Annotated in this window: 46 protein-coding genes and 1 CRISPR repeat array; of the genes, 16 read left to right on the forward strand and 30 right to left on the reverse strand. The window is 70.1% G+C overall.

The annotated features are described in order from the left end of the window. Positions 1-46 precede the first annotated feature (46 nt). Positions 47-870: a CRISPR direct-repeat array (repeat unit 28 nt; unit sequence GTCGACCCCGCGCGAGCGGGGATGATCC). 71 nt (positions 871-941) lie between these two features. Further along, positions 942-1,172 (reverse strand): hypothetical protein, encoded by a 231-nt coding sequence (locus DRB06_RS15995; RefSeq protein ID WP_111890651.1) that lies wholly within the window; start codon positions 1,170-1,172, stop codon positions 942-944. Between the two features lie 406 nt (positions 1,173-1,578). On the opposite strand from DRB06_RS15995, the gene purU reads away from it, so the two are divergent. Next, positions 1,579-2,454, forward strand: coding sequence for a formyltetrahydrofolate deformylase (purU, locus tag DRB06_RS02480; protein ID WP_108966291.1), 876 nt, complete (start codon positions 1,579-1,581; stop codon positions 2,452-2,454). A 73-nt stretch (positions 2,455-2,527) separates the two neighbouring features. After that, positions 2,528-3,001: a hypothetical protein gene (locus tag DRB06_RS02485; protein WP_258522119.1), complete on the forward strand. Its 474-nt coding sequence runs from the start codon at positions 2,528-2,530 to the stop codon at positions 2,999-3,001. A gap of 162 nt (positions 3,002-3,163) precedes the next feature. Here the strand turns inward: DRB06_RS02485 and DRB06_RS02490 are convergent, their stop codons facing one another. Next, positions 3,164-4,405, reverse strand: coding sequence for a sugar MFS transporter (locus DRB06_RS02490; RefSeq protein WP_220092958.1), 1,242 nt, complete (start codon positions 4,403-4,405; stop codon positions 3,164-3,166). A gap of 157 nt (positions 4,406-4,562) precedes the next feature. Continuing rightward, entirely contained in the window at positions 4,563-5,897 is a 1,335-nt protein-coding gene (locus tag DRB06_RS02495) for an AMP-binding protein (protein ID WP_234416086.1), read from the reverse strand. A 63-nt stretch (positions 5,898-5,960) separates the two neighbouring features. Between DRB06_RS02495 and DRB06_RS02500 the strand changes: the two genes are divergently transcribed. Continuing rightward, entirely contained in the window at positions 5,961-6,413 is a 453-nt protein-coding gene (locus tag DRB06_RS02500; RefSeq protein ID WP_073327470.1) for a PLD nuclease N-terminal domain-containing protein, read from the forward strand. Between the two features lie 135 nt (positions 6,414-6,548). On the opposite strand, the gene DRB06_RS02505 is transcribed toward DRB06_RS02500, so the two are convergent. Further along, positions 6,549-7,673 carry a GuaB3 family IMP dehydrogenase-related protein gene (locus DRB06_RS02505; RefSeq protein ID WP_073327832.1) on the reverse strand — a complete coding sequence of 375 codons (1,125 nt, stop codon included), beginning with the start codon at positions 7,671-7,673 and terminating at the stop codon, positions 6,549-6,551. A gap of 85 nt (positions 7,674-7,758) precedes the next feature. Here DRB06_RS02505 and DRB06_RS02510 point away from each other — a divergent pair, with 85 nt between their 5' ends. After that, entirely contained in the window at positions 7,759-8,523 is a 765-nt protein-coding gene (locus DRB06_RS02510; protein ID WP_111819061.1) for an exonuclease domain-containing protein, read from the forward strand. Positions 8,524-8,586: 63 nt separating this feature from the next. On the opposite strand, the gene guaB is transcribed toward DRB06_RS02510, so the two are convergent. The 3 genes from guaB to DRB06_RS02525 all read right to left on the reverse strand — a co-directional run bounded on the left by guaB (position 8,587) and on the right by DRB06_RS02525 (position 11,511). Beyond that, the gene (gene guaB, locus DRB06_RS02515) at positions 8,587-10,110 is read right to left on the reverse strand and encodes an IMP dehydrogenase (protein WP_111819062.1); all 1,524 of its coding nucleotides are present in this window, start codon (positions 10,108-10,110) and stop codon (positions 8,587-8,589) included. A 132-nt stretch (positions 10,111-10,242) separates the two neighbouring features. Continuing rightward, entirely contained in the window at positions 10,243-10,539 is a 297-nt protein-coding gene (groES, locus tag DRB06_RS02520; RefSeq protein WP_073327475.1) for a co-chaperone GroES, read from the reverse strand. Positions 10,540-10,815: 276 nt separating this feature from the next. Continuing rightward, on the reverse strand, positions 10,816-11,511 hold the full coding sequence (locus tag DRB06_RS02525) for a vancomycin high temperature exclusion protein (RefSeq protein ID WP_083565315.1): 696 nt from the start codon (positions 11,509-11,511) through the stop codon (positions 10,816-10,818). A gap of 163 nt (positions 11,512-11,674) precedes the next feature. Here DRB06_RS02525 and DRB06_RS02530 point away from each other — a divergent pair, with 163 nt between their 5' ends. Then, on the forward strand, positions 11,675-13,024 hold the full coding sequence (locus DRB06_RS02530; protein WP_111819063.1) for a class I SAM-dependent methyltransferase: 1,350 nt from the start codon (positions 11,675-11,677) through the stop codon (positions 13,022-13,024). A gap of 36 nt (positions 13,025-13,060) precedes the next feature. After that, the gene (locus tag DRB06_RS02535) at positions 13,061-14,323 is read left to right on the forward strand and encodes a glutamate--cysteine ligase (protein ID WP_111819064.1); all 1,263 of its coding nucleotides are present in this window, start codon (positions 13,061-13,063) and stop codon (positions 14,321-14,323) included. A 93-nt stretch (positions 14,324-14,416) separates the two neighbouring features. On the opposite strand, the gene tsaD is transcribed toward DRB06_RS02535, so the two are convergent. The 3 genes from tsaD to DRB06_RS16810 all read right to left on the reverse strand — a co-directional run bounded on the left by tsaD (position 14,417) and on the right by DRB06_RS16810 (position 19,252). Further along, a complete protein-coding gene (gene tsaD, locus DRB06_RS02540; protein WP_073327835.1) occupies positions 14,417-15,463 on the reverse strand; it encodes a tRNA (adenosine(37)-N6)-threonylcarbamoyltransferase complex transferase subunit TsaD in 1,047 nt (348 codons plus the stop codon). A gap of 71 nt (positions 15,464-15,534) precedes the next feature. Further along, positions 15,535-17,364, reverse strand: a complete 1,830-nt coding sequence (locus DRB06_RS16805) for an ABC transporter ATP-binding protein (protein WP_309300310.1) — start codon at positions 17,362-17,364, stop codon at positions 15,535-15,537. Further along, entirely contained in the window at positions 17,357-19,252 is a 1,896-nt protein-coding gene (locus DRB06_RS16810) for an ABC transporter ATP-binding protein (protein WP_309300319.1), read from the reverse strand. Before DRB06_RS16810 ends, DRB06_RS16805 begins: the two co-directional genes overlap by 8 nt. Before the next feature lie 179 nt (positions 19,253-19,431). Here DRB06_RS16810 and DRB06_RS02550 point away from each other — a divergent pair, with 179 nt between their 5' ends. Continuing rightward, entirely contained in the window at positions 19,432-20,130 is a 699-nt protein-coding gene (locus DRB06_RS02550; protein WP_073327478.1) for a TetR/AcrR family transcriptional regulator, read from the forward strand. Between the two features lie 7 nt (positions 20,131-20,137). Here the strand turns inward: DRB06_RS02550 and DRB06_RS02555 are convergent, their stop codons facing one another. Beyond that, positions 20,138-21,604, reverse strand: a complete 1,467-nt coding sequence (locus tag DRB06_RS02555) for a L,D-transpeptidase family protein (protein ID WP_111819065.1) — start codon at positions 21,602-21,604, stop codon at positions 20,138-20,140. 231 nt (positions 21,605-21,835) lie between these two features. Between DRB06_RS02555 and DRB06_RS02560 the strand changes: the two genes are divergently transcribed. Continuing rightward, complete coding sequence (locus tag DRB06_RS02560; RefSeq protein WP_146750782.1) at positions 21,836-22,903, forward strand: hypothetical protein; 1,068 nt, start codon at positions 21,836-21,838, stop codon at positions 22,901-22,903. 53 nt (positions 22,904-22,956) lie between these two features. Here DRB06_RS02560 and DRB06_RS02565 read toward each other — a convergent pair whose 3' ends face one another. The 7 genes from DRB06_RS02565 to alr all read right to left on the reverse strand — a co-directional run bounded on the left by DRB06_RS02565 (position 22,957) and on the right by alr (position 30,044). Further along, complete coding sequence (locus DRB06_RS02565) at positions 22,957-23,730, reverse strand: succinate dehydrogenase/fumarate reductase iron-sulfur subunit (RefSeq protein ID WP_073327481.1); 774 nt, start codon at positions 23,728-23,730, stop codon at positions 22,957-22,959. Then, positions 23,727-25,727, reverse strand: coding sequence for a fumarate reductase/succinate dehydrogenase flavoprotein subunit (locus DRB06_RS02570; RefSeq protein ID WP_111819081.1), 2,001 nt, complete (start codon positions 25,725-25,727; stop codon positions 23,727-23,729). The genes DRB06_RS02565 and DRB06_RS02570 overlap by 4 nt, the downstream gene beginning before the upstream one ends. Positions 25,728-25,745: 18 nt before the next feature. Continuing rightward, positions 25,746-26,549, reverse strand: coding sequence for a succinate dehydrogenase cytochrome b subunit (locus DRB06_RS02575; RefSeq protein WP_111819067.1), 804 nt, complete (start codon positions 26,547-26,549; stop codon positions 25,746-25,748). 195 nt (positions 26,550-26,744) lie between these two features. Further along, the gene (gene rimI, locus DRB06_RS02580) at positions 26,745-27,266 is read right to left on the reverse strand and encodes a ribosomal protein S18-alanine N-acetyltransferase (RefSeq protein ID WP_111819068.1); all 522 of its coding nucleotides are present in this window, start codon (positions 27,264-27,266) and stop codon (positions 26,745-26,747) included. A 47-nt stretch (positions 27,267-27,313) separates the two neighbouring features. Next, positions 27,314-28,084: a tRNA (adenosine(37)-N6)-threonylcarbamoyltransferase complex dimerization subunit type 1 TsaB gene (gene tsaB, locus DRB06_RS02585; RefSeq protein ID WP_111819069.1), complete on the reverse strand. Its 771-nt coding sequence runs from the start codon at positions 28,082-28,084 to the stop codon at positions 27,314-27,316. Positions 28,085-28,119: 35 nt separating this feature from the next. Beyond that, entirely contained in the window at positions 28,120-28,698 is a 579-nt protein-coding gene (gene tsaE, locus DRB06_RS02590; RefSeq protein ID WP_111819070.1) for a tRNA (adenosine(37)-N6)-threonylcarbamoyltransferase complex ATPase subunit type 1 TsaE, read from the reverse strand. After that, on the reverse strand, positions 28,695-30,044 hold the full coding sequence (gene alr, locus DRB06_RS02595) for an alanine racemase (protein WP_111819071.1): 1,350 nt from the start codon (positions 30,042-30,044) through the stop codon (positions 28,695-28,697). Before alr ends, tsaE begins: the two co-directional genes overlap by 4 nt. 126 nt (positions 30,045-30,170) lie before the next feature. Between alr and DRB06_RS02600 the strand changes: the two genes are divergently transcribed. Genes DRB06_RS02600 through DRB06_RS02620 form a run of 5 tightly spaced genes read left to right on the forward strand, consistent with a single transcriptional unit; the run spans position 30,171 to position 34,750 of the window. Next, positions 30,171-31,193, forward strand: a complete 1,023-nt coding sequence (locus DRB06_RS02600; protein WP_111819072.1) for an ABC transporter ATP-binding protein — start codon at positions 30,171-30,173, stop codon at positions 31,191-31,193. After that, positions 31,190-31,948 carry an ABC transporter permease gene (locus DRB06_RS02605; protein ID WP_108966266.1) on the forward strand — a complete coding sequence of 253 codons (759 nt, stop codon included), beginning with the start codon at positions 31,190-31,192 and terminating at the stop codon, positions 31,946-31,948. Before DRB06_RS02600 ends, DRB06_RS02605 begins: the two co-directional genes overlap by 4 nt. Beyond that, on the forward strand, positions 31,945-32,772 hold the full coding sequence (locus DRB06_RS02610; RefSeq protein ID WP_234416084.1) for an ABC transporter permease: 828 nt from the start codon (positions 31,945-31,947) through the stop codon (positions 32,770-32,772). The genes DRB06_RS02605 and DRB06_RS02610 overlap by 4 nt, the downstream gene beginning before the upstream one ends. Further along, complete coding sequence (locus DRB06_RS02615; protein WP_108969518.1) at positions 32,772-34,040, forward strand: sensor histidine kinase; 1,269 nt, start codon at positions 32,772-32,774, stop codon at positions 34,038-34,040. The genes DRB06_RS02610 and DRB06_RS02615 overlap by 1 nt, the downstream gene beginning before the upstream one ends. Further along, entirely contained in the window at positions 34,037-34,750 is a 714-nt protein-coding gene (locus DRB06_RS02620) for a response regulator transcription factor (RefSeq protein WP_108966262.1), read from the forward strand. The genes DRB06_RS02615 and DRB06_RS02620 overlap by 4 nt, the downstream gene beginning before the upstream one ends. Positions 34,751-34,887: 137 nt before the next feature. On the opposite strand, the gene DRB06_RS02625 is transcribed toward DRB06_RS02620, so the two are convergent. The 4 genes from DRB06_RS02625 to glmS all read right to left on the reverse strand — a co-directional run bounded on the left by DRB06_RS02625 (position 34,888) and on the right by glmS (position 39,927). Then, positions 34,888-36,609 carry a bifunctional ADP-dependent NAD(P)H-hydrate dehydratase/NAD(P)H-hydrate epimerase gene (locus DRB06_RS02625; RefSeq protein ID WP_258522121.1) on the reverse strand — a complete coding sequence of 574 codons (1,722 nt, stop codon included), beginning with the start codon at positions 36,607-36,609 and terminating at the stop codon, positions 34,888-34,890. A gap of 126 nt (positions 36,610-36,735) precedes the next feature. Then, on the reverse strand, positions 36,736-37,185 hold the full coding sequence (locus DRB06_RS02630; protein ID WP_146750783.1) for a hypothetical protein: 450 nt from the start codon (positions 37,183-37,185) through the stop codon (positions 36,736-36,738). Positions 37,186-37,229: 44 nt separating this feature from the next. Then, positions 37,230-37,826, reverse strand: a complete 597-nt coding sequence (locus DRB06_RS15730; protein ID WP_146750784.1) for a hypothetical protein — start codon at positions 37,824-37,826, stop codon at positions 37,230-37,232. Between the two features lie 166 nt (positions 37,827-37,992). Beyond that, positions 37,993-39,927: a glutamine--fructose-6-phosphate transaminase (isomerizing) gene (gene glmS, locus DRB06_RS02635; protein ID WP_073327494.1), complete on the reverse strand. Its 1,935-nt coding sequence runs from the start codon at positions 39,925-39,927 to the stop codon at positions 37,993-37,995. Between the two features lie 138 nt (positions 39,928-40,065). On the opposite strand from glmS, the gene coaA reads away from it, so the two are divergent. After that, positions 40,066-41,088 carry a type I pantothenate kinase gene (gene coaA, locus DRB06_RS02640; protein WP_083565322.1) on the forward strand — a complete coding sequence of 341 codons (1,023 nt, stop codon included), beginning with the start codon at positions 40,066-40,068 and terminating at the stop codon, positions 41,086-41,088. Between the two features lie 125 nt (positions 41,089-41,213). Here coaA and DRB06_RS02645 read toward each other — a convergent pair whose 3' ends face one another. From DRB06_RS02645 to DRB06_RS02660, 4 genes are all read right to left on the reverse strand, one after another. Beyond that, complete coding sequence (locus DRB06_RS02645) at positions 41,214-42,008, reverse strand: hypothetical protein (RefSeq protein WP_111819074.1); 795 nt, start codon at positions 42,006-42,008, stop codon at positions 41,214-41,216. A 98-nt stretch (positions 42,009-42,106) separates the two neighbouring features. Then, positions 42,107-43,216, reverse strand: a complete 1,110-nt coding sequence (locus tag DRB06_RS02650; RefSeq protein WP_108966249.1) for a hypothetical protein — start codon at positions 43,214-43,216, stop codon at positions 42,107-42,109. A gap of 140 nt (positions 43,217-43,356) precedes the next feature. Continuing rightward, positions 43,357-43,743: a helix-turn-helix domain-containing protein gene (locus DRB06_RS02655; RefSeq protein ID WP_108966247.1), complete on the reverse strand. Its 387-nt coding sequence runs from the start codon at positions 43,741-43,743 to the stop codon at positions 43,357-43,359. A 156-nt stretch (positions 43,744-43,899) separates the two neighbouring features. Beyond that, positions 43,900-44,532 (reverse strand): NADPH-dependent F420 reductase, encoded by a 633-nt coding sequence (locus DRB06_RS02660; RefSeq protein WP_083565324.1) that lies wholly within the window; start codon positions 44,530-44,532, stop codon positions 43,900-43,902. Between the two features lie 281 nt (positions 44,533-44,813). On the opposite strand from DRB06_RS02660, the gene DRB06_RS02665 reads away from it, so the two are divergent. After that, positions 44,814-46,370 (forward strand): Re/Si-specific NAD(P)(+) transhydrogenase subunit alpha, encoded by a 1,557-nt coding sequence (locus DRB06_RS02665; protein WP_111819075.1) that lies wholly within the window; start codon positions 44,814-44,816, stop codon positions 46,368-46,370. A 4-nt stretch (positions 46,371-46,374) separates the two neighbouring features. Beyond that, complete coding sequence (locus DRB06_RS02670; RefSeq protein WP_111819076.1) at positions 46,375-47,883, forward strand: NAD(P)(+) transhydrogenase (Re/Si-specific) subunit beta; 1,509 nt, start codon at positions 46,375-46,377, stop codon at positions 47,881-47,883. Positions 47,884-48,062: 179 nt separating this feature from the next. On the opposite strand, the gene glmM is transcribed toward DRB06_RS02670, so the two are convergent. The 4 genes from glmM to truA form a co-directional block, all read right to left on the reverse strand. Beyond that, a complete protein-coding gene (gene glmM, locus DRB06_RS02675; RefSeq protein ID WP_111819077.1) occupies positions 48,063-49,421 on the reverse strand; it encodes a phosphoglucosamine mutase in 1,359 nt (452 codons plus the stop codon). Positions 49,422-49,553: 132 nt separating this feature from the next. Further along, complete coding sequence (gene rpsI, locus DRB06_RS02680) at positions 49,554-50,045, reverse strand: 30S ribosomal protein S9 (RefSeq protein ID WP_073327508.1); 492 nt, start codon at positions 50,043-50,045, stop codon at positions 49,554-49,556. Positions 50,046-50,085: 40 nt separating this feature from the next. Continuing rightward, complete coding sequence (gene rplM, locus DRB06_RS02685) at positions 50,086-50,529, reverse strand: 50S ribosomal protein L13 (protein WP_073327509.1); 444 nt, start codon at positions 50,527-50,529, stop codon at positions 50,086-50,088. A gap of 320 nt (positions 50,530-50,849) precedes the next feature. After that, a complete protein-coding gene (gene truA / locus DRB06_RS02690; protein ID WP_111819083.1) occupies positions 50,850-51,830 on the reverse strand; it encodes a tRNA pseudouridine(38-40) synthase TruA in 981 nt (326 codons plus the stop codon). Between the last annotated feature and the right edge of the window lie 159 nt (positions 51,831-51,989).

The raw sequence follows: 51,989 nt of genomic DNA on the forward strand, positions 1-51,989 counted from the left end.
GCGGGGATGATCCCGAACCAGGCGCGCGCGACCCTGCGCTGTCGAAGTCGACCCCGCGCGAGCGGGGATGATCCTTGGTGTCCGTCCTCGTCCCATTCCCATGGGCCGTCGACCCCGCGCGAGCGGGGATGATCCGGTGATGCCCCGCCCGAGGCGGCGCCGCACCCGCGTCGACCCCGCGCGAGCGGGGATGATCCTGGCACTACATGATCCGCCGTGAATGCCATTGGGTCGACCCCGCGCGAGCGGGGATGATCCGCCCCACCCCGAGTCAAAGAATGGCCGGATCACGTCGACCCCGCGCGAGCGGGGATGATCCCGCATTCTTATCCACGCCCAGCGCCCACCGCTGGTCGACCCCGCGCGAGCGGGGATGATCCCAGATCGACGACGTCCTCGAAACAAACGCGGGCGTCGACCCCGCGCGAGCGGGGATGATCCCACTGTCGGGAAGCCAACGCTCTCCCCCGTCTTGTCGACCCCGCGCGAGCGGGGATGATCCCAGGCGCAAGCCCCCCAGCCGACGCGGCGGCCGGTCGACCCCGCGCGAGCGGGGATGATCCCCAGCTGCTTTCCGACGCCCCCGCGTTCGCCTCCGTCGACCCCGCGCGAGCGGGGATGATCCGGGTCGCCCATGCGTCCTCCCACGGGTCCTGGCGTCGACCCCGCGCGAGCGGGGATGATCCCGCCAGGTACAGGCCGCTGACGAACAGGGCGGTGTCGACCCCGCGCGAGCGGGGATGATCCGGGACGGCACCACCAACACCGAGATTGTCGGCACGTCGACCCCGCGCGAGCGGGGATGATCCCTTCTGGGACCACGGCCGGGCGACGCAGATCGGGTGGACCCCGCGCGAGCGGGGATGATCCCACGGCCCAAGTTGAGCTTTCTATGACCTCACTGAACAACGTCGACACCGATGGCAAGCCGAAGCGTTGCTTCACGACGCCCCGAGTGAACGCACCTGACCGGGCGGCATGTCGGCGTCCTCACGCCACACTACGAGCATCGGCTGCTCCTGGTCGGCGGCCGCTACCACGATGGCATCCACGACGTCTCGTGTATACGCCCCCAACTGGTTGACCTCCGCTGTCACCCCAGGCGGCGGCGTGCACCCGCCCTTCTCCCATGTTTGGACCGTGCCCTCGGGTACTGCCAAAAGCTCAGCCATGTGCAGGCACAAAGCCCTTTCCACCTAATCCGTGCGAACGAAGGCGGCTCGCATGGGCGTCAGAAACGCATAGGCAGAGGCGAGTTGGCCTGCCCGCAGCGCGTCACGCGCCAAGTGGGGGCTGGCTCTCGCCTCTGTTCGGGCGAGTCTATTCCACATCCCCCACACGCACACCATCATGACCAGCTCAGTATGCTCAGATTGAAGGCGGCAGGCGTTCCACCATGACGCTCAAGCGTTGCGGATAGCCCAGCCGCCTTCGTCACGCTTGTCTCCTGTCTCTCCATGACGTATTGCGAGTCGAGTACGCCGCTTCCCCAGTCAGCCACACACCACCACTCACCCAACGCCGTCCGCCCTCCGGCCCGCCGCCCACACACCCGCCACACCCGGCTACCCTCCTGCCATGACCACGTCCGCCCCCACCGCACCCGCCGACGCCCACCACCTTGTGCTGACCCTGTCCTGCCCCGACCGCCCCGGGATCGTCAACGCCGTCTCCGGCGCGCTGGCCCGACGCGGCGGCAACATCACCGAGTCCAAGCAGTTCGGCGACGAGGCCTCTGGGCTGTTCTTCATGCGCGTACAGGTAATGACCACCGTGGCCCGTGAGGAGTTGGAGAAGGACCTGGCCGAGCTGGCCCGCACCTACTCCATGACCTGGTCGCTGGATGAGGTCGGCCGCCCCATGCGCACCCTGATCATGGTGTCCAAGGAGGGCCACTGCCTGACCGACCTGCTCTTCCGCGCCCGCAGTCAGGGCCTGCCGATCGACGTCGTCGGCGTGGTCGGCAACCATGAGGACCTGCGGCCCGTGGCCGACTTCTACGGCGTCCCCTTCCACCACATCCCGGTGACCAAGGAGACCAAGGCCGACGCCGAGGCTCAGCTACTGGAACTGGTGGACTCCCTGAACGTCGAACTGGTGGTGCTGGCCCGCTACATGCAGATCCTCTCCCCCACCCTGTGCGAGCGGCTCCACGGCGGGGTCATCAACATCCACCACTCCTTCCTGCCCAGCTTCAAGGGCGCCAACCCCTACCGGCAGGCGCACGAGCGCGGCGTGAAGCTGATCGGCGCCACCGCCCACTACGTCACCCCCGATCTGGATGAGGGTCCCATCATCGAGCAGGACGTCACTCGCGCCAACCACGAGGACTCCGTGGAGACGCTGCGCGCCAAGGGGCAGGACGTCGAACGCCGCGTGCTCGCGCAGGCGGTGCGTTGGCACGCCGAGCACCGGGTGCTGCTCAACGGCCTGCGCACCGTCGTCTTCGCCTGACGCCGGCCCCACCCCGGCGCGGGTTTTCCTGACGCCTCTTGAGCCTGCCCGGCGACGGCGAAACACTGACGCCGTGTCCATCGCCCTCGCCCTGCACCTGCTCGCCGCGCTCGCCACCGCCATGGTCGCCGGCTTCCTGGTCATGTACTGCCTGACGATCGGCGGCTTCTTCAGCCATATGGTGCGCACCGGTCAGATCGAGGCTCTACAGCGCCATTACGCGCCCTTCCGACGCCGCACGCATCTGAAGACCACCTACGCAGCGGCCATGCTCCTCCAGTTCTTCGCGTCCGTGGCGGCGCTCGCCGCAAGCTGGCACACGCCCCTGATCGGCCGCGTCCTCGCCGTCGCCGCCCTGCCCCTGTTGCTCACCGTCCACCGGGTCACCGGCTTCACCGAACCGGAGGAGACGCTGGTCTCCGGTCGGCCGATCGCCGACGACGCCGCCGCCCGCTACCTGCGGCTCAACCTGCCGCTGCACGCGCTATACGCCTGCTTCTATACGCTCGCCGCGACCTGGCTGCTCGTCGAGCTCGCGCGCACTTGAGCGGTACGTGCCCATCCACCAGGTCCGCTTCCAGGGTCGCGCCGAACTCGCGCGCGCGTGAGCGGTACTCACCCCTGACGGCGCCGCCGGCGTCGCCCCGTCGAACTCTCGCGCGTGAATGGTCAGTCGTTCCGGTCGGGCCCGGGCACGCCGGCAAGCCCTCTACCGCGGCTTCGCCACCTCAGACCGGCCGCGCGGCAGCCGGTTGAGCCGCTCCGTCATGACCAGGCCCAACAGGGCCAGCGCCAGGAGGTAGAAGGGGAGCAGCCACAGGCCGACCCGGCCGGAGATGAGCCCGAACAGCGGCGGCATGATGGTGGTCCCCGTGTAGGCCGCCGCCATCTGGATGCCGATGATCGCCTGCGAGTTGGCGCGTCCGAAGTTGGCGGGCGTGGAGTGAATGACCGCCGGATACACCGGGGCCGCGCCTATGCCGGCCAGGGCGAAACCGACGAATGACACCTGTCCCAGTGGCAGCGCCACGATCGTCGCGCCGACGGCCCCCAGTAGGAAACCGCCCCTAATGAGCTGCCGGTCCCCGACCCGGTCGGCGAAGAAGCCGCACAGGAAGCGGCCAGCGGTCAGCCCCAGGATGAACAGGGCCCCGAAGGACGCCGCCGTGGATGCGTCAAAGCCCCGGTCGGAGACGAAGAAGGTCGCGCCCCACAGCATGGCCGTCTGTTCGAAGGCGCAGTAGGCGAAGAATGCGAGCAGGACGGAGGGGACCCCGGGGATGCGCAGCGCCGTCCGGAGCGAGACGTGCCCGTCGGCGCCCCCCGCGGCACCACCGCCCCCGGCACCCTCGGCCATCGCGGCGGGCTCATCCTCCGCCGTCGGCTCACCGGGACGGATCGCCGCAACACGGTGCCACAGCGGGAGGCTGGCGAGCAGCACCGCCGCCAGCCCGACCTGCAGCAGGCCGATCGTCCGGTATGCGGCCGACCAATTACCGTCGGCGGACAGGGCCAGACTCATGACGAAGGGACTGATGGACGCGCCCACACCCCAGAAGCTGTGCAGCCAGTTCATGTGCCGCGCCGTGTAGTGGAGGGCCACGTAGTTGTTGAGCGCGGCGTCGACCGCCCCCGCGCCCAGGCCGTAGGGGACGGCCCACAGGCACAGCATCCAGAACTGGCTGGCGGTCGAGAAGCCCAGCAGCGCCACGGCCGTGAGCACCACGCTCACAGTGGTGACCAGCCCCGCGCCGAAACGCCGGGTCAGCCGCTCGGAGGCGAGGGAGGAGACGATGGTGCCGACGGCGATGATGAAGGTGACTCCCCCGGCAAAGGACACCGGTACACCCAGGTCCTCGTGCATGACGGGCCAGCCCGCGCCCACGAGCGAGTCCGGCAGACCGAGACTGATGAAAGCCAGGTAGATGATGGCGAGTAGCAGCAGATACACGAGGAGCCTCTCCGAGCAACGGCAGGCGGCACTGAGCGCCGGGGAGTCGATCAGCACCAATCACGAAATTAACCGACGACGCTATTTTAATAGTCCCTTCCCGGGTTACAAGGGCCGTTCGTCCACATCGCGCCCCACCCTCGCCCACACGGCGGGCCTACGCGGAGTCCTGAGCGAGTGCACCGGCCCCATCGGCCAGCCGCGCGACCGCCAGCCGGTCGACTTTGCCCGGCCCGCGCAGCGGCAGCGCATCGACGACGACGATCCGCTTGGGAGCATGCGCCCCGTCCAGTCGCTGCCGCGCGGCCGCCCGCAACTGCTTCGCCCAGACCCGCCGGTCGCCAGGCTTCGCCGTTGACTCCGGCACGACGGCGGCCGCCACGGCACTGCCCCACTGGGCGTCGGGCACCCCGACGACGCAGGCCTCCGCCACCCCGCCCAGCGCGGTGAGCGCCTGTTCGACTTCGCGCGGAACGACCTTGATGCCGCCGGTGATGATGACGTCATCCACGCGTCCGAGCACGGCCAGGCGCCGTACCCCGTCCGTGCCGTCGATCAGTTTCCCGATATCACTGGTGAGCAACTCGCGGCGGGCATCCGGGTCGCTCCGCTCGCGAAAGACCGCCGCGCCCGCCGACGGCGCCAGCCCCGCTCCCCTCTCGGCGTACCCGTGGGCGAGGACCGGCCCGGCGAGCACGACTCGGCCCACCCCGTCGCCGTCCGGGTTCTCGATGCGCACCTCCACCCCATCCAGCGGCACGCCGTCGTAGACGCAGCCGCCGCCGGTCTCGCTCATGCCGTAGGTCGTCACCACCCGTACCCCGGCGGCGCGGGCGCGCTCCAGCAGGGCCGGGTCCGCGGCGGCGCCGCCCAGCAGGACGGCGTCGACGCGGGCCAAGGCTGCGCGTGCCCGTTCCTGCCCCGGGGCGAGGGCCCGCACCAGCTGGGTGGGTACCAACGAGACGCGCACCGGGTCGCCCGGCCGGGTGGCGAGCGCCCGCGTGATCGCGTCCGCGAGCGCGTCGGGGCTGAAACCGCGCGAGGTGTCCGCGACCACCGGTGCGCGCCCGGCGAGCAGGGAGCGCATCACTACCTGCAGCCCGGCGACATGCTGCGCGGGCAGGGCCAGCACCCAGCTGCCGGGCCCGCCCAGGCGTGCGTGCGTGGCACGCGCGGAGGCGGTTAACGCCCTCATGCTCATGGCCACCAGGGCGCCGGTTCCGGTGGTGGAGCCGGAGGTGCGCAGCAGTAGGTCCACCTCGGGATCGATGGCGGGACCGTGCGGATCCAGGCGCCGGGCCAGGTCGGATTTGACGGCGTCGGCGTCCTCGCCCGGACCGATGGGGACCAGCAGGGGGCGGACTTTCCCGCTTTCCCCGGCGCCCGCCTCGAACCGGTCGCGCAGCGCCGTGATGAAGGCGACGGCATCGTCGGGGCGATTGCCCCCGCGCAGGAGGAACAACGGGCGGGGAAAGCTAGTTGTCGAAGACACAACCACCAGGGTGGCACGCCGACCGGCCGCCGCCATAGCTCCACTAACGGTTAGGCTAGATACGTGCGTGCCGTCCCCTACATCCTCGCGCTGGCGCTGGCCCTCTACGCCCTGCTCGACTGCATACGCACCCCGTCTGAGAACATGCCGGCGCGCCTGCCCAAGCCCATGTGGATCCTGCTCATCCTGGTCATGGCGGTGGTCGGACCGATCGCCTGGATCATCACCTCGCGGGTGCGTGCCGCCGAGGAACGCGGCGGCGAGATCGAGCGCACCGTGTGGTCCTCCAAGGAGCGCGTCGACCTGCACCTGGCGGAGCGCCCTCGCCCGGTTGCACCCGACGACGACCCGGAGTTCCTCGCCCACCTCGAGCAGGACATCCGCCGTCGTCGCCGCGACAAGGACGCGGGCACGAACGACGCCCCCGGCAACCGGAATGAAGACTCCGACAAGAACTCCGACGATCACGGTGCGGATGGCCCGGGCGTTCCCTCAGACGGTTCTCCGACGTCGTGATCCTCCGGCCGACGTCCCGGACAGCATCCGGCAGCACTCAGGCATCGCCCATAGGCGCCGGCAGAGCCGGGCACTCACCGGAAGCTCCAGCACCTGGTTCTCGGGTAGGTGCGCTCGTAGCCTCCTCCCGCGCCGTCAGCTCGGCTCGTAGGGGGCGACGACGATCTCGACGCGCTGGAGCTCCTTGACGTCGGCGTAGCCGGTGGTGGCGAGCGTGCGGCGCAGGGCGCCCATGATGTTCAGGGTGCCGTCGGCGCGGTCCGAGGGGCCGGAGAGGATCTGCTCCATGGTGCCGACGGTACCGACATGGCTGCGGTAGCCGCGGGGCAGCCGCTCATGGCGGGCCTCGGCGCCCCAGTGATAGCCGCCGCCGGGAGCCTCCTCGGCGCGTGCCAGTGCAGCACCCAGCATGACGGCGTCGGCGCCGCAGGCGATGGCCTTGACGACGTCGCCGGAGTTGCCGACCGAGCCGTCGGCGATGACGTGCACGTAGCGGCCGCCGGACTCGTCCATGTAATCGCGGCGGGCGGCGGCCACGTCGGCGACGGCGGTGGCCATGGGCATGTGCAGGCCCAGGACCTGGCGCACGGAGGAGGAGGCCCCGCCGCCCTGGCCGACGAGCACGCCCGCCGCACCGGTGCGCATCAGGTGCAGGGCCGCGGTGTAGGTGGTGACCCCGCCGACCACCACGGGCACATCCAGCTCATAGATGAAGCGCTTGAGGTTCAGTGGCTCGACCGAGCCGGACACGTGCTCGGCGGAGACGACCGAGCCGCGGATGACCAGCAGGTCGACGCCCGCTTCGACGACCGTGCGCCAGTGCCGCTGCGTCTGAGAAGGGCTGAGGCGTCCGGCGACGACGACACCGGCCTCGCGAATCTGCGCCAGCCGGGCGGTGATGAGTTCGGGCTGCACCGGCGGGCGGTAGACCTCCTGCAACACCGCGGTGGCCTGCTCCGGGTCCGCGTTGCGGATGCGCTCCAGGGCGGGGGTCGGGTCCTCGTAGCGGGTCCACAGGCCCTCCAGGTCGAGCACGCCGATGCCGCCTAGTTTCCCCACCAGGATCGCGGTCTCGGGACTCATCACCGAGTCCTGGGGCGAGGCCATTACCGGTAGGTCCACGTGGTAGGCGTCCAGCTGCCAGCCCACGCGCACGTCGCGCACATCGCGGGTGCGGCGCGCCGGGACCAGCGCAATGTCGTCGAAGGAGTAGGCCTGTCGGGCGCGCTTGTCCCGCCCGATTTCGATCTCACCGCTCATGGCGAGCATCGTAGCGAGCATCGCCCCGGACACCTGCGTCTCCGGTCGCGCTATTCGTGTCGGAGGGCGGTGGCACACTCGGCACATGAGCGAGCAACCAGTACCCATGCCGACCACGGCGCCCAGTTCCTGGGCCGCCGGTCCACTGCTCGGATTCGACACCGAAACCACCGGGGTCTCCCCCACCGCTGACCGCCTGGTGACGGCGGCTCTCGTCGCCCGCGGCCCGCGCGGCGCCGACGGCTCGCGGACGCAGCAAATCACCACCTGGCTGGCGGACCCGGGCGTGGTGATCCCCGCGTCGGCCACGGCCGTGCACGGCATCAGCACCGAGCGCGCCCGCGCCGAGGGGCGCCCGGTCGGCGAGGTGCTTGAGGAGGTGGCGGCGACGCTGGCGGCGGCGATGGCCGCGGGCACGCCCGTGGTCGCCTACAACGCCGCCTACGACCTGACCCTGTTGGAGGCCGAACTGACTCGCCATCACCTGCCCACCCTGCGCGCCCGGCTGGGCCGCGAGTTGGGGCCGGTGGTGGACCCGCTGGTGATCGATCGGCGGGTGGACCGCTACCGGAGGGGCAAGCGGCGCCTGACGGACCTGTGCGCCTTCTACGGGATCGACCCGGAGGCGACCGGCCTGCACACCGCGGAGGTGGACGTGGTGGCCACCCTGGATGTGCTCGACGCCATGGCCTACGCCCACCCGGAGATCGCCCGCATCCCGCGCGCGGAACTGATGGCCTGGCAGGCGGCCGCGCACCGCGACTGGGCGGTCTCCTTCAACGACTTCCTGCGCCGCCGTGGCCGCACGCCCGACGTCGACACCGCCTGGCCGCTGCCCGACGGCGTGTGACGGCGCCGACGGCAGGCCGGCCCGCCCAGTCTCGCGGCGCGCCCGGTTGCAGCGCGCCCGCGGTCAGGATGCGCGGCCGGTGTAGTTGGGGGCCTCGACGGTCATCTTCACATCGTGCGGGTGGGACTCCTTGAGCCCGGCCGCGGTGATGCGCACGAACTGGCCGTTGGCCTTCAACTCGGGGATGGTGCGCGCGCCCACGTAGAACATCGACTGGTGCAGACCGCCGACCAGCTGGTAGACGACGTCGGCCAGCGCCCCGGAGAAGGGCACCTGCCCCTCGATGCCCTCGGGAATGATCTTGTCGTCCCCGGAGACGTCGGCCTGGAAGTAGCGGTCCTTGGAGTAGGACTTGCGGCCGCGCGAGCTCATGGCGCCAAGCGACCCCATGCCCCGGTAGCGCTTCCACTGCTTGCCGTTGACGAACACCAGGTCGCCGGGGGACTCGGTGCAGCCGGCCAGCAGGGAGCCGAGCATGACGGTGTCGGCGCCGGCCACCAGGGCCTTGGCGATGTCACCGGAGTACTGCAGGCCGCCGTCGGCGATGAGCGGCACGTCGGCGGGAGTGCAGGCGCGGGCGGCCTCATACACGGCGGTCACCTGGGGCACGCCCACGCCGGCGACCACCCGGGTGGTGCAGATGGAGCCGGGACCGACCCCCACCTTGACGGCGTCCACGCCGGCGTCGATGAGCGCCTGGGCGCCCTCGCGGGTGGCGACGTTGCCGCCGATGACCTCGATGCCGGAGAAGGCCGGGTCGTGCTTGAGCCGGGAGATCATCTCCCGGGCCAGCTTGGCGCCGCCGTTGGCCGTGTCCACCACGATCACGTCGACGCCGGCCTCGGCCAGCGCCCCGGCCCGCTCCCAGGTGTCGCCCCAGTAGCCGACGGCGGCGCCGACCACCAGCCGGCCCGCCTCGTCCTTGGTGGCATTGGGGTACTGCTCGGTCTTGACGAAGTCCTTGACGGTGATCAGGCCGGACAGGCGGCCGTCGGAGTCGACGATCGGCAGCTTCTCGATGCGGTTCTCGGCCAGCAGCGCCTTGGCGTCCTCCCGGGAGATGCCGGTAGGACCGGTGATCAGTCGCTCGCGCGGGGTCATGCACTCGCGCACGGTCAGGGTGTCCCAGCGCTCGGGCGGCACGAAGCGCAGGTCGCGGTTGGTGATGATGCCCAGCAGGTTGCCGGCGTCGTCCACGACCGGCAGGCCGGAGACCTTGTAGTGGCCGCACAGCTCGTCCAGCTGGGAGATGGTGGCGTCCGGGCCGACCGTGACCGGGTCGGAGACCATGCCGGACTCCGAGCGCTTGACGCGGCGCACGTGCTGGGCCTGCTCCTCGATCGAGAGGTTGCGGTGCAGGATGCCGATGCCGCCCTGCCGGGCCATGGCGATGGCCATGTCGGATTCGGTGACGGTGTCCATGGCGGCGCTCAGCAGCGGGGTGGCCAGGGAGATCTTGCGGGTCAAGCGGGAGGTGGTATCGACTTCGGAGGGGATGACGTCGGTCAGCCTGGGCAGCAGGAGGACGTCGTCGTAGGTGAGTCCGGTGGGGGCGAAGATGTCGGGGCTGGTGATCGAGTCGCTCACAGCAGCATCGTAGAGCCCCGGCGGCGCCCACCGCACACGGGGATGCGCCACAGCCCCGGAACAGCCCTGTGGGGCGGCAGGCATGCGCCTACCGCCCCACAGGCAACGTCAAAAACCTCGGCAGGTGCCGGGTCAGCGGGTGACAACCGCCAGCACGTCGCGCGCGGACAGGATCAGGTAGTCCTCGCCGTCGTACTTGACCTCGGTGCCGCCGTACTTGGAGTAGATGACGACGTCGCCTTCGGCGACGTCAACCGGGATGCGCTTGCCGGAGTCGTCGACGCGGCCCGGGCCCACGGCCAGAACCTTGCCCTCCTGCGGCTTCTCCTTGGCGGTGTCCGGAATGACCAGCCCGGACGCGGTGGTCTGCTCGGCCTCGACCGTCTGCACGACGATGCGGTCCTCGAGCGGCTTGATGGAGATCGACATGCGTTCTCCCCTTCTCGCTTCTTGAGTATGGAATGACTGGATGCCGCATCCCGGGAGTGCCGAGCCGCCGTCGCGGGGGTCGGTCCGACACGCGTGAGCTGCGGGTCGCGCGAGAAGCCGAAGCACCTCGCGCGCCGAAAGAGAATCTACGCGCACCGTTAGCACTCAGTCAACGCGAGTGCTAAGACGCGCATCCCGGTTCGCCGAGGGCGTGCCCCCACGGCGCAGCGCGCCCGAGTCTCGGCCACCGGACCGACGGCGCGCACAGTCCGTCGCTCACGCCGCCCGGTTGGCGCGGGTGAAGGCAATGGCCTCCTCCACACTGGTCTCCCGGTCCCCCAGCAGCGGGGTGCGGTTGGTGGCCACATCCCAGGCGGCCTTGACCGCGGCCCCGCGCTCACGCAACCAGCTGTAGGTCCAGGTGGAGCGGTTGGCACGGGCACGCGCGTCCCCGACACCGCTGGCGTCCACGCCGACGGCGCGGCACACGGCCACCGCTCGCGCCTCATGGAAGTCCTGAGTGACAAGGATCGCGTCCGACACGCCGAAGACCCGGCGAGCCCGTACGCAGGTGGCGTAGGTGTCAAAACCGGCGTAGTCGATCGCGATCGCCTCGCTGGGGATGCCGGCCGAGACCAGGTAGTCGTACATGGCGATGGGCTCGTTGTAACTGGCCTGTCCGTTGTCGCCCGACACCAGGATCGCGTCCACCCGCCCCGACTCGTACAGGTCGGCGGCCACGTCCAGCCGGTAGCGCAGCCACGGGGAGGGCTCGCCGGATGAGTAGACGGAGGCACCCAGGACGATGGCCACCGGCGCGGTCGCCTCGTCGTCGGAGGCCCCATAGTCGGTCACATGCCCGGAGGCGGACGCCCACACCCAGGCGTTGGGCAGCGCCACCGCGGCCACCGCGAGCGCCACGATCCCGCCCACGACCCACCGCCAGCGGCGGCGCTTGTCGCGTCGTGCCACGCGTGTCCTCCTTCTCCCGGCCGACGGCCCGGACGTTTCGACTGCGGGCCGAGCGGCCCATACGGACGTGCCAGCGTAGCCCCTGCCGGACGGCGGCGCGGGGATAGTGAGACGGGTCTCCCCGGCGTCGCGCGGGCGGGTCGGCGTGTCATGATTTCGTGCGATGGACGGCTCCGACCTCGCCCCGCTGCTGACCCCCGAGGGTTGGCGGCTGCTCGAATCATTGCCACCCTACGACCCCGACCAGGCCCTCGTACTGTCCGAATCACTGCGCCGCGAGGGCCACTCCCCCGCGCTGGTTTCGGCCGCCCTGACGCAGCAGCGGCTGCGCCGGCGCGCGGCCACCAAGTTCGGCCCCTTCGCAGACCGCATGTTGTTCACGCCCGACGGACTGGAGCAGGCCACGCGACTGGCCGTGTCCGCCCACCACGCCGCCCGCTACGCCCGCGCCGGCAGCCGGTTGGTGGCCGATCTGGGCTGCGGAATCGGCGGGGACGCGCTGGCACTGGCCTCGCTGTGCCCGGGCGTGCTGGCGGTGGAGCGCGACGAGGCGACGGCGGCACTGGCCACCGTCAACCTCACCCCCTTCCCCAACGCCGAGGTGCGGTGCGCCGACGCGCTGGAGGTGGACCTGGCCGCCGCGGGTGTGGACGCCGTCTTCGCCGACCCGGCGCGCCGCTCCGGTGGGCGGCGCATCGCCGACCCCGAGCGCTGGTCGCCGCCACTGCACAGCGTGCTGGCCCTGCGCGAGCAGGTGGCGGCCCTGGGCGTCAAGGTCGCTCCCGGCATCGACCACGCGTCGCTGCCCGCCGACGCCCACGCCCAGTGGGTGAGCGTGGACGGCGAGGTGGTCGAGGCCGGCATCTGGTGCGGCCAGCTCGCCCCGGAGGGCCCCGGCCGCTCCGCCCTGGTGCTGCGCACGGGCGCCGACGGCGGGACCTCCGCCCATGTGCTGGCCGACCCCGACTGCGCCGACCCCACCCGCCCGCCGGTCCAGCTGGACCCGATCGCCGGACCAGAGGCATTGGGGCACTTCATTCACGAGCCCGACGGCGCCGCCATCCGCGCCGGCCTGGTCGCCCACCTGGCGGGACGACTGGGCGCCCACCCGGTCGGCCACCGAATCGCCTACCTGACCGGCGCAACACCTGTCGAGCCGGAGCTGGCCCCCTTCCTGCGCTCCTGGCGGCTGGTGGAGGTGTTGTCGCTCCACCTGAAGGCGCTGCGCTCGCGCGTGCGCACCCGCGGGATTGGCCGCCTGGAGATCCACGCCCGCGGCGTCGACGTCGCCCCCGACGCGTTGCGCGCCTCACTGCATCTGCGCGGGCAGGCCGGGGAGACCTGGCTGCTGACCCGTATCGGCGAGCGCGGCGAGCACGGCCGCTCCCCCCGGGGCGTGGTGCTCGTCGTCGCGCCCGTCGAAGCCACGGCGGCCGCGCCCGGGCCCGCCCCAACGGGTTCGGACCCCGCCGCGCCATCCCCGCTCCCACGCCCGGACCGTTCAGCACCTTAAGCATCCGCGAAACGCCTCCCCCGAAGGAGCTCCGTCATGACACCGACCACGCCCGCATTCACCCGGACGCACCGCGCCCCCCTGATCCACCGCGCGGACCTGCCCTTCGCCCGCTCCGAACGGTCCACACTCGGCATCGAGTGGGAGTTGCAGTTGGTGGACCGCGACAGCCTGGACCTGCGCCAATGCGCCGCGGACATCCTGCGCCTGGTGGGCGAGGACCCGAATATCCACGGCGAGATGATGCTCAACACCGTGGAGCTGGTCTCCGGGGCGCGCCACACGGTCGCCGAGTGCATCGAGGACATCGCGTTGGCCTACGACCGGCTGCTGCCGGTCACCGAGCCGCTGCGGGTTCAGCTGGCCAGCGCCGGCACCCACCCCTTCGCCGACCCGCTGGTGCAGAAGGTCACCGACGCCGAGCGCTACGCCCGCCTGGTCGACCGCACTCGCCTGTGGGGCCACCAGATGCTCATCTTCGGCACGCACGTGCACGTGGGCATTGAGGATCGCAGCAAGGTGCTGCCGATCCTGTCCGCCCTGCTCACCCGCACCGCGCACCTGCAGTGCCTGAGCGCCTCCTCCCCGTTCTGGGCGGGGGATTCCACCGGTTACGCGGACAACCGGGCGATGATGTTCCAGCAGCTGCCGACCGCCGGCGCCCCGCACCAGCTCGGCTCCTGGGAGGAGCTGGAGGGCTTCGTCGGGGACATGGTCCACACCGGTGTGATCGAGGACTTCACCGAGGTCCGCTGGGACGTGCGCCCCTCGCCGCGCCTGGGCACGATCGAGGTGCGCTCCTGCGACGCCGCCACCAACCTGACCGAGTTGGCCGGCATCGCCGCCCTGACTCAGTGCCTGGTGGAGGACTTCTCCCGCCGCCTGGACCGCGGGGAGGAGCTGGACGCACTGCCGCCGTGGTACGTGAATGAGAACAAGTGGCGCTCGGCCCGCTACGGGATGGACGCCATCCTGATCACCGACTCATCCGGCACCGAGGAGCTGGTCACCGACACGGTGGAGCGGATGCTCACCGAGTTGGCGCCGGTGGCCGCGGACCTGGGTTGCGAGACGGAGTTGGAGAGCGTGCGCGCCACCCTGGAGGCCGGCGCCTCCTACCAGCGTCAGCTCGCCGCGGCCACCGCGGCGAGCAGCAACGAGGCGGCCATGCGACTGCTGCTGGAGGAGGTGCGCGCCGGCCGTCCGCTGACCCCCGCGGAGGTTACGGCCCTGGTCGCCGACGGCATCAGTCCCGCCCCCGCGACCCCGGCCCGCCCCTCCCGCAACCGGCGCCGTTAACCCGCCGAGGTCGGTTGATATCCATCGAGGTCGGCACTAATCACGTGCCGAGCTCGGCGAAACAGGAGGCGAGCGGGCGGGAGGCCGATGGGCTCAGTGCGCCACGGGGAGGTCCAGGGGCATGCCGGAGTCGGGGGCGAAGTCCATGGGGCTCGGCTCCACGCCCGCACGCACCGCCTCCGCCCCCAGGGCCGCGATCTGGGCGCCGTTGTCCGTGCAGTATTTCAGCGGCGGCAGCCGCAGGGTGATGCCGGCGGCCTCGCAGCGCTGCGCCGCGAGCGCCCGCAGCCGGGAGTTGGCGGAGAAGCCGCCGCCGATCACCAGGGTGTCGCAGCCGGTGTCCCGGCAGGCCTGCACCGCCTTCGCGGTGAGCGAGTCGTTGACCGCCTCGGAGAAGGCGGCGCACACGTCGGCGGCCGGCACCTCCTGGCCGGCGTCCGCCAGCGACTCCACATAGCGGGCGACCGCCGTCTTCAGGCCGGAGAAGGAGAAGTCGTAGCGGTGGCGCTCGCGGTCCTTGGCGGCGGCCAGCCCGCGTGGGAAGCGAATCGCCTCGACGTCTCCCTCCTGCGAGAGCCGGTCGACGTGCGGGCCGCCCGGGTAGGGCAGCCCGAGCAGGCGGCCGACCTTGTCGAAGGCCTCCCCGGCGGCGTCGTCGAGGGTACTGCCCAGCTCGACGACGTCGGTGGCCAGGCCGTGGATGTCCAGCAGACTGGAGTGGCCGCCGGAGACGATCAGGCCGATGAAGTGCTCGGGGGCGGGGCCGTCAATGAGCTCGTCGACGGCGATGTGTCCGATAACGTGGTTGACACCGTAGATGGGCTTGCCGAGCGACGCGGCCAGAGCCTTGGCGGCGCTGACCCCGACGGTGAGGGAGCCGATCAGCCCGGGGCCGGCGCTCACGGCGATCGCGTCAACGTCGGCCAGGCCGACCCCGGCCCGCTCCAGCGCGGCGTCCAGGGTGGGCAGGAAGGACTCCAGGTGGGCGCGGGAGGCGATCTCAGGGATGATGCCGCCGAAGCGGGCGTACTCGTCCATGGAGGTGGCCACGACGTCGCCGAGCAGTTCACGGCCGCGTACCAGGGCGACGCCGGTCTCGTCGCAGGTGGACTCGATGCCGAGGATCAGTGGTTCACTCACGGCGCCCAAGCGTAGCCGCCCGGCCGGCCCGGTGGATTGCCGGGCCGGGGCACTCCGCTACGGCTCCACGCTCACACGAGCCGCCAACCGGCGGCGCGGCTGCGGTAGTTCCAGAAGTCCTGGTAGGGGCCGGGGGCGTCCACCAGATCGGCGTGGGTGCCGTGCTGAGCCACGCGCCCGTCGGCACCGAGGACGACGACCTGGTCGGCGGCGGCGATGGTTTCCAGCTTGTGGGCGATCACAATCAGTGTGGAGTTGCGGCGCAGCTCCTGCATGGCGGACACGATATGGGCCTCGTTCTCCGCATCCAGGGCGCTGGTGGCCTCGTCCAGCAGCACGATGGGTGCTTGTTTGAGCAGGGCACGGGCGATGGACACCCGCTGGCGCTCCCCGCCGGACAGGGCCTGTCCGCCCTCGCCGACGCGCGTGTCCCAGCCGTCGGGCAGCCGGTCCACGATCTCGGTGACGCCGGCCAGGTCGGCCGCCCAGCGCACCCGGGCCGCATCCGCGCCGAGGTTCCCGATGCGGATATTGGCCTCCAGGGTGTCGTCGAAGAGGTAGACGTCCTGGAAAACCATGGAGATCTGTCCCATGAGCTGAGAGACCGGCATGTCACGCACGTCGGTGCCGCCCACCCGCACGGTGCCGGCGTCCACGTCCCAGAAGCGGGCGACCAGGCGGGCGATGGTGGTCTTGCCGCTGCCGGAGGGGCCCACAATGGCGCACATGGAGTGTGCGGGCACGTGCATGTTCACTCCGCGCAGCACCGGTGTTCCGGCCCGGTAGGCGAAGTGGACGTCGTCGAGCTCGACGGCACCGGGTTCGGACTCCCCGGCGGCGGCGTCCGGCTCCGGCAGCGGGGGCACGTCCATGACGGCGTCAAGATGGTTCATCATCTGGCGGCGCTCCTCGATGCCGGCGGTGGTGGTGCCGATGGCGTCGAGCATGGTGGTGAAGCGCAGGCAGATGCCGATGGTGACGACCGCTTGCAACGGCTCCAAGGCCCCGGAGACGGCCAGGGCCGCTGACAGGGTGATCATGGCGACGATGATGATCTGGACCAGGACTCCGTTGACCAGGTTGCCGGCGGTCTCCCACCACAGGCCGCGGCGGGAGGTGCGGGCCACGACGTCGAAGGCGTCGGCCAGTTGGCGGTAGTCGGTGCCCGCGTGGCAGGAGCGCAACGCCCCCTGGCAGCGGGCGAATTCCACGATGCGGGCGGCGAGCTCGCGTTCGGCGGGCTCGGAAACGGCCTTGCCGCGGTCGATCAGACGGCGGGAGACCCGCAGGAACACCGCCAGCAACGGCGCCGAGCAGGTCAGCAGCAGCCCCAGCCGCCAGTCCCAGACCCAGGAGCCCAGCCAGATGACCACACATCCGGCCACCGTGGTGCTCAGCGAATTCAGGAAGTGTGCCGCCGACTCGGACAGTGACATCATCTCCCGGGAGACGGCCCGAGACATGACACCGGCGGAGTCGGCGGTGAACCAACTCAGCGGCACACGGGCCACCTGATCACCTATGGCGTAGTGGACGTCGTGTTGGAAGCCGAGTGCGCCCGTCATACCGATGCGCTGGCTGAAGTAGTCGCCGACGGCGGCCGCGACGGCGAGGACGGCGAGCACGATCAGCCAGCCACCGAAGCCGAGTCCCCAACTGTTTCGGCCGGTCGCCAGCGCCACTGAGGCCGGCAGGAGGAACAGCAGCGCCAGGCCCGAGAAGATGCCGCTGAGGACTCCGATTCCTATGCCGCCGAGCACCTGGCGCCAGGCGACGGGGCCCATGAGGCGGTGGTACCGGGCCATCAGGGAGCGGGAGACGTCCGGATGTTCTCCGGCCCGGGCGCCGACTGCGGTCGGGTTCACGGTGGTAGGCGTGGCCGAGTTCATGGTTTCAGTCATGGCTGTTCTCCTGGGGGTCGTCGACGTCGATGCCGCCCTGACGCAGCAGCGCCCGGTAGTGGGGTTCGGCCAGCAGCTCGTCATGGGTGCCGGTAGCCACGATGCGGCCGCGGTCCATGACCACGATGCGGTGGGCGCCGCGGACGGCTGCGGGCCGGTGGGCGATCACCAGCACCGTGCGCCCCTTGACCAGCTCCGCCAGGGCCTGCTGAATCTCCGCCTCGGACTCGGGGTCGGCCATGGCGGTGGCCTCGTCGAGCAGGATCACCGGGGTGTCGCACAGGACGGCCCGGGCGATGGCGATGCGTTGGGCCTGCCCGCCGGACAGGGCCGTATCCCGGCCGACGACGGTGTCATAGCCGCTGGGAAGTGTCATGATGAAGTCGTCTATCTGGGCGACGCGGGCGGCGGCACGCACCTGCTCCAGGTCCGCGCCTGGGCGGCCGAGGGCGATGTTGTCGCGAATAGGGGCGTCGAGCAGCTGGGGATCCTGGAGGACGAAGGAGACCGTGTCGTACAGGGTCTGCTCATCCATGTCGCGCAGGTCCACCCCGCCGATGCGCACGGTGCCGGCGTCGGGGTCGGCGAAACGGGCGATCAGGGTCGCCAGCGTCGATTTGCCGGAGCCGGAGGGGCCCAGCAGGGCGGTGACCGTGCCGGCCTCCAGGGCCAGGGAGGCGTCGTCGACGGCGAGGGTCCGCCCGTAGGAGTAGGACACGTGCTCGATCTCCACGCGGGCGCCGTCCGGGCGGCGCGGGTGGACGGCGGCGGGCAGGGTGGGGGCGTCGAGAATGTCGCACAGGCGCAGCGCGGCCGCCCCGGCCTGCTGGTAGGACCAGGAGACGCTGGCGATGGTGACCATGGCTCCGGGCAGCACGAGGGCGATCAGTGTGGTGGTGAGCATCTGCGGCAGCGTGACCAGGCCGGAGCGCGGCAGCAGGCTCCCGCCGCCCAGGTTGACCAGTAGCAGCACCGGGATGGACACCCAGGTGATGGACAAGCAGCTGATATTCATCATCGACATGGCCCAGGCGCGGTAGAACGTGGAGAACTCGTCGCCGGCGCGCAGGTAGGCGGCGTGGGCGCGGCCGACCTGCCCGAAGGCCTTGACCACCCCGATGCCGGCGACGAACTCCACCATGGCGGAGGAGATGTTCTCCAGGCGGCGGTCCATCTCCACGGTCTTCTCATTCATGCCGCGCATGGACAGGGAGTATGTGGCGAAGAACAGCGGGATGGTGCCGATGCTCAACAGTCCCAGCCGCCAGTCGATCCAGAAGGCGCAGGCCAACAGCGCTACCGGGGAGACCACCGCGTTGAGGCGCTCCACCGGCCCGTGTGCAATGACGGTGTGCACGGTGGTGGTGTCGTCCTGCACCGCCTTGCGCAGCCGTCCGGAGGTGGAGGCGGTGAACCAGCTCAGGGGCGTGCGGGTCAGTCGGGCCACGATGTCGCGGCGCAGCCGGTCACGCAGAGCGAGGTCGGCGAAGTGGGTGATGAGCAGGGCCAGGGAGTACAGCAGCAGGCGGGTGGAGTAGGCGCCGATCAGCACCATCACCGTGGCGCGCACGCGCTCCGGGTCGGGGGCAGAGCCCGCCTCGTGCGCCGCCAGCAGGATGTCGCCCAGCTGTACGAGCGCCACATACGGGGCGATGGAGAGCAGCCCGGAAATGACTACGAGCACCTGCCCGAGGCGCAGCCGGGAACGCACCGGCGCACCGAGGCGTTTAACGGCCGCCTGCCCGGCGACGGCGCGGGCCCGGTCGTCGCCGGGGTCGGCGTTGCGACCGCCCCGTCCGGTGCCCTGGTCACGGGGATCGGTATCGGTCGGCGGCCTAGAGACGGGCGGAGAGGCCACCTCCGACGACCGGGCCGGTGATGCGCTCATCGTCGTGGTATGTGCAGCGGGCATGTCTCACGCTCCAATCAAGAATGGTTTTCTCTATTTACTGAGTGCGACCTTAGTTGGCGCCGGAGCGGTGGGCAAGGGCCGTACGCAAAACGGTTCGCGGCGCTCACCACGCCTCCCCTCACCGCCGAATCGACGGACCACGTAAGGTCGGACACATGACTCGTCTTGGCAATCCCACCGGGCCGAAGCCCGGATTCGCCCGCCGGGACGTGGTGGAGGCGGCACTTGAGATCGGCATCGACCGGTTCACGCTCTCCGACGTGGCCCAGCGGCTGGGGGTGGCGACCTCGGCGCTGTACCGCACGATCAGCTCACGCGAGGATCTGTTGCGGGCCTGCCTGGATCGGGTGGCCGCCGACACCGACTTCTCCGATCTGGGCGGTCCCTGGCGGCAGGTGGCGCGCGACTACGCCGAGCGCCTGTGGGTCTTGTTTGAGGCTCGGCCGGGATTGGCGGGCGTGCTTGTGTCGACCTCCTGGGCCTACCAGTTCTTCGCCCGCCCCATTACGCAGGCGCGGCAGGCCTTCACGCAGGGCGGCCTGTCCCCCGACGACGCCGTCCTGGCGCTGGACTTCATCGCCGACACGGTGATCAGCGTGCACCTCCAGACGGAGGTCGCCCGCGCCCCCGTGGGCGGGGCGCCGACGACCTCGCCGGAGGGGACGAGCGCCGACGGCCGAGGCGGCGCCCCGGACGGGCCGAGCGGTCTGGAGGAGGCCCGCAGGCGCTACGAGGCGGACGGGCGGGCGGAGCAGTTGCCCGCCGCACTGGCCCCCTCCAGCGCCTGGATCGACCGCGGCTGGCTGGACCGCAAGCTCGAGGTCATCATCCGCGGTATCGCGGCCGCCGAGTAGCCGTGACTCAGTAGTGGCTGACGACGGTGGTGCCGATGTCCGCCCAGTTGTAGAACCAATGAGCCTCATCCTCCGGCAGGTTGATGCAGCCGTGGGAGCCCGCGTCGGAGCCGACCCCGAAGTGCTCGGCCCAGGGGGCGGAATGGATGGCGTAGTTGCCGTGCCAGTAGGTCACCCAGTGCACGTCCTTTTGGCAGTAGGACCAGCCGGGGCTGCAGCCCAGGTCCTGCTCGGCGTAGGTCAGGTACACCTCGTAGGTGCCCGTGATGGTCTCGTTGCCGGGGCCGCCATGGTTCATGAGGACCGGGCCGTGGACCTGCTGGTAGCCCTCGTAGGCGGTAATCGTGGAGTCGGTGAGGTTGATGTCGATCCACTTCTCGCCGTCGTCGGCGCTGTAGGCGAAGCGATCGGTGCCGGCGGAGACCACCCGCTGCTCGGTGTCGGCGGACACCGCCTGGGTGGTCAGTTCGCCACTGTAGGACTCGCCGGAGTCGAGGGCGGCGATGATGTCGTCGGTAACCGCGGTGCGGTTGGTGACCTCCAGACCGTCCTGGGCGGGGCGGGCGGGTTCGAGCAGGTTGCCCTCGGCGTCGACATTGTCGATGCCCGTGATGGGGTCCAGTTCAATTGCCGCGGCCGCATCGTCGACCCAGACGGCGACGCTCTCCTCCAGCAGCGTCGGCACGAGTTCGCCGTTGACGGCGGTGGTGCCCACCCAGGATGCGCGGGTGGCGGCGTCGGCCGTCATGGTCTTTCCCTCGGCGGTGAGCGTCACGGCGGGGGCGATGAGCGTGTTGGCGGCCGCGGCGGACTGTTCGGCGGCGGCATCCGATACGGCGGGGGCGACGTCCACTAGCGTCAGTTCGACGCTCTGGGAGGTAAGGGTCTCGGTAGCGGACGCGACGACGGCGGTCAGTGCATCGACGTCCACGCCCTGGCCGTTGGCCCCGGGGACGACCTCGAAGGCGTCCCCGGAGGCGGTGGGCAGGATGGAGGCGTTCACGGCGGCGCTGCCCGCCTGAGCGTCAATGCGAGCGGCGAGGGCGGCCACGGCGTCGGGGTCCACGGTGGCGGCAGGCTCACCCCCGGGGGTGGCCGGGGACGCCGGGTCCTCACCGGACACGACGGCGAGGGCCATGGCGTCGGCGTCGACGCGCCCGCCGGCCTGCGCCAAAGGCGTGGTGATGGTCTGGCCGGCGACCGTAATGGTGACCGTGGTCTCGGCGGCCTGATTCGCGACGACGGCGGCAACCTCGGCCCGGGTCATGCCGGCCATGTTCTGCCCACCGACGGTGGCACCGGCGGGCGCGAGGCCCACGGCATAGGCGGCGCGGCCGGAAATGCCGGCCAGTGGCGCCGCCAGGACCAGCGCGAGCAGCACGGCGATCACCCGCCCGCGAACGTCGAGTCCGCCGGCGGCGTGTCTGGGTGTATGCGCGGCCAGTGCGCGCCGCAGTTCGAGAAGTCTGTTCACCGTCCCTCCGGTTAAGGCAGTGTAACGACGTCTTGTGGGGAGGTGGCAACCATACAGCGGTCGACTGTGATTGCTAACCGGTGGCCGCCGTCACATGCGCCGAGGTCGGTCGATATGATTGAGGACTCCGGTGTGAGCCCACCGCTCTGCCCGGCCAAGTGACGTCTGCGCGAGCCGCGATGGGGAACGCTGCCCCTGGTGCGCATCGGCGAAGTCATCCACCATCCCTGTATGAGCACTCCTGTCGCCAACGCCGCCGACACTCGAAATGCCGCAGCCCCGCCGGCCAAGCGGCGAAAACGCGTCAGAGCGGCGATCGTGTTCGCCCTGGCACTCATGATCCTGGTCCCGTTCGTGAGCTGCGTCGATCAGGGGCAGATACCAATGAGCCGGTGGCTCAAGCAGCAGGACGCCGTCACCTACGTACAAATGGCCTGTCCGGACAGGGGCAAGGGCTGTACCTTGTCGACACGCGTAACCCTCGCCCCCGATACAAGTGCCCAGGAAGCAGCTTCCATTGTTGACGGCGCACTCGAAAAGGCGATACAGGACCGCCATGTCACCGCGAATAGCTTTCATATCAGCCTGAAATGGCAATACCACTCAACACAGTTGCACTATGACGGTCCGTTAGTCGCACCACGCAGTCCCGAGGACGGCTTCAGCAACCGGATGCTCGCACCGCAGGCGCGTGCGCAGCGACTGGAGGCGCTCAGAACTGCCACCGACATTACCGCAGACGACATCGACCAGGTGACCGTCTCCGACAGGTCAATCGAGGTGGAACGCGGCGAGGTCCACACGATCCCTACAAGTCTGCTCGCGACCAGAACCTTCAGCGACAACTTGGAAACGATGACCCTTACCGATACCTTCACCCTGAGAGGTTGGCGTATCAAAACTATCTCCGACACCGAGGCCCCGCCGCCTAGCGAGGCAGTGAACAGCCTCATTAGAAACACGGTTGAAGTCTCCCTGCCCGATGGCACCAACCCCTTACTGGAACTCGACACCACTGAATATTCCCTGATCAAGAACTCCGAGCCCCGCATCAAAGTGTGGTTCCTTCCAAAAGACGACGACGACGACCTAGAAATTCAGTCCGCCGCCGCCGTCCTGGCGACTATTGAGGGCACCCCCTACTTCGCCGATGTCGAACTGTGCGCGGAACACGAGTATGGCTCCAAAACCCCGTTGAGTTGCGTCTCCTACGAGATAGAAAACGGGCGCATCGGGCATAGCAGCAGGTACCCGAAAGAGAGGGCCCAAGAGATATACGACGCCGCGCAGCAGCTCTGAGCAGAGCTACTGCGCGGCGCGAAAGCGGAGCCTCGGGCCGGGATCCGAAACCCTCAGGCGGTGGTCTTCTGGCCCTTCCACAGGGCGTGGCCGAGGTCACGGTTCAGCCGGGTAATGACCTCCAGCGGCACCGACTTGGGGCACACGGCCGCACACTCACCGATGTTGGTGCAGCCGCCGAAGCCCTCGGCGTCGTGCTGGTTGAGCATGTTGACCACGCGGGCGAGGCGCTCCGGCTGGCCCTGCGGCAGCAGACCCAGGTGGGAGATCTTCGCACCGGTGAACAGCATGGCGGAGGCGTTCGGGCAGGCGGCCACGCAGGCGCCGCAGCCGATGCAGGCGGCGGCCTCGAAAGCGGCGTCGGCCTTGTCCTTCTGCACGGGCACGGAGTGCGCCTCCGGGGCGGCGCCGGTGTTGACGGAGATGTACCCGCCGGCCTGGACGATGCGGTCCAGGGCGGAGCGGTCCACGATCAGGTCCTTGAGCACCGGGAAGCCGGTGGAGCGCCACGGTTCGATGGTGATGGTGGAGCCGTCCTTGAAGGAGGGGTCCTCTGCCAGGTGCCGCATGTGCAGCTGGCAGGTGGTGGAGCGGATCGGGCCGTGGGCCTGCCCGTTGATGACCACGCCGCACTGCCCGCAGATGCCCTCGCGGCAATCCGAGTCGAAGGCGACGGGCTCCTTGCCCTCGGCGAAGAGCTGCTCGTTGAGCAGGTCGAGGACCTCGAGGAAGCTCATGTGCTCCTCGATGCCGGTCATCGAGTACTCCTCGAAGTGCCCCTCCGAGTCCTGGTTCTTCTGGCGCCAGATCTTCAGCTTGATGTTCACTTGTAACTCCGCTGCTTGAGCTCGATGTCCTTGTAGATGAGGTCCTCCTTGTGGAGGATCGGGGACTGGTTCTCGCCGCCCCACTCCCAGGCCGCCACGTAGAGGAACTCGTCGTCGTGACGCAGCGCCTCACCCTCGGGGGTCTGGGACTCGGCGCGGAAGTGGCCGCCGCAGGACTCGCGGCGGTGGAGGGCGTCGATGCACATCAGCTCGGCCAGTTCGAAGAAGTCGAGCAGGCGGCCCGCCTTCTCCAGCGCCTGGTTGAGCTCCATGGCCTCGCCGGTGATGCGGGCGTCCCGCCAGAACTCCTCCTTGAGGGCGCGGATCTGGCCGATGGCCTCCCGCAGTCCCTCCTCGCGGCGCTCCATGCCGCAGTACTCCCACATGATGCGGCCAAGGGCCATGTGGAAGTCGTCCACGGAGCGGGTGCCGCGCAGCGCCATGAGCCGCTCGACGCGTTCCTCAACGTTTCTGCGGGCCTCGGCGATCTCCGGGGCGTCCGGGTCGACCTTACCGATCCGCAGCATGTCCGCCAGGTAGTCGTTGAGCGTGTCCGGCAGCACGAAGTAGCCGTCGGCCAGGCCCTGCATCAGGGCGGAGGCACCCAGGCGGTTGGCGCCGTGATCGGAGAAGTTGGCCTCGCCGGCCACGTACAGGCCCGGGATGTTGGACTCCAGGTCGTAGTCGACCCACAGTCCACCCATGGTGTAGTGCACGGCCGGGTAGATGCGCATGGGGACCTCGTAGGGGTCGTCGCCCGTGATGCGCTGGTACATCTCGAACAGGTTCCCGTAGCGGGCCGAGACGGCGTCACGGCCGAGCCGTCCGATGGCCTCGGAGAAGTCCAGGTAGACGCCGCGGCGCATCATGCGCTCATTGCCCTGCGCGTCGCGCTCCTTGATGGCGGGGCCGACGCCGCGGCCCTCGTCGCACATGTTCTTCGCCTGCCGGGAGGCGATGTCACGCGGGACCAGGTTGCCGAAGGCGGGGTAGATCCGCTCCAGGTAGTAGTCGCGGTCCTCCTCGGGAATCTCGCGCGGGTCCTTCTCGCAGTCCTCGGCCTTCTTGGGCACCCAGATGCGGCCGTCGTTGCGCAGCGACTCACTCATCAGGGTCAGCTTGGACTGGAAGTCGCCGGACTGCGGGATGCAGGTCGGGTGGATCTGCGTGTAGCAGGGGTTGGCGAAGTAGGCGCCCTTGCGGTGCGCCCGCCAGATGGCGGTGGCGTTACAGCCCATGGCGTTGGTGGACAGGAAGAACACGTTGCCGTAGCCGCCGGTGCACAGCACGACGGCGTCGGCCAGGTGGGTCTCGATCTCGCCGGTGACCATGTCACGCGTGACGATGCCGCGGGCGCGACCGTCGATGACGATCAGCTCGAGCATCTCGTGGCGGCGGTACTCCTTGACGGTGCCGGCGTGGACCTGCCGCTCCAGGGCCTGGTAGGCGCCGATCAGCAGCTGCTGGCCGGTCTGGCCGCGGGCGTAGAAGGTACGGGAGACCTGCACGCCGCCGAAGGAGCGGTTGTCCAGCAAGCCGCCGTACTCGCGGGCGAAGGGGACACCCTGCGCGACGCACTGGTCAATGATGTTGGCGCTGACCTCGGCCAGCCGGTAGACGTTGTCCTCCCTGGCGCGGTAGTCGCCGCCCTTGACGGTGTCGTAGAACAGCCGGTAGACGGAGTCGCCGTCGTTGCGGTAGTTCTTCGCGGCGTTGATACCGCCCTGGGCGGCGATGGAGTGGGCGCGGCGGGCGGAGTCCTGGTAGAAAAAGCACTTGACGTTGTAGCCCTGCTCCCCCAGCGACGCCGCGGCGGCACCGCCGGCCAGGCCGGAGCCGACCACGATGATGTCGAGCTTGCGCCGGTTGGCGGGGTTGACCAGCTGGGCGTTGAACTTGCGCTGCTCCCAGCGCTGGGCGATCGGGACGTCGTGCGGCGCCTTGGTGTCGGCGATCTTCTCGCCCTCGCGGTACAGGCCGTCGATGAGTTCGGTCATCATTCACTCACTTCTCGATCAGTAGGCAGCGCAGTGGGCGAACTGCTCGGAGGCCGAACCGATCGCGTCGCAGAACTGGGGGTAGTAGTCGGCCGCGGCCATCGGGGCGTCGACCCAGCCGAAGAGGATCGCCGTCGGCACCGACATGAACACGAGGAACAGGCCGAAGGCGACAATGAAGGCGATCAGGCGGATGAGGGGGATGGTGTTGCCGCGGGTGGCGCCGAGGGTCTGCAGCGCCGACCAGACGCCGTGCCACACGTGCAGGCACAGGGCCGTCAGAGCCACCAGGTAGATCAGGTACACCCACCACAGCTGGAAGCCGTAGTACATGTTGGCGTAGGCGCGCCCGTGGACGTACTCGCCACCGGGGGTCAGCGTCAGGGTGGTGAACTGCAGGATGTGCCAGATGATGAACAGCAGCAGGATGACGCCGCCCCAGCGCATGGTGCGCATGGCGTAGCGGGAGGCGAAGTAGTCGGCACCCGGCTTCTTGACCTCGTACTTGTCAGTCCCACGGGCCTTGCGGTTGCGGAACCACAGGTGGAAGGCGCTACCCGCGTGCGCGAGCAGGCACGCGAGCAGCACAACGCGCAAGATCCACAGCATGCCACCGTAGGGAAGCAGCGGCTCAAGCAGGGTGCGCAGCCAGACCGCGTAGTGGTCATAGGCCATCTCACCCTGGAAGTAGTGGGTGTTGCCGTAGGCGTGAAGCAGCAGGTAGACGATGAAGATGATGCCCGACCAGGCCATCAGACGCTTCAGGAAGACCGTCGTTGTGTAGGCGGCCTTCTTCTTGGGGGGAGCAGACGTTTTCACCACGGGTGCAGTTTACGAACGCGCCCTGGCCGATGGTCCCAAACCGCCATCCGCGTCCCCGCGAGTACTCGCTCACCCCCGTCACGCCGCGGAAAACCGGGGATAGACAGCGGGAACGTGGTTCGAGTCGACTCGTCATGTCGCGCCCACCGACGCCAATAAGCGCCGCCATTTCGTCACACCATTGTCAGACAAATATCAGAGTGGTCGGCGCATGACGATGGCGTCCTCCACCGGCGCCAGGTAGTAGCGCCGCCGTCGCCCGATCGGGGCGAAGCCGTGGTTCGAGTACAGCCGCTGGGCACCCGCGTTGGAGGCACGCACCTCCAACAGCACGGCGCGGCAACCGGCGTCGGCGGCCGCAGTCAGCAGGGCATTCAGCAGGGCGGTGGCCACGCCGCGGCGCCGCGCGGCGGGAACGGTGGCGATGGTGAGCAGGTCGGCGTCGCCGCGGCCGTCCCCGTACCACAGGCCGGCGTAGCCGACGATCGGTTCGGCATCGGCGTCGACCACCCCCGGGCCCGGTGCACCGGCCGCCGCCTGCGGGTCGGCCGCGCCTACAGTGCCAGCATCATCCAGGTGGGCGACCAGGTAGGTGCGGTCGGCGCCCGGGCCGGTGGTGCGGTCCAGCTCGGCGGCGAGCGTCGCTGGACTCCAGGCCTCCGCGCCGAACAGCTCCGGCTCCAGGCGGGAGACCACCTCCAGGTCTTGCGACGTCATGGGGCGCAGCCGCACCCCGACCGCTGCAGCCTCCTGGCCGGGCGGGTTCACCGTGCGCGTCCCGCAGACATCTGCACGTCGGGGCGGCGCAGGTACAGGGGCGCCGTACCCAATCCGGCCTGCTGCAGGCTCTCCTCCCCCGCACCGTCAAGGGCACGTAGGCGGGCCAGGGCGATGCGCACCTGGGCTGCCGCGTCCCCGGAGACGGGGGCCAGCGCCTCGCGGCCGGCCGCCAGCTCGGGATACAGGGCGACGCCGGAGCCGGCCACGACGTCGGCGGGCGGCTGTGCACCGCTCTCCTCGCGCTGACGCAGGCCGGCGGGGGCCAGCACCTCGTACTCACCCAGGCGTTCGACGTCGTCGGCGCCACGAGCCCGGTAGCGGGCGGTGTAGACCTCCTTGCGGCGTGCGTCGGTGGCGACCAGGACCGTGGCCGATTGCGCGGAGGCCTGGTCCCGTCGGGCCAGCTCATCGAGGGCGGCGCGGGCCACGGCGTCGAGGCTGGGGACGCCGTAGACGGGGATGCTGCGGGCACGGCCGACGGCGCGGGCGGTCACCAGGCCGGCGCGCAGCCCGGTGAAGGGGGCCGGGCCGGTGGCGGCGACGACGGCGTCCAGTGGGGCCGCGGCCACCACCGGGTCCGCGAGCGCGGCAGCGAGCATGGGGCCCAGTGATTCGGCGTGGCGGCGGGGACTGTCCTGCCCGGCGGTGGTCAGGATGTTCAGGGAGGCGGGGGCCGCGTCGGCGTCCGGGCGGTCGGGGGCGTCGGCGACCAGCAGCTGGGTTCCCAGGGAGGAGTCGATGGAGAGGATGCGCACGGGCACAGCCTAGATGAGCGCCGGGCGCCGGGGCGTCAGCCGGCGAGTGGGCGGAGGTCGACGCCGGCCCAGCGGGGGCCGACGGCGGCGATGGTGACGGTGCGTCGGCCGTCGTCGACCTGGGCCAGGTCGGTAACCGTTCCGGCCTCGCCGCCGTCTGCGGGTGCTGCGGCGGCGAGGCCGCCGTGGGGGCGGGCGACGGTGATCTCCAGCCGGTCGGCCGAGAGGGCTTCCGCCTTGCCCTCGCCCCATTCCATGAGGGTGACCGAGTCGGTGACGGCAGAGTCCAGGTCGAGGGCGTCGAGCTCCTCCAGGGAGGAGATTCGGTAGGCGTCCACGTGGATGAGGTCGGGGCCGGCGTCGGCGGCGGGGTGGACGCGCGCGATGACGAAGGTGGGTGAGGAGACGCGTCCGCGCACACCCATGGCGGAGCCGATGCCCTGGGCGAGGGTGGTTTTGCCGGCGCCGAGCCCGCCGGTGAGTACGACGACGTCGCCGGCCCGCAGCAGCTTGGCCAGGCGGGCGCCCAGCGCACGGGTGGCGTCGGCGGAGTCGGTGTCCACGACGACCGTCGGCGCGGGGCCGTCCTGAACGGCGGGGTGGGCGGTGCTCATGCCTGGGTCCCTCCTGCGTGCACCGCCGGGATGGCGGCGGCGTCGCGGCCCACGAAGACACGGGGCACACGCGCGCCCAGGCGGGTGACGATCTCGTAGTTGATGGTGGTGCACAGCTGGGCCCACTCGTCGGCGGTGGGGGTGACGGCGTCGGCGGGGGCGCCCCACAGCACGGCGGTGTCTCCGGCAGCGGCGGGCGGGGGCACCGGGGCGCCCTCGGGGGTGGTGGCCGGGCCGAGGTCGATGACCACCTGATCCATGCACACGCGGCCGACTATGGCGGCGCGCAGGCCGTTCACCGCGACCGGGCCGCCGTTGGAGGCGGCACGGGGGATGCCGTCGCCGTAGCCGAGGGGGACCAGGCCCAGCCAGCGGTCGGTGGGGGCGCGCCAGGTACCGCCGTAGGAGACGGCCTGGCCGGCGGGGATGCGCTTGACCTGGGTCAGGGGCGCCTCCAGGCGCATGGCCGGTGTCAGGTCCAGGGCGGCGGAGGTGGCGACGGCTGGGTCCGGGGACAGGCCGTACAGGCCGATGCCGATGCGTACCAGATCCAGCCGCGTATCGGGATGCCACAGCAGGCCGGCGGTGGCCGCCAGGTGGCGCAGGCGCGGGTTCAGGCCCGCCTCGGCCACCACCCGTTCGGCGGCCAGGAAGTGGGACAGGTGCTTCTCGGTGGAGCCGCAGGCGGGCTCGTCGGCGCGGGACAGGTGGCTCCACAGGGCGACCACGGCGATCGTGCCCTCCTCCTCCGCGGCCTTCGCGGCGGCGGCCAGGGCGGGCAGGTCGGCGGGGGTGGCGCCGCCGCGGGACATGCCGGTGTCGACCTTGAGGTGGATGCGGGCCGGGCCTGGTGCCGACTGGCCGTCGGCGGGGTCGTCCAGTTCGGCGCGGGCGGCCGCCGCAATGGCGTCGAGTTGCGCGCGGGTGGACACGGACAGGTCGATGCCGGCCGCAAGCGCGGCGCGCAGCGGGGAGCCGGGAGCGGCCGCCTGGTCGGGTGTGAGCACGGGCAGGAGCCAGCTGAGCAGGCGCGGGCGCTCGGGGGTGGGAACGGAGTCGGGATTGTGGGAGGGATGGGCGACGCCGGCTGCGTCGAGCAGGGCACGCAGGTGAAGGGCCTCTGCGAGCTGGGCGACGCCGAGCCAGGTGGCGCCGGCCCGCAGGCAGGTGGTGGCCACCGGGGCGATGCCGTGGCCGTAGGCGTCGGCCTTGACCACCGCCATCCAGGGCACGCCGCCGACCGCGGCGAGCACGTGGGCGTTATGGGCGATGGCGTCGAGGTCGACGACGGCGCGGGAGGTCGTCGCTGTAAGCGGGGTGCCGGTTGACGCGTTCACGGTGGCGATTGTTCCACTCCGCGGCGCTCAGCGCCTGGATGCGGCGGTGGGAAGCCGGCGGGGATCGGTCCCCCGTGGGGGTCAATCACGCCTTCGGCGATGCCGGCGCAGACGGCGGCGGGGTCCCATAGTGGCATGAGCACAGCACTGAACGAGGCGGCGCCGGCAACAGTGTCGGCGCACCCCATCGCGGACAATCCCGACCTGGTTGTAACCACCACCGGCCTGACCAAGACCTACGGCGGCACGCCCGCAGTGGACCACGTGGACCTGCGCGTACCGCGCGGCGGCGTCTACGGATTCCTGGGCCCGAACGGGGCCGGGAAGTCCACCACCATGAAGCTGCTGCTGGGGCTGACCCGCCCCAGCTCCGGCAGCATGCAGGTGCTCGGGCACCCGGTAGGCGCACGCTCCCCGCTGCCGGCCGGAGCCATCGGCTCCCTGATCGAGGGCCCCTCCTTCTATCCGCGGCTGACCGGACCGGAGAACCTCGCCATGGTGGCCGACTACCTCGGCCTGCCCCGTGACCGCGTGCAGCACGCACTGTCCACGGTCTCGCTCACCGGCCAGGACAAGAAGCTGGTCAAGGACTACTCCCTGGGCATGAAGCAGCGGCTGGGACTGGCCATGGCGCTGCTGGCCCAGCCGCCGCTAATGCTCTTGGACGAGCCCACCAACGGGCTGGACCCGGCCGGCGTAGCCGAGATCCGCCAGCTGATCGTGGACCTGGCCCGGCAGGCGGGCACGACCATTATCGTCTCCTCCCACGTCCTGTCCGAGATCGAGCAGATGGCCGACGTGGTCGGCATCATCTGCGCCGGCAGGCTGCGCTATCAGGGCCCCCTGTCCGGCCTGCAGGACGCCGGGGTCATTGACTTCACGGTCTCCGATCCTGCCGGCACCGCAGCCCTGTTCAGCGAGCAGCACATCCGGCATGAGCTGCGCGGGCGGACGGTGCGCACGCCGATGCTGCCCGAGGAGGTGGTCGGTGCCCTGGTCAGTCGCATCGTGCACGACGGCGGCACCGTCTTCCGGGTGCAGACGGTCCGCAAGACGCTGGAGCAGGCCTTCCTGGAACTGACCGACCCGCTCGGCTCGCCGGCCCGTACCGCTCCCGTCGCCCCGGCCGCCGTCAACGGACGAGGAGGACGCCGATGACCGCGATCATCATGGAGGCGCGCAAGCTCAAGCGCCGTCATTTCTGGCTGATGGCAGCCGCACTGGGAGGCCTGGTGGTGATGTGGTCCGCCGGCCTGCTTGTGACACGCGCAAACGGCGTGGAGCAGATGAGACTACTGAGCCTCGGCCTGGCCGACTCGCTCAACATGACCGCCATGCTGCTGCCCTTCATTGCGGCACTGCTGGCCTCTCGTCTGGCCACGGTCGACACCGAGGGGCGCATGGGCCAGTGGCTCACCGCGCTCGGGCAGGACGAGCGCTCGCGATTCTTCGGGAAGCTGCTTCTGGGCTCGTTTGCCGTCGCCATCGGCCAGCTGGCAATGCTGGGGCTCGCCGCTCTGGCCGGCCCGGGCATGGGGCTGCGGACGGACTCCGCAGACCGAGAACTGATCTGGTCCATCGCCGTCGTCATGATCGCGGCCTCCGTCGCGGCGGTGGCGGCGCAACTGGTGCTGGCGATCTGCGTGCCCAAGCAGGCGGTGGGTCTCGGGATCGGAGCGGTGGCGTCGCTGCTGTGCTCCGCGCTGCCTTTCATGCATCTGGGTGCAGTGGACTGGCTGTTTCCCTGGGGCATCGCCGGCGCCGCAGCGCCCCTGTCACAGGCGTCGCAGCAGGCGGGAACGGTGATTCTGGTCGACCACCCCTGGCTCAACGCGCTCTGGGCCGTACTGGCCGCCGGCATCTGGACCGCACTGGCCGGATTCATCATCAACTACCGGGAGAATCACCGATGAGTACAGCGACTGCCTCATTCCAACAACCCGTGGCACACCCACCGGCGCATTCCTCAAAACGGTTCGGCTCCGGCGCCGCAAGACCCTCACGGTGGGCGGCCTGGAAGTGGGAGAACCACAAGGCCGCCGCCTGGTGGTACTGGCCGGTGTTGGCACTGCTATGCGGCGTCGGCATGGTCAATGGAGCAACCAATTACCTGGAGTATCGCGCCGACTTCGAGGCACAGGGCACGACCTGGCTGGCGGTCTGGGGCCAGGCGACGCTGCTGACGACCATGCTGGCCTTTCCCCTACTGGTCGGCTCCTTCATCGCCCAGGTCGGCGTCGGCGAGCACGCCGGACGCAACTGGCAGCGCATGCGCGCCAACCACCTGCAGGGAGTGATGTTGAGGGGCAAGCTCATGCACATGGCACAGGTCGCCGTGCTGACCGCGCTGGTGCTGCTCGGCGAGTTCGCCGTCACCGGGCTGCTGCTCGGATTCGACCTGGCGGGCGTCGGCCCCTTCCTGCTGCGGGGGATCCCCATCGCGCTGGCCGTTTTCGCCACCGAGGTATTCGTCGCCTGGCTCGGCGTGGTCATGACGTCGTTCGCGTCCGTCATGACCGTGGTGCTCGCTGGGACCGTTGTTGGCAGTTTCCTGATCCTGGTGGCCCCGCAGCTGGCACCGTTCTTCCCACTGTCCGTCATGACGGCGGCATGCAGCCCAAGAGACCTGTACAGTGTCACCTCCGTGGGCTCAATCCTCTCCACGACCGCGGTTGTCGCCGCCTGGTCAGGCGTATGGACCGTATCGCTGCGGCGCGCCGTCGCCAGGGTCGTCTGATGGCCGCCGCATCACCGGGGACGGCGAGAGTGCCGCGCACCCTTATCGATCGGCTTGCCGCCTGGTGGCGTACCAGTGCGCTGGGTTTGTGGGCCGTCGTCGTCGGGATGGGGCTGTTCGAGCTGGTGCTGCTGGCTCATCTGCTGGCCGAGGGACCGGTGCCCGGGGTGCGAGCCTGGACGGCAGTCAGCCTGCTCGTCGTCCTTGCCCTGCTCGGGCGGCGGCGTTGGCCGCTGGCGGTGTTGATCCTGACGACCCTGGCCTCCGCCGCCGCGGAGCTGTGGGGACCGGGTGCGTTTCTCAATCTGCCTCCGCTGGTCGCCCTGTACTCGTTGTTCGTGAGTGCCGGGGCGCTTCAGCGCCTGATCGGTGTACCGGTGCTGCTTGCCGGCTGGATATTGCCTCCGGTACTCAGGGGGCTGTCATATCCGCTGACCGCTCGGCTCACGCCGTACATCTTCTTCTCCGTGGCCGTGATCGCGGCTGCGGCTATCTCACGGGCCCGGCGCGAGGCCCTGGAGCACGGCGACGCTCAGCTCGCCGCGCAGGCCGCCGAGCATCGGTTGACGGCGCAGCGCGATGCCGCCCGCCGTCAGGCGCGGGTGGCTGGTGAGCTGCACGACTCGGTGGGGCACGATCTGACCGCCATCATCGCCCTGTCGGAGGGGTTGGCGGGGATGACCGGCAGGGATGAAGTCGACGAGGCGATAGAGCTCATCAACAGCCTCGCCCGCGACGGACTCGCCGACACGCGCCGCGCCGTCGACGCCCTCCAGCCCACGCATGTGAAAATCGGCCCTCTTGACCCGGCACCCCTCAACGGCGGCTCTCACCGCGACGCGTCCGGCACCGGAGCGCCCGAGCACGGCTGGGAGGGACTGTCCGGCTTGTTGGACACGGTTCGCCGGACTGGCATTGCCGTCGCCCTGACCGAGACCGGTCACCGCACGGAGGACGCTGGAACAGGAGCGCTGGTCTACATGGTGGTGCGTGAGGCCCTGACCAACGTCATGCGGCATGCGGATGGGGCCACGCGCATCGTTGTCTCCCTGGACCACGCCGCCCTACTCACCCGGGTCACCGTGTCCGACAATGGCAACAACGACTCCGATGTCGCGCCGAAACCGGAGACTCCGCATTCCACGCCCGGCCATGGACTCGCGCACTTAGCCGACGTTATCGGTGAAATCGGCGGCGCTTTGAATGCTGGCCCTGCCTCAAATGGTTGGCAATTACAGGCGCGCATTCCGCATCAGGAGCCCGTATGACCCCGTCCACCGCCCCACGTCTCAACAAGACCGGCAGGGTCATCACCGTCATGGTGGTCGACGATCAGCGCGCCGCCCGCATGGGCCTATCACTGATCATCAACCGCGCGGATGACCTGCGAGTTGTCGCCCAGGCCACCGACGGGCAAGACGCACTCGATCAGCTCACGCACCTGGAAACGGATCGTTGCTCTCTCCCGGACGTGGTGTTGATGGACATTCGCATGCCCGTCTTGAACGGTGTGGAGGCCATTGCACGCATCAGCCAGCTCCATCCCTCGGTCAAGACGCTCGCCTTGACCACCTACGACCAGGACGACTATGCCTTCGGCGCCCTGTCCGCTGGGGCCTCCGGTTTCCTCCTCAAGGACACGCGTACGGCGCAGCTGCATCAGGCGATCCGGGCGGTCGCCTCGGGGGACGCCATACTCACCCCGCGTATCACGCGGGAGCTGCTCAGGCGCCATGCCTTCCGCCCCGTCGCTTCGCCGCAGCAGCGCGCTGCTCGGGAGCGCCTCGAGCGGCTGAGTCCACGCGAACGTGAGGTCGCCGAACTCGTGGCCCAAGGGCTGACCAACTCGGAGATCGCTCAGCGCCTGGTCATCGCCACCGACTCGGTGAAGAAGAACGTCACCCGCATCTTGGCCAAGCTGGACCTGCGCGACCGGGTACAGCTCGTCATCCTCATGCGTGACATTGAGTTCCGGTGAGAAGCCGTACGGCAAAAGTGTCCATCGGTGACCACTTTCAGGAGCAAGTCCCTTGGTGAGCCGCAGACAAACGGCTCCAGAACGGGGAAATCTCGGATTGCCTCGGAGGCCGAGCAGCCGCAACAACGGCAAACTGGTCACGGATGGACATTTTTCCCGCGGCAGGCGTGCCCAGGTGCGGTACCGGCGCGCGGCGAGTTCAAGGCTCGGTGCGGGCCGATGCTCCAGAGGTGATTCCAGGCGGCCGGGATCGCCTCGGTCAGGTCCAGTGCGGCAAGCGGATGTCCCGAGCACGCAAACAGCCGGCCGGCTCCAGCCGTGACTGCGGGGCTGGCGTCAACCAGGCCCGCCGCCCGGGCTGCCGCGACCGCATGCAGCCGCACCCCCAGGGCCGCGCAGCGGGCCGGGGCTTCGGCCTGCACATCTTCGCCGCCGACGGCTTTGCCGTTCTCGGCATCGGCCCGGCGGGCCGCCAGTAGAGCACCGATGATTCCGGCCAGTACGTCCCCACTGCCGGCGGTGGCCAACCAGCCCGGGCCGGAGTCGACCGACAGCAGTGTCCCGCCCGGGGAGGCGATCAGTGTCGGCGTGGTCTTCAGCAGCACGGTGGCGCCGGTCAGCTCCGCCAGGCGCCGCGCCGCCGCGGCCGGGGCCGCCTCGACCGACTCCCGCGAGGTCTGCTCCCCCAGCGCGCCGAGCAGGGCGGCGGCCTCCCCGGCGTGTGGGGTGAGCACCTGCCGCGGCATGCAGCGACCACCGGAGACGACTCGAGCGGCGAGCAGGGGCAGCGCGCCGGCATCAATCACCGCATCGACCGGCTCGCCGGCCTCACCCAGCACCCGTCCCAACGCTGCGTCGAGTTCGGCGGCGCGTGGGGCGTCGGCGGGGTCGGTGCCGGGGCCGAGCACCAGCGCCTGACAGCGCCCGTCGGCGGGCACGACCTCGGGGCGGCGGGCGAGCACCAGGTCGACCACCCGCGCCGGCGCCGCCAACCGCACCATGCCGGCGCCCGTGCGCACCGCCGCCGACGCGGCCAGCACCCCGGCCCCCGGATAGGTCTGGCTGCCGGCCCACAGCCCGACCACGCCCCGGGTGTACTTGTGGTCGCGGTCCCCGGGCACGCGCAGCAGCCCGCCCAGCTCGGTGTCGGTGGGCCGGACGGCGAGCGGCGCCCCGTTCGGCACGGGCAGCCCCAGGTCGACCACGTCCACGCGCCCGCACCGGGGCGCCGCCGGCGGCGCCAGGTGGGCTGCCTTGAAGCAGGTGAAGGTGACGGTACGGTCGGCGGCCAGCGCGGGGCCGGGCAGGGTGCCGTCGTCCACGCCGACGCCGGAGGGAAGGTCGACGGCCAGCACCCGGAAGGGCCGCTCCCCCGGGTCCCCGGCGGCGCACAGCGGGGCGATGAGCGCGGCCGCGGCCGGACGCAACGGCCCCGTGGCGCCGATGCCGGTGAGCCCGTCGACCACCAGGTCGGCTCCGGCCGCTCCCCCCGCGGCTGCGCGGGCCGCGGCGATTGGATCAGCGGCGAGACGCACGCCGGCGGCGCAGGCGTCCGCCAGAGCCGCGGCGTGCAGCCGGGATATCTCGGCAGCGGGGGCGGCGGTGACGGCGCAGCCGCGGCGCGCCAGCAGGGCGCCGGCCAGCAGGGCGTCGCCGCCGTTGTGACCGCCACCCACGAGCAGCAGCACGCGCGCTCCGGGCACGGCGCCGCGCACCGCCCGGATCTCCTCCACGGCGGCGCGCGTCAGCGCATGGGCGGCGGCGTGCATGTAGCGGTCGGTGCCCGCGGTCAGCGGCGCCTCTGCGTCAGCGACGGCGCGGGCCGGGTAGGCGTTTTCGGTTGGAAGAAGCTGACTCACGGCTTAATTCTTGTACATTTGCCAGTCCCTGGTCCGCATATGCCGCCACGCCACGTAGGCGAGCCATGTCGGATCCGCCCGGAACAGTGATTGGAGCACGCCCACCGTCTGGAAGACACCGTGTCACTAACGCCGCTCGAGAACGGCCCCGTTGTCTGAATGGGCTTCGGTCTCCGCTGAGACGACACCTGTCAACGCCCAGGCGAGCAGCGCCAGGCTGGCAACGAACAACGAGGCCCCGGCGACGGCTATGTGCCCCACATCCTCGAGCCAGCCGATGAACGGCGGAATGAGCAGGGCCGCACCGGCTTGGACCGCCAGCAGTGGACGCACTCGTTGCAACAGCATCTCGGGCCTGCGGGTTTCGCCATGCATTGCTCTCCACGCGTATCCCGCGACGAGCAGGCATGCGACCAACCAGGGCAGAGGTATTGCGGTGACCAGCACGGATGCGAGAAGCGGGAATCTGAGCGAGGGCTCGGCGGCGTAGACCTCACCGACCAGCAGGTACAGATACACCATGGCGCCTGCAACAAGCAGCGCATGCAGGAGCGCGGCGACGAAGACAAGCCGCATCGGCCGTGGCTCTGCGATAGGAGAGGAAACAGACATAGCAATCCTCAGGGGGTCACGCCCGGCGCAATTCCGTAGTAATCATAAGCCCATTCCGTCTTCGCCCCATTGATCGTGAGGTCGTCACGCGCGAGCGCCACCTTGACGTACCCCGCCGCCCAACGACCCGATACCACACGCGCATTCGACGTCGCAGAAGCAAGCTCCTTTCCAGACCTTCTGTATTTAATCACGGTACTAATAATACGCTTACCGGCATATACGTTGGCCGCCGCATACGTCGAGCCACGATAGGATAGAAGCGCAATCTGCTCGTTGCGCACATAAGACGCGCCCCACGAAATCTTCTTGCTCTCATAAGGAGCATACCCTGCCGGAGAAGCCGTAGAGGCATTCAATTGGTTCTGACCCCCGGAGACAAACTCACCCTCAAATGAGTATAGCCGCAGCCCCTCCTCAGCCCCTAGAAGCACGCCGTCAACCTCGATAGGCTCAGTCGGAACAATGACCTTGGAACTTGTCTCAACCGGTTGGAGCAAAACCGATCGGCCTGCCGCCACCGCATCAGGTGACAGCGAAGCGGCAACAACGATGCCAGCAGACAAAACCAAGGACCTACGGGGAATGCGGCCGACAACACGCATGACGACTCCTACATATCCGGGGACTGGGCGCATCCAATTCGATTCACCGCTTGAACGTGAGTTCAACCACAGGCGATAGTCTTGGCAAGTCGCTATGCGAATCGTTACATCAACCCAGCCCTCTGCATTTGCTTCTTGGCAGACGCTGGAGCCCCATTCATGAGCGCTACTCCACGGTGACGGACTTGGCCAGGTTGCGGGGCTGGTCCACATCCAGCCCCTTGGCCTTGGCCAGCGCGGAGGCGAAGATCTGCAGCGGCACCACCGTCAGCAGCGGCCACATCAGGGTCGGCGTGGCCGGGATGCGGATGACGGTGTCGGCGAAGGGGGTGACCGCCTCGTCGCCCTCCTCGGCGATGACGATGGTGCGGGCGCCGCGGGCGCGCACCTCCTGAATATTGGAGATGACCTTGTCATGCAGGACGGGGCGCCGCGGGGTGGGGACGATGACGAACACCGGCAGCCCGTCCTCCACCAGGGCGATGGGGCCGTGCTTGAGCTCGCCGGCGGCGAAGCCCTCGGCGTGCACGTAGGCGACCTCCTTCAGCTTCAGCGCCCCCTCCAACGCCACCGGGTAGCCGACGTGGCGGCCCAGGAACAGGAAGGAGGTCTGGTCGGCCAGCTGCGCCCCGAGCTCGCGGATACTGTCCTCCTGCTCGGCGAGCAGGCGCTCGAGCTTGGCGGGCATCTTGCCGAGATTCTCCAGGTAGTCGGCGACCTCGTCGGGCCACTTGTTGCCGCGCAGCTGCGCCAGGTACAGGCCCAGCAGGTAGCAGGCGGTGATCTGGGCGAGGAAGGCCTTGGTGGAGGCCACCGCCACCTCCGGGCCGGCGTGGGTGTACAGGACGGCGTCGGCCTCGCGGGCGATCGTGGAGCCGTAGGTGTTGACGATCGCCAAGGCCCGGCTGCCCTGTTCGCGGGCGTGGCGGACCGCCTGGATGGTGTCCATGGTCTCCCCCGACTGGGAGATGGCCACGGTCAGGGTCTTCTCCGACACGATCGGGTCGCGGTAGCGGAACTCGTGGGCGAGTTCGATCTCCACCGGGATGCGGCACCAGTGCTCGATGGCGTACTTGGCGACGTGCCCGGCGTAGGCGGCGGTGCCGCAGGCGACGACGATGATCTTGTCGATGCTGCGCAGCACGGCCGGGTCGATGCGCATCTCGTCCAGGACCAGTTCACCGCGGTCGTCGACGCGCCCGAGCAGGGTCTCGGCGACGGCGGTGGGCTCGTCGTGGATCTCCTTGTCCATGAAGGTGTCGTACCCGCCCTTGACGGCGGCGGACGCATCCCAGGAGACCTCCCACTGGCGCGGGGTGACGACGTCACCGGCGGCGTCCCACACGGTGACGGAGTCGGCGGTCAGCAGCAGCACCTGGTCGTCGTCGACCTCGGCGGCGTGGGTGGTGAAGGCGACGAAGGCGGCCACGTCCGAGCCGAGGAAGTTCTCCCCCTCGCCCAGGCCGATCACCAGCGGGCTGGAGCGGCGGGCGGCGACGATCGCACCGGGGGCGAGCTCGGTGACGGCCAGCAGCGCGAAGGTGCCCTCCAGGCGGGCGGTGACGGCGCGCATGGACTCCACCAACAACGCGGCGGCCGCGTCCGGGTCCACGGTGCCGGCCTCGCCCGCGGCGGCGAGCCGGTCGGTGAAGTCGAGGTCGAGCAGGTGGGCGACCACCTCGGTGTCGGTGGCGGACAGCAGGGTGCGGCCGGCGGCCTCCACCTCGGCGCGCAGGGACCGGAAGTTCTCAATGATGCCGTTATGCACCACGGCCAAGGAGCCCGCCCGGTGCGGGTGGGCGTTTTCGGTGGTGGGGCCGCCGTGCGTGGCCCAGCGGGTGTGCCCGATGCCGGCGGTGGCCGGCGCAGGCGCGGCCGCGTCCAAGGCGGCGCGCAGGTTGTCGAGCTTGCCGGCGGCCTTGACGGTCGTGAGGCGCTCGACGCCGTCTGGCCGCACCAGGGCGACGCCCGCAGAGTCGTAGCCGCGGTATTCCAGGCGCGAGAGTCCGTCCAGCAGCACCTCCAGGGAGCGGCCGGAGCCGGGGGCGGACGAGGCGGTTGACGGGGTCAGGGGGCCGACGTGGCCGACGATTCCACACATGTGCCCGATAGAACCACCAATCCCCCTCCCGATTCAACGCCCGCGCCGTGAACGCGCGCAGAAATCGACCGGCGGCTCCGGTGAGAGATGCGGCGTCACAGCCTCCTGGCGGCACCCACACGTGCCTATGAGGTAACAATGCGTCACACTGGTGCGGTGAACATCCCCGCATCCTCTGCGGCATTGACGTCCCGGCCCGGGACGCCCCCCTCGCCGTACATCGAGTTGCACCGCGACCAGTGGCGCGCGCTCGCCTCCGCCGCGCCGCTGCCGCTGACCCAGGCGGACCTGGAGAAGCTGCGCGGCCTGGGTGATCCGATCGACCTGCCGGAGGTGGATGTGGTCTACCGGCCGCTGACGGCACTGCTGGAGCACTTCATCACCACCGCCCGCGAGCGCGCCCGCCGCACCGCCGACTTCCTGGGGGTGGATGAACGCCCCACGCCGTTCGTGGTGGCTGTGGCCGGCTCGGTTGCGGTCGGCAAGTCGACGACGGCGCGGCTGCTAGCCCACCTGCTGGCCCGCTTCCCGGACACCCCACGGGTGGACCTGGTGACCACCGACGGCTTCCTGCTGCCCAACGCCGTGCTGGAGGCGCGCGGCCTGACCGCCCGCAAGGGCTTCCCGGAGTCCTACGACCAGAAGGCGCTGCTGGAGTTCGTCACCGCGGTGAAGTCCGGAGCACCCCGGGTGGAGGCGCCGGTGTACTCGCACACCGTCTACGACATCGTGCCGGGCAGGAAACTCGTGATTGAGCGGCCGGACGTGGTGGTGCTGGAGGGGTTGAATGTGCTCCAGCCCGCCCCGCGGGTGCGCCACTCCCCCGGCAACGATGAGCGCACGGTGGCGTCGGCGCTGGCGGTGAGCGACTTCATCGACTTCTCCATCTATGTGGACGCCGACCCGGAGGACATCCGCCGCTGGTACCTGGACCGCTTCCTGACGCTCAAGCACACGGCCTTCAAGGACCCCGACTCCTACTTCCGGCGCTACCAGGCCATCCCGGACGACATCGCGCTGGCGGCGGCGAACGAGGTGTGGGAGAGCGTCAACCTGGTGAATCTGCGGGAGAACATCGCCCCCACCCGGGGACGGGCCACCCTCGTGCTGCACAAGGACGCCGACCATCACATGAGCCGGGTGCTGCTGCGCAAGGCCTGAACGCCCATGGTCGGTTGGCTGGGGCGGGTCGGGGCGGACTCGGGCGGAGCATCCCGCAACCGGCAACCGCCCGCACCCACCCGCGACGGGCCGAATGTCCGCATGGGCCGAAGGTATCCGATTTCCTACATGATGCCGCGGGACGTGAGGTAGGCGATCCGCCGATCGTTGGCGCGGCGCAGCGTCCCGTCCTCCCGGAATACGCCGGCAAAGGCCTGCGGCATCCGCTCCGGGCCGAGCACCGCCGGCAGCGCCACGATGCATAGCAACACCAGGATGACGGTGTTGGGGATTAGTCCACACCAGTCCAGCCAGCTCGGCTGGTCCTTGAGGACCAGGGGCTCGCGGGCAAGCAGTGTCCGGTCGACCGGCAGGGCGCGCGGTGCCGTTACCAGTGGCGGTGCGGCCTGCGCGAGATGGGGATCTGCGCCTTGCAGGGCGGGCATCGTCTCGCGGGCGTAGCCGCGGGCCAGCGCCCAGGCCCAGATCGCATCGACCTCGGCCTCGAGTCGCAAGCGCAGGTCTTCGGCCCTCTGGGACGACAGGCGTGGAGCGGACAGCCGCACCCTGTGGCCCGCCGCTCCCACCTCGACCAGGGCCACCGGGCCGCGCTTGCCGCCCTTGCCGACATCGGCTATGGCGACGATGAATCCGACACGCGAGTCGGGCCAGGGCAGGTGAATCGTCCGCAGCACGCCCCGGGAGTTAATGCCGGCGGCATCGAAGACCGTGCGAAATCTGAGCGGAGGCACCAGGCCTCCACCGATCATCAGCACTGCCGCGCCTGCGACACCGGCCACGGCGAACGGCGCCACGGACACGCCGAAGGCGAGCAACCGGGAGCCGATTGTCAGAAATATGGCCCCCAACAGCGCGAAGAAGCCGCCGAAGACGTAGGTGAAGGGACTCGGCCGACGCACCAGCGACTCCGAAATCTGGGTCGACCCGCCGACTTCGAGGGCGCCGCCGCGCGTAACCTCGCACGGCTCGCCTCGAGCCGAAACTACGATGACTCGGTTCATCCCTGGGCATTGAGGTACTCGATCCGGCGCGCGACGGCGACGCGTCGGCGTTCGCACTCCGGGTCGGCGGCCGGCTGGTAGCCACCATCGTCCACCGCGAAGCCGGAGGCGACGCCCATTTCCCAAATGGAGTCGGCCGCCGCCGCAGCAGCCAGAAGCGCGCGATCGCCGCCTCCCAACCACCGCAGTCCCGGAACCGATACGGACAGGCCCTCGGCGGCGAGGATTCTCACCTCCACCACAGTCCTGCGATACTCCTCGGTCTCCGCGACGAAGATGGACGAGCGCGAAGTGGGCCAGTCGATCCAGAAGGAGTACATGCCGCTGAAATAGTCGATGCCCTCCGCGTACACGGTCAGGCGGGCACGGGCGGTTTCAAGGAGATCTGGCAATACCCGCACCGCGACAATCAACATGAGCAGCCCGATTGCGAAACCCAGCTTGCCGGCCACGGAGTCAATGCCGCTCCGACTGAGCGTGTAGAAGGCGTAGCCCACACCGCCGCCGCCGAGCGCGAGGGTGCCGAGAATGTGCCAGATGATCTCCCAGCGCTGCCCGGACCAGGCGGAGAACACCACGGGCTTCTGCCATTGCGACTCCGCGTCGTCGAAGACCTCCGCAGCGGGAGCATCTCCCCGGCTGTTCATTGGGCGTCCGGGCGCGGTCGCCTTGCGCCTCCTGCGCCGCTTATGGCCCCGGTGCCGCGCGACGCCAGGTACGTAGCCGCGGTCAACCGCCCAGGCCCAGATCTCGTCGACCTCCGTCTCCACTTGAGCCCTGATGTCGCCGACGAAGCCACCGACCACTCGTGGCGCTCCCAGCTTGAAGCTGCCCACAGTCGATGGAGCAACGACATACGCCGTATTGAAGTATTTCCCGTACGCCTGACGTACGACGAAGGCCGCACGCGAGTCGGGCCAGGGGGCGTCGATGTCACGCAGCGTGGTGTGGGAGTGAATGCCGTCGGCGTCGAAGATCGTGTACTCCCGCCAGGGCGCCGTGCCGAGGAAGACCACCAGCACCCCGATGGTGACCAGGAGCAGGCCGCCCTCGATCTCTCCGATCGCCAACACCGCTATGCCGGCGGCGATCGGCAGCAGTCCCATGAAGACGATCAGGCAGCCTCTGGTGCGAGCCCGACGGTTTGGGCGCGCCACGATGCGCTCGGGCGGTGGCACCGCTCGTGACGCAGTGGAGGTGCCGGCGTCGTACTGGTTGAGAGCCGGTCGGGGCCTGTGGAACATGGCTAGTCCGCGCGTTCGGCGTCGTATGCCTCGCGGGCGGCGAGCACGTCATCCATGTGCCCGACGGCCCACTTCTCCAGGGCGTCCATGACGTCGGCGAGGTCCCGCCCCAGTGCGGTCAACTCGTAGGTGACCCGCGGCGGGGTCTCGGTGTAGTACTCGCGCCTGACCAGGCCGTCGCGTTCCAGGGTGCGTAGCGTCTGGGTGAGCATCTTGGTGGAGATACCGTCCACGCGCCGGGAGATCTCGGTGAAGCGCAGCGGCCCCTCGTAAAGGGCGCCGATGACCAGCACGCTCCACAGTTCACCGAGCTCGCGCAACAGGCGTCGTGAGGGGCAGGACCGGCTGTAGGGGTTGTAGGCGTGCTCGCCCTCACCTGTCGCACTCATGCGCCGTTCCTCCCTTCGCCCCGCCGTCGGAACCCGAACAATGGGATTCTACCGGCCTCTGAGAAAGGTACAGCGTACAGGGCTGCGCCCGCCGCCCCGAGTTGGGGACGGCGGGCGCACGCGTCACACGGTTAGTGGTTTGCCCGGCGGGCGGGTTCACTTGATGACGGCGAAGCCTCCGGTCCAGGCGACCTGCTCGCTCAGGGCCAGGCCGATCTGGAGCGCGCCCATGGCCTCCAGCTCATGCGCCCGCTTGAGCGCTCCGGCGTCCACATAGGCCAGGCCGGCCGCCTCCACGAGAGCGCGCAGGGTCGCCTTGGCGTCCTCGCTGTCCGCGGCGGCATAGACGGTGACCGGCTCACCGGCAATGGTGCCGGCGGCGAGGGTCGCGGCGAAGTTCGTGTTGAAGGCCTTGACGACCTGTGCTCCGGGCAGGCGCTCGGCAACCTCCGCGGCGGCCGACGAGCCGGGGGCGACGACGGAGTCGAGCGTGGCGAAGTCGATCGGGTTGGAGGGGTCGACGACGATCTTGCCGGCGAAGGCGTCCGCGGGGTAGGCGGACAGCACCTCGGCGATGGCCGGGTAGGGCAGTGCCAGGACGACCAGGTCGCCGGTGACGGCGTCGCCGATGGTTCCGGCGGTGGCGCCGTCGGCCGCAGCGGCGGCCTTCGCGGCGTCGCGGGCAAGCACCTGGACGGAGGCGCCGGCCTTGACGGCGAGCTGGGCGACGGCGGAGCCGATGGCACCGGCTCCGAAGACGGTAACGGACGGGAGGGATGCAGCAGCCACGATGTTCTCCTTACTGCGTGCGGTGGTTCCGACGGGTGTTACTCTCCCTCAGTAACTCACTTCCCGCAAGAGAGCTTTTAAGTGAGTCGAGCCACATCTCCCACTGAGGCGGGCGGCTCGCCGGCCACCGCTTCGCGCCGCTTCAAGGCCCGCGGCGGTGAGACGCCGCGTGACACCCACCCCGACGCGTTCTACTGTTGCGTGAGTCACCACGCGCGCCCGTATTCCCCAACCCGCGGTCGCCGCCGCGCCACTGGGCGCGCCCGCTGAAAGGAGCTTCTATGCGTCTTGGAATCCCCTGCCAGCCTCCGGACCGCTCTATGACCGCGGCCACGCCGCAGACAGTGGAACAGCTGATCCGTCTGGGCTACGACGTCGTCGTCCAGCGGGGAGCCGGGGCACCGGCCCAGTTCCCCGACGCCGCCTATGAAGAGGCAGGCGCGCAGCTCGCCGACCGCGCCGAGACCTGGGGCTGCAACGTCGTCGTCACCGCCTATGCACCCGACGACGCCGAGCTGGACCTCATGCACCCGGGCGCCACCCTCATCGGAAGGCTCGACCCCGCCCGCCATCCCGAGCTCGTGCAGAGCCTGCAGGACCATTCCCTCACCGCCCTGGCAATCGACACCGTGCCGCGCATCTCCCGGGCACAGAGCATGGACGTGCTCTCCTCCCAGGCGAACCTGGCCGGCTACCGGGCCGTCATCGAGGCCGCCGCGCACTTCGGCCGCCTGCTCAACGGCCAGGTGACCGCCGCCGGCAAGTTCCCGCCCGCCTCCGTGTACGTGATCGGCGCGGGCGTGGCCGGCCTGGCCGCCATCGGCACCGCCTACTCCCTGGGCGCCGTAGTCAAGGGCACCGACGTGCGCCCGGAGGTGGCCGACCAGGTCAAGTCGGTGGGGGCCGAGTTCGTACCCGTGCCCACCGCCCAGGAGGTGTCCGCCGACGGCTACGCCAAGGAGATGAGTACCGACCAGGCGGCGCTGGCGAACGCCCTGTATGCGGAGCAGTCCGCCGCCGCGGACATCGTGATCACGACGGCGAACATCCCTGGCCGCCGCGCCCCGCTGCTGCTGGACCGCGCCGCGATCGACGCCATGCAGCCCGGTTCGGTGATCGTTGACATGGCGGCAGCCAACGGCGGCAACACCGAGCTGACCGTGCCAGGTGAGGTGGTCACCACCGACTCCGGTGTGACCATCGTCGGCTACACCGACCTGGCCGAGCGCCTGCCCGCCCAGGCCTCCCAGCTGTACGGCCGCAACATCCTCAACCTGCTTACCCTGGTCACCCCCGCCAAGGACGGCGACCTGACCCTGGACCTGGACGACCAGGTGGTGCGGGCCATCACCGTGTGCCAGGCCGGCGAACTGCTGTGGCCGCCGCCGCCCGTGGCGGTCTCGGCCGCCCCCAAGGCGCCGGCCGCCCCGACCCCCGAGCCGGCCCCCGATGCCTCCGGAGACGCCGAGGCCCAGGCCGCCGCCCGGGCCCGTTCACGCCGGCGCATGAGCATCGGCCTCGCGCTGGCCGCCGTCGCAGTCGCCGTCTTGGTGCTGGTCACCCCCGCGGCCGCCACCAGCCACTACATCGTGCTGGCCCTGGCGGTCATCCTGGGATTCCACGTCATCTCCAACGTGACCCCGGCACTGCACACGCCGCTGATGTCGGTGACCAATGCGATCTCCGGCATCATCCTGCTCGGCGCCATCTCGCAGGTCGGCAACGCCAACCCGGCGATCAGCGCCGTCGCCTTCATCGCGATCCTGCTCGCGTCCATCAACGTCTTCGGCGGCTTCGCGGTCACCAACCGCATGCTCGCCATGTTCAGGAAGGAGTGAGGGCATGTCCTGCGCAGCTGTTGTCTCCCTGCCCGCATTCACGCCAGCGGCTCTGTCGGCCGTGTCCCCTGCGGCCTCCGCCGACGCCGTCGGCCTGACCCTGCCCTCGCCGGTGGCCCTGGCCTACGTCGCCGCGGCGGTGCTGTTCATCGCCGCCGCCGCCGGACTGTCCCGCCACGAGACCGCGGTCGCCGGTAACATCGCCGGAGCCGTCGGCATGGTGGTCGCGGTCGCGGCCGCCATCGGCCTGGCTTTGACCTCCGACCCCGGACAGGGCGTGGTCACCACCGCCATCCTGATCGCCCTGGCCCTCGGCATCGGCGCCGTGATCGGCATGCTGCTGGCCGGGCGGGTAGCCATGACCGGCATGCCGCAGCTGATCGCGGTCCTGAACGGGCTGGTAGGTCTGGCCGCCGTACTGGTGGGCTACAGCTCCTACGCCTCCCCCGACGGACTGGCCGAGTCACTGGGCGGCTTCCACCTGGGGGAGGTGTTCCTGGGCGTGTTCGTCGGCGCCGTGACCTTCACCGGCTCGGTGCTTGCCGCTCTGAAGCTGGCCGGGCGCGTCCCGGGCCGCCCGATCACCCTGCCGGGGCGCAATAAGCTCAATCTCGCCGCTCTGCTGGTCAGCCTCGTACTCATGGTCGCCTTCATCCTACTGCCGGCGGGGTCGACGGCGGCCTGGGTGTGCCTGGCGGTGATGACGGTGATCGCCCTTGCCCTGGGCGCCCACCTGGTGGTGGCGATCGGCGGCGGTGACATGCCCGTGGTCGTGGCCATCATGAACTCCTACTCCGGTTGGGCCTCCGCCTTCACCGGCTTCATGGTCAACAACGACCTGCTGATCATCACCGGCGCACTGGTGGGCTCCTCCGGCGCCTACCTGTCCTACCTGATGTGCCAGGCCATGAACCGCTCCTTCGTGTCCGTGCTGCTGGGCGGCTACGGCACCGAGGGCGCGGTCGCCGCCCCCGCCGCGGGCGAGGAGGGCACCATCCAGCAGACCGACGTGGGCGCCGTCGCCCGGGCGCTGCAGGACGCCAAGCGCGTGGTGATCACCCCCGGTTACGGCATGGCCGTGGCGCACGCCCAGTACCCCGTGGCGACGCTGACGGAGATGCTGCGCGGGGAGGGCGTGGACGTCACCTTCGGCATCCACCCCGTGGCCGGCCGCCTGCCCGGGCACATGAACGTGCTGCTGGCGGAGGCGAAGGTCCCCTACGACCTGGTGCTGGAGATGGACGAGGTCAACGACAGCTTCTCCGACGTCGACGTGGTGCTGGTCATCGGTGCGAATGACACGGTCAACCCCGCCGCGGAGGAGCCCGGCTCCCCCATCGCCGGCATGCCAGTGCTGCGGGTTTGGGATGCCGCCAAGGTCGTGGTGTTCAAGCGCTCCATGGCCACCGGCTACGCCGGCGTGCAGAACCCGCTGTTCTTCAAGGACAACACCTCCATGCTCTTCGGCGACGCCAAGGAGACCGTGGAGGAAGTCATCCGCGCCATGGAGTGAGCACGTGCAGTGAACCGGTGAGCTCTCCCCGGAATTGGACCGGGCCCCGCACCGCAAACGGTGTGGGGCCCGGTCGTCCGTCTAAGTCCCTCTCACATACGCATTTGCCTCTCGCGCACGCGGGGCGGGAAGTCGCACGTCAGGCGGCGCGGGTCAGCGCAGCGAGCCGGGCCGCGCGATCACAGTGCGAGGTTGTCCTTAACGACGGCGGCCAGGCCGGCGGCCACGCGGTCGGCCTCCTCCTGGCTGGCGGCCTCCACCATCACGCGCACCAGCGGCTCGGTGCCCGACGGGCGCAGCAGCACTCGGCCGGTCTCCCCCAGCTGCTTCTCGGCGTCGGCGACGGCGTCCTGCACCGCCTTGTTGGTGCCGGCGGCGGCCTTGTCCACGCCGGGGACGTTGATGAGCGTCTGCGGCAGGCGCTGCACAATGCTGGCCAGCTCGGCCAGGGACTTGCTGGTGCGCTTCATGCGGGCGGCCACACGCAGCGAGGTGAGCACGCCGTCACCGGTGGTGGCGTGGATGGTGTCGATGACGTGCCCGGACTGCTCGCCGCCGAGGGTGTAGCCGCCCTGCAGCATCTTCTCCAGCACGTAGCGGTCGCCCACGCCGGTCTGCACAATGCGGATGCCGTGCTCGCGCATGGCCAGGATCAAGCCCAGGTTGCTCATGACGGTGACCACCAGAGTGTCGGAGCCGAGCGTGCCGTCGGCCTTCATGCCCACGGCCAGCAGGCCCATGATCTGGTCGCCGTCCACCAGGTTGCCGTCTGCGTCCACGGCCATGCAGCGGTCGGCGTCCCCGTCATAGGCGACCCCCATGTCCGCGCCGACGCTGCGCACGTACGACTGCAGCTGCTCGGGGTGGGTGGAACCGCAGTCGGCGTTGATGTTCAGCCCGTCCGGGGACGCGTTGATGGCGATGACCTCGGCGCCGGCGGAGCGCAGGGCGGCGGGGCCGACGTTGCTGGCGGCGCCGTTGGAGGCGTCCACCACGATGCGCAGGCCGGACAGGTCGGTGGCTACGGAGTCCACCAGGTGGTTGATGTAGGTCTGGTCGGCGACCGTCTCGCCCTTGATGACGCGACCGACGGCGGCGCCGGTGGGGCGGGGCAGGTCCTCGTTCAGGGCCGCCTCGATGCGGTCCTCCACGGCGTCCTCGAGCTTGTAGCCGCCGCGGGCGAAGAACTTGATGCCGTTGTCAGGGAAGGGGTTGTGGGAGGCGGAGATGACCACGCCGAGGCTGACGTCCTGGCTGGCGGTCAGGTGAGCGATGGCGGGGGTGGGCAGCACGCCGACGCGGGTGACATCCATGCCGGAGGCGGCCAGGCCGGCGCTGATGGCGTGGTCGAGGAACTCGCCGCTGGCGCGGGTGTCGCGGCCGACGACGGCGCGGGGGCGGCGGCCCAGCCGGTGGGGCGAGTCGTCCGAGCCGACCAGGACGCTGGCCGCGGCCCGGCCGAGGCTGACTGCGAGATCAGGGGTGAGCAGTTCGTTGGCGAGTCCGCGGACGCCGTCGGTGCCGAAGAGTCGTGACATGGGATCCTCCTGTGGGTAGACGGCCCCATCATTCCACGCCGGAGCGCAAACCGGTGGCCGCCTCCCCGAAGGAAGACGGCCACCGACGTGAAATATGCGCTTCGGGGCACCCCGGAGGGGGCGCCGCCGCGGTCAGCGCTTGGAGTACTGCGGGGCGCGGCGGGCCTTGTGCAGACCGGCCTTCTTGCGCTCCACAATGCGGGCGTCACGGGTGAGGAAGCCGGCCTTCTTCAGGGCCGGGCGGTTGGCCTCACGGTCGATCTCGTTCAGGGCGCGGGCGATGCCCAGGCGCAGGGCGCCGGCCTGGCCGGAGATGCCGCCGCCGTTGATGCGGGCGATGACGTCGAAGCGGCCCTCGAGCTCGAGGATGGTGAAGGGGGCGCGCACGAGCTGCTGGTGCAGCTTGTTGGGGAAGTAGTCCTCCAGGGTGCGGCCGTTGATCTTCCACTGGCCGGTGCCGGGGATGAGGCGGACGCGGGCGACGGCCTCCTTGCGGCGGCCGAGTCCCATGCCAGGAGCGGTGATGGACTGGCCGCGTCCCTCGGTGGGGGTGGATTCGGTGGTGTAGCTGGCGGGGGCGTTGTCCTCGTCCAGCGCGTCGATGTCGACGGTGGTCTCAGCCACGATGTGTCCTTTGCTTGTCGGGTGCCGGGCGCTGGAGCGCTTACTGGGTGACCTGGGTGAGCTGGTAGCTCTGCGGGTTCTGGGAGGCGTGCGGGTGCTCCGGACCGGCGTACACCTTCAGCTTCTTCAGCTGGGCGCGCCCCAGGCGGGTGTGGGGCAGCATGCCCTTGATGGCCTTCTGGACGGCCCGCTCGGGGTGGGTGGCCAGCAGCTCCCGGTAGGAGACGGCGGTCAGGCCGCCCGGGTAGCCGGAGTGGCGGTAGGCGAACTTCTTGTCGGCCTTGCCGCGGGTGAGGACGACCTTGTCGGCGTTGATGATGACGACGTAGTCGCCACAGTCCTCGTTCGGCGCGAACTGCGGCTTGTGCTTCCCACGGAGCAGGGTTGCAGCCTGGGCTGCGAGCTGGCCGAGCACGACGTCACTGGCGTCAATGACGTACCAGTTCTTCTTGACGTCGCCGGGCTTCGGTGTGTACGTGCGCACTGGCGTTGCCTTCGTTTCTCTTGGCGGGCGGACACGCGGACACAGCGCAGGCGCTGGCATCCGGCGGGACCGCCATGGTCAGATGAGGTGGTCGGAGCACCGGCCGCAAGTAGCGAGTGGGATGGCACCACAAGCGTGATCGCGTGCTGCACGACGGTCCCCTACCCTACCGGCGGCTTCGGGGACGGTCAAAGCCGCCGGCACCCGGGCGGCCGTGAAACCTGACACGCCGCTGTGCCGCTCGCCGACGGTGCAGCGGTAGCGGGGGCGCCTGCCGACGGGACCGGCGCCCGGAACCGACCGCACCATCAGCCGCGCGGTCAGTCGCAGCAGTTCGGCGCCCGACGCAGGGTGCGGGCCCGCTCGGCCTGTGCGGCCAGCTCGGCGTCGGCCGGGTAGGTGACGGCTTCCAGGGTGAGCCCATGGGCCGGAGCAACCGGCGCGGCCCGGCCTCGACTGCGGGCTGCCAGCAGCCGGGCGGGCCAGTCGACGTCGCGGCGTCCGGTCCCGACTTCGAGGGCGGCGCCCACCAGGGAGCGCACCATGGAGTGGCAGAAGGCGTCGGCGACGACGGTGAGGGTCACCAGGCCGCCGTCGGGGCCTGGGGAATCGGCGGGCAGGCGCCGCCAGAAGAGCTCCTTCAGGGTGCGGATGGTGGTGGCGCCCTCGCGGGGGCGGCAGTAGGACAGGAAGTCGTGCTCCCCCAACAGGGGGCGGCTGGCGGCCTGAATGGCGTCGACGTCGAGCCGCTCGTTCACCCAGAGGACCTGCCCGCGGCGGGCGGGGTCGCGTGGGGCGCCGGCGGGGCCGCCGTCGGCAATGCGGTAGCAGTAGCGGCGGGTCAGAGCGGAGAAGCGTGCGTCGAAGGCGGGGGGAACCTGGCGGACGCCGTAGACCACCAGGTCGCCGGCACCGCGCGGGGCGTGGATGGGCCCGTGTTGGGCCTCGCGGGCGAGCACGCCGGCGAGCCGGTCCAGCAGGGCCTGCTCGGGGGTGCGGGTGGAGCGTCCGGGCAGTGCCCGCCAGGCCGCGGTGGGCACGTCCAGGTGGGCGACTTGCGCGGCGGCGTGCACCCCGGCGTCGGTGCGCCCGGCGACCGTCAGCCGCACCGTGGTGCGCAGCACTGTGGCCAGGGCGGTGGTCAGCACGCCCTCGACGGTGCGCTGTCCGGGCTGGGCCGCCCAGCCGTGGAAGCCGGTGCCGTCGTAGGCCAGGTCCAGGCGCACGCGCACGGCGTCGGGGCGGGTGGGGTCGGCTCCGTACGTGGGGTCAGCATCGCGCGTGGGCTCGGCATCGGTCATGGCAACCATGAGACCACAGCCCGGGTGCTGCCTTCACCCGTCCGCCTCGGTGCTAGACGTCGGGCCGCGTCTCACTTGCACGACCCTGGGCCGCGTTGCACGACCTCGGGGTGTTTTGCACGACCCCGGGGTGGTCGTGGAATGCACCCCAAGGTCGTG

Origin of the sequence: Actinomyces sp. Z5 (genome assembly GCF_003287795.1) — a bacterium.
Lineage (GTDB): Bacteria > Actinomycetota > Actinomycetes > Actinomycetales > Actinomycetaceae > Actinomyces > Actinomyces glycerinitolerans.

Bases quoted from the DNA above. Each gene is read 5' to 3' on its own strand.
- DRB06_RS02560 (WP_146750782.1), top strand. From the start codon at position 21,836: ATGAGCACTCCTGTCGCCAACGCCGCCGACACTCGAAATGCCGCAGCC.
- DRB06_RS02570 (WP_111819081.1), bottom strand. From the start codon at position 25,727: ATGACCGAACTCATCGACGGCCTGTACCGCGAGGGCGAGAAGATCGCC.
- DRB06_RS02670 (WP_111819076.1), top strand. From the start codon at position 46,375: ATGTCCTGCGCAGCTGTTGTCTCCCTGCCCGCATTCACGCCAGCGGCT.
- DRB06_RS02505 (WP_073327832.1), bottom strand. From the start codon at position 7,673: ATGAGCGGTGAGATCGAAATCGGGCGGGACAAGCGCGCCCGACAGGCC.
- glmS (WP_073327494.1), bottom strand. From the start codon at position 39,927: ATGTGTGGAATCGTCGGCCACGTCGGCCCCCTGACCCCGTCAACCGCC.
- rimI (WP_111819068.1), bottom strand. From the start codon at position 27,266: ATGACGTCGCAAGACCTGGAGGTGGTCTCCCGCCTGGAGCCGGAGCTG.
- DRB06_RS15730 (WP_146750784.1), bottom strand. From the start codon at position 37,826: ATGCGTGTTGTCGGCCGCATTCCCCGTAGGTCCTTGGTTTTGTCTGCT.
- DRB06_RS02630 (WP_146750783.1), bottom strand. From the start codon at position 37,185: ATGCGGCTTGTCTTCGTCGCCGCGCTCCTGCATGCGCTGCTTGTTGCA.
- DRB06_RS02605 (WP_108966266.1), top strand. From the start codon at position 31,190: ATGACCGCGATCATCATGGAGGCGCGCAAGCTCAAGCGCCGTCATTTC.
- DRB06_RS02530 (WP_111819063.1), top strand. From the start codon at position 11,675: ATGGACGGCTCCGACCTCGCCCCGCTGCTGACCCCCGAGGGTTGGCGG.
- DRB06_RS15995 (WP_111890651.1), bottom strand. From the start codon at position 1,172: ATGGCTGAGCTTTTGGCAGTACCCGAGGGCACGGTCCAAACATGGGAG.
- DRB06_RS02550 (WP_073327478.1), top strand. From the start codon at position 19,432: ATGACTCGTCTTGGCAATCCCACCGGGCCGAAGCCCGGATTCGCCCGC.
- purU (WP_108966291.1), top strand. From the start codon at position 1,579: ATGACCACGTCCGCCCCCACCGCACCCGCCGACGCCCACCACCTTGTG.
- truA (WP_111819083.1), bottom strand. From the start codon at position 51,830: ATGACCGATGCCGAGCCCACGCGCGATGCTGACCCCACGTACGGAGCC.
- DRB06_RS16805 (WP_309300310.1), bottom strand. From the start codon at position 17,364: ATGACTGAAACCATGAACTCGGCCACGCCTACCACCGTGAACCCGACC.
- DRB06_RS02610 (WP_234416084.1), top strand. From the start codon at position 31,945: ATGAGTACAGCGACTGCCTCATTCCAACAACCCGTGGCACACCCACCG.
- DRB06_RS02650 (WP_108966249.1), bottom strand. From the start codon at position 43,216: ATGGGACTGCTGCCGATCGCCGCCGGCATAGCGGTGTTGGCGATCGGA.
- glmM (WP_111819077.1), bottom strand. From the start codon at position 49,421: ATGTCACGACTCTTCGGCACCGACGGCGTCCGCGGACTCGCCAACGAA.
- DRB06_RS02620 (WP_108966262.1), top strand. From the start codon at position 34,037: ATGACCCCGTCCACCGCCCCACGTCTCAACAAGACCGGCAGGGTCATC.
- DRB06_RS02600 (WP_111819072.1), top strand. From the start codon at position 30,171: ATGAGCACAGCACTGAACGAGGCGGCGCCGGCAACAGTGTCGGCGCAC.
- coaA (WP_083565322.1), top strand. From the start codon at position 40,066: ATGCGTCACACTGGTGCGGTGAACATCCCCGCATCCTCTGCGGCATTG.
- DRB06_RS02665 (WP_111819075.1), top strand. From the start codon at position 44,814: ATGCGTCTTGGAATCCCCTGCCAGCCTCCGGACCGCTCTATGACCGCG.
- DRB06_RS02655 (WP_108966247.1), bottom strand. From the start codon at position 43,743: ATGAGTGCGACAGGTGAGGGCGAGCACGCCTACAACCCCTACAGCCGG.
- DRB06_RS16810 (WP_309300319.1), bottom strand. From the start codon at position 19,252: ATGAGCGCATCACCGGCCCGGTCGTCGGAGGTGGCCTCTCCGCCCGTC.
- tsaE (WP_111819070.1), bottom strand. From the start codon at position 28,698: ATGAGCACCGCCCACCCCGCCGTTCAGGACGGCCCCGCGCCGACGGTC.
- DRB06_RS02615 (WP_108969518.1), top strand. From the start codon at position 32,772: ATGGCCGCCGCATCACCGGGGACGGCGAGAGTGCCGCGCACCCTTATC.
- groES (WP_073327475.1), bottom strand. From the start codon at position 10,539: ATGTCGATCTCCATCAAGCCGCTCGAGGACCGCATCGTCGTGCAGACG.
- DRB06_RS02535 (WP_111819064.1), top strand. From the start codon at position 13,061: ATGACACCGACCACGCCCGCATTCACCCGGACGCACCGCGCCCCCCTG.
- DRB06_RS02510 (WP_111819061.1), top strand. From the start codon at position 7,759: ATGAGCGAGCAACCAGTACCCATGCCGACCACGGCGCCCAGTTCCTGG.